Source organism: Burkholderia crassaminum (genome assembly GCF_964265005.1).
Taxonomy (GTDB): Bacteria; Pseudomonadota; Gammaproteobacteria; order Burkholderiales; family Burkholderiaceae; genus Burkholderia.
The window spans coordinates 1,482,066-1,537,262 of sequence record NZ_OZ183800.1 but is presented as its reverse complement, the minus strand read 5'-3'; the positions used below and the strand labels follow the sequence as shown (position 1 = coordinate 1,537,262).

At 67.6% G+C, this 55,197-nt stretch carries 55 protein-coding genes (1 of these 55 cut by a window edge); 14 read left to right on the top strand and 41 right to left on the bottom strand.

Features of this window, described 5'->3' with window-relative positions; all coding sequences use genetic code 11:
- Positions 1 to 420: 420 nt before the first annotated feature.
- From ACPTTF_RS23935 to ACPTTF_RS23840, 20 genes are all read right to left on the bottom strand, one after another.
- Positions 421 to 624 (bottom strand): cold-shock protein, encoded by a 204-nt coding sequence (locus tag ACPTTF_RS23935; protein ID WP_006483056.1) that lies wholly within the window; start codon positions 622 to 624, stop codon positions 421 to 423.
- 281 nt (positions 625 to 905) lie between these two features.
- Positions 906 to 1,985, bottom strand: coding sequence for a Rieske 2Fe-2S domain-containing protein (locus tag ACPTTF_RS23930; protein ID WP_423368484.1), 1,080 nt, complete (start codon positions 1,983 to 1,985; stop codon positions 906 to 908).
- A 68-nt stretch (positions 1,986 to 2,053) separates the two neighbouring features.
- A complete protein-coding gene (locus ACPTTF_RS23925; RefSeq protein WP_423368483.1) occupies positions 2,054 to 4,519 on the bottom strand; it encodes an efflux RND transporter permease subunit in 2,466 nt (821 codons plus the stop codon).
- Between the two features lie 105 nt (positions 4,520 to 4,624).
- A complete protein-coding gene (locus ACPTTF_RS23920) occupies positions 4,625 to 5,584 on the bottom strand; it encodes a WD40/YVTN/BNR-like repeat-containing protein (RefSeq protein WP_423368482.1) in 960 nt (319 codons plus the stop codon).
- A 149-nt stretch (positions 5,585 to 5,733) separates the two neighbouring features.
- Entirely contained in the window at positions 5,734 to 6,939 is a 1,206-nt protein-coding gene (locus ACPTTF_RS23915) for an acetyl-CoA C-acyltransferase (RefSeq protein WP_423368481.1), read from the bottom strand.
- A gap of 23 nt (positions 6,940 to 6,962) precedes the next feature.
- A complete protein-coding gene (locus ACPTTF_RS23910) occupies positions 6,963 to 7,448 on the bottom strand; it encodes a MaoC family dehydratase (protein WP_423369865.1) in 486 nt (161 codons plus the stop codon).
- The gene (locus ACPTTF_RS23905) at positions 7,448 to 8,248 is read right to left on the bottom strand and encodes an SDR family oxidoreductase (RefSeq protein WP_089447760.1); all 801 of its coding nucleotides are present in this window, start codon (positions 8,246 to 8,248) and stop codon (positions 7,448 to 7,450) included. Before ACPTTF_RS23905 ends, ACPTTF_RS23910 begins: the two co-directional genes overlap by 1 nt.
- Positions 8,245 to 9,447: an acyl-CoA dehydrogenase family protein gene (locus ACPTTF_RS23900; protein WP_423368480.1), complete on the bottom strand. Its 1,203-nt coding sequence runs from the start codon at positions 9,445 to 9,447 to the stop codon at positions 8,245 to 8,247. The genes ACPTTF_RS23905 and ACPTTF_RS23900 overlap by 4 nt, the downstream gene beginning before the upstream one ends.
- Positions 9,444 to 10,778, bottom strand: coding sequence for an acyl-CoA dehydrogenase family protein (locus tag ACPTTF_RS23895; RefSeq protein WP_423368479.1), 1,335 nt, complete (start codon positions 10,776 to 10,778; stop codon positions 9,444 to 9,446). Before ACPTTF_RS23895 ends, ACPTTF_RS23900 begins: the two co-directional genes overlap by 4 nt.
- Before the next feature lie 2 nt (positions 10,779 to 10,780).
- Positions 10,781 to 11,659 carry an SDR family oxidoreductase gene (locus ACPTTF_RS23890; protein ID WP_423368478.1) on the bottom strand — a complete coding sequence of 293 codons (879 nt, stop codon included), beginning with the start codon at positions 11,657 to 11,659 and terminating at the stop codon, positions 10,781 to 10,783.
- Positions 11,660 to 11,700: 41 nt separating this feature from the next.
- Positions 11,701 to 12,852, bottom strand: a complete 1,152-nt coding sequence (locus ACPTTF_RS23885) for an acetyl-CoA C-acetyltransferase (RefSeq protein WP_423368477.1) — start codon at positions 12,850 to 12,852, stop codon at positions 11,701 to 11,703.
- A complete protein-coding gene (locus ACPTTF_RS23880; RefSeq protein ID WP_423368476.1) occupies positions 12,849 to 13,919 on the bottom strand; it encodes an acyl-CoA dehydrogenase family protein in 1,071 nt (356 codons plus the stop codon). Before ACPTTF_RS23880 ends, ACPTTF_RS23885 begins: the two co-directional genes overlap by 4 nt.
- Before the next feature lie 35 nt (positions 13,920 to 13,954).
- Entirely contained in the window at positions 13,955 to 15,124 is a 1,170-nt protein-coding gene (locus ACPTTF_RS23875; RefSeq protein ID WP_046547952.1) for an acyl-CoA dehydrogenase family protein, read from the bottom strand.
- Positions 15,121 to 15,936, bottom strand: coding sequence for an enoyl-CoA hydratase family protein (locus tag ACPTTF_RS23870; protein WP_423368475.1), 816 nt, complete (start codon positions 15,934 to 15,936; stop codon positions 15,121 to 15,123). The genes ACPTTF_RS23875 and ACPTTF_RS23870 overlap by 4 nt, the downstream gene beginning before the upstream one ends.
- A gap of 19 nt (positions 15,937 to 15,955) precedes the next feature.
- Positions 15,956 to 17,056 carry an NAD(P)H-dependent flavin oxidoreductase gene (locus ACPTTF_RS23865; protein WP_423368474.1) on the bottom strand — a complete coding sequence of 367 codons (1,101 nt, stop codon included), beginning with the start codon at positions 17,054 to 17,056 and terminating at the stop codon, positions 15,956 to 15,958.
- Entirely contained in the window at positions 17,053 to 17,973 is a 921-nt protein-coding gene (locus ACPTTF_RS23860) for an enoyl-CoA hydratase (protein WP_423368473.1), read from the bottom strand. The genes ACPTTF_RS23865 and ACPTTF_RS23860 overlap by 4 nt, the downstream gene beginning before the upstream one ends.
- An 8-nt stretch (positions 17,974 to 17,981) precedes the next feature.
- The gene (locus ACPTTF_RS23855; protein ID WP_166952176.1) at positions 17,982 to 18,779 is read right to left on the bottom strand and encodes a ketoacid CoA transferase; all 798 of its coding nucleotides are present in this window, start codon (positions 18,777 to 18,779) and stop codon (positions 17,982 to 17,984) included.
- 10 nt (positions 18,780 to 18,789) lie between these two features.
- The gene (locus tag ACPTTF_RS23850) at positions 18,790 to 19,683 is read right to left on the bottom strand and encodes a CoA transferase subunit A (RefSeq protein WP_423368472.1); all 894 of its coding nucleotides are present in this window, start codon (positions 19,681 to 19,683) and stop codon (positions 18,790 to 18,792) included.
- Positions 19,684 to 19,692: 9 nt separating this feature from the next.
- Positions 19,693 to 20,589 carry a VOC family protein gene (locus ACPTTF_RS23845; protein WP_166952170.1) on the bottom strand — a complete coding sequence of 299 codons (897 nt, stop codon included), beginning with the start codon at positions 20,587 to 20,589 and terminating at the stop codon, positions 19,693 to 19,695.
- A 199-nt stretch (positions 20,590 to 20,788) separates the two neighbouring features.
- Positions 20,789 to 21,223 carry a type II toxin-antitoxin system VapC family toxin gene (locus tag ACPTTF_RS23840; RefSeq protein WP_423369864.1) on the bottom strand — a complete coding sequence of 145 codons (435 nt, stop codon included), beginning with the start codon at positions 21,221 to 21,223 and terminating at the stop codon, positions 20,789 to 20,791.
- A gap of 958 nt (positions 21,224 to 22,181) precedes the next feature.
- Between ACPTTF_RS23840 and ACPTTF_RS23835 the strand changes: the two genes are divergently transcribed.
- From ACPTTF_RS23835 to ACPTTF_RS23820, 4 genes are all read left to right on the top strand, one after another.
- Positions 22,182 to 23,441: an IS256 family transposase gene (locus ACPTTF_RS23835; protein ID WP_423368471.1), complete on the top strand. Its 1,260-nt coding sequence runs from the start codon at positions 22,182 to 22,184 to the stop codon at positions 23,439 to 23,441.
- 356 nt (positions 23,442 to 23,797) lie between these two features.
- Positions 23,798 to 24,499, top strand: coding sequence for a hypothetical protein (locus ACPTTF_RS23830; protein WP_423368470.1), 702 nt, complete (start codon positions 23,798 to 23,800; stop codon positions 24,497 to 24,499).
- 776 nt (positions 24,500 to 25,275) lie between these two features.
- Positions 25,276 to 25,539, top strand: a complete 264-nt coding sequence (locus ACPTTF_RS23825) for an excisionase (RefSeq protein WP_423368469.1) — start codon at positions 25,276 to 25,278, stop codon at positions 25,537 to 25,539.
- 76 nt (positions 25,540 to 25,615) lie between these two features.
- Entirely contained in the window at positions 25,616 to 25,960 is a 345-nt protein-coding gene (locus ACPTTF_RS23820; RefSeq protein ID WP_423368468.1) for a hypothetical protein, read from the top strand.
- A gap of 53 nt (positions 25,961 to 26,013) precedes the next feature.
- On the opposite strand, the gene ACPTTF_RS23815 is transcribed toward ACPTTF_RS23820, so the two are convergent.
- The 9 genes from ACPTTF_RS23815 to ACPTTF_RS23775 form a co-directional block, all read right to left on the bottom strand.
- The gene (locus ACPTTF_RS23815) at positions 26,014 to 26,250 is read right to left on the bottom strand and encodes a FitA-like ribbon-helix-helix domain-containing protein (RefSeq protein ID WP_423368467.1); all 237 of its coding nucleotides are present in this window, start codon (positions 26,248 to 26,250) and stop codon (positions 26,014 to 26,016) included.
- Positions 26,251 to 26,598: 348 nt separating this feature from the next.
- Positions 26,599 to 27,276: a hypothetical protein gene (locus tag ACPTTF_RS23810; protein WP_423368466.1), complete on the bottom strand. Its 678-nt coding sequence runs from the start codon at positions 27,274 to 27,276 to the stop codon at positions 26,599 to 26,601.
- A gap of 769 nt (positions 27,277 to 28,045) precedes the next feature.
- Positions 28,046 to 28,819 (bottom strand): SDR family NAD(P)-dependent oxidoreductase, encoded by a 774-nt coding sequence (locus ACPTTF_RS23805; protein ID WP_423368465.1) that lies wholly within the window; start codon positions 28,817 to 28,819, stop codon positions 28,046 to 28,048.
- Between the two features lie 32 nt (positions 28,820 to 28,851).
- Positions 28,852 to 30,438 (bottom strand): FadD3 family acyl-CoA ligase, encoded by a 1,587-nt coding sequence (locus tag ACPTTF_RS23800; protein WP_423368464.1) that lies wholly within the window; start codon positions 30,436 to 30,438, stop codon positions 28,852 to 28,854.
- A gap of 39 nt (positions 30,439 to 30,477) precedes the next feature.
- Positions 30,478 to 31,521 (bottom strand): 2Fe-2S iron-sulfur cluster-binding protein, encoded by a 1,044-nt coding sequence (locus ACPTTF_RS23795; protein ID WP_423368463.1) that lies wholly within the window; start codon positions 31,519 to 31,521, stop codon positions 30,478 to 30,480.
- A 15-nt stretch (positions 31,522 to 31,536) separates the two neighbouring features.
- Complete coding sequence (locus tag ACPTTF_RS23790; RefSeq protein ID WP_166952138.1) at positions 31,537 to 32,055, bottom strand: flavin reductase family protein; 519 nt, start codon at positions 32,053 to 32,055, stop codon at positions 31,537 to 31,539.
- Entirely contained in the window at positions 32,055 to 33,812 is a 1,758-nt protein-coding gene (locus ACPTTF_RS23785; protein WP_423368462.1) for an FAD-dependent oxidoreductase, read from the bottom strand. Before ACPTTF_RS23785 ends, ACPTTF_RS23790 begins: the two co-directional genes overlap by 1 nt.
- Positions 33,813 to 33,822: 10 nt before the next feature.
- Positions 33,823 to 35,016 carry an acyl-CoA dehydrogenase family protein gene (locus ACPTTF_RS23780; protein WP_166952133.1) on the bottom strand — a complete coding sequence of 398 codons (1,194 nt, stop codon included), beginning with the start codon at positions 35,014 to 35,016 and terminating at the stop codon, positions 33,823 to 33,825.
- Between the two features lie 268 nt (positions 35,017 to 35,284).
- Complete coding sequence (locus ACPTTF_RS23775; protein WP_060359283.1) at positions 35,285 to 36,424, bottom strand: LLM class flavin-dependent oxidoreductase; 1,140 nt, start codon at positions 36,422 to 36,424, stop codon at positions 35,285 to 35,287.
- 260 nt (positions 36,425 to 36,684) lie between these two features.
- On the opposite strand from ACPTTF_RS23775, the gene ACPTTF_RS23770 reads away from it, so the two are divergent.
- Entirely contained in the window at positions 36,685 to 37,035 is a 351-nt protein-coding gene (locus ACPTTF_RS23770; RefSeq protein WP_166952130.1) for a VOC family protein, read from the top strand.
- Between the two features lie 87 nt (positions 37,036 to 37,122).
- Here ACPTTF_RS23770 and ACPTTF_RS23765 read toward each other — a convergent pair whose 3' ends face one another.
- Entirely contained in the window at positions 37,123 to 37,983 is an 861-nt protein-coding gene (locus ACPTTF_RS23765) for a LysR family transcriptional regulator (protein ID WP_166952128.1), read from the bottom strand.
- A gap of 150 nt (positions 37,984 to 38,133) precedes the next feature.
- Between ACPTTF_RS23765 and ACPTTF_RS23760 the strand changes: the two genes are divergently transcribed.
- The gene (locus ACPTTF_RS23760) at positions 38,134 to 39,522 is read left to right on the top strand and encodes a DHA2 family efflux MFS transporter permease subunit (RefSeq protein ID WP_423368461.1); all 1,389 of its coding nucleotides are present in this window, start codon (positions 38,134 to 38,136) and stop codon (positions 39,520 to 39,522) included.
- 9 nt (positions 39,523 to 39,531) lie between these two features.
- Here ACPTTF_RS23760 and ACPTTF_RS23755 read toward each other — a convergent pair whose 3' ends face one another.
- Positions 39,532 to 39,912 carry a DUF4377 domain-containing protein gene (locus ACPTTF_RS23755; RefSeq protein ID WP_423368460.1) on the bottom strand — a complete coding sequence of 127 codons (381 nt, stop codon included), beginning with the start codon at positions 39,910 to 39,912 and terminating at the stop codon, positions 39,532 to 39,534.
- 239 nt (positions 39,913 to 40,151) lie between these two features.
- Here ACPTTF_RS23755 and ACPTTF_RS23750 point away from each other — a divergent pair, with 239 nt between their 5' ends.
- The 3 genes from ACPTTF_RS23750 (at position 40,152) to ACPTTF_RS23740 (ending at position 42,895) form a co-directional block, all read left to right on the top strand.
- Entirely contained in the window at positions 40,152 to 41,327 is a 1,176-nt protein-coding gene (locus ACPTTF_RS23750; RefSeq protein WP_423368459.1) for a helix-turn-helix transcriptional regulator, read from the top strand.
- Position 41,328: 1 nt separating this feature from the next.
- Positions 41,329 to 41,607 carry an SDR family oxidoreductase gene (locus tag ACPTTF_RS23745; RefSeq protein WP_423369863.1) on the top strand — a complete coding sequence of 93 codons (279 nt, stop codon included), beginning with the start codon at positions 41,329 to 41,331 and terminating at the stop codon, positions 41,605 to 41,607.
- Positions 41,608 to 41,701: 94 nt separating this feature from the next.
- Positions 41,702 to 42,895, top strand: coding sequence for a tyrosine-type recombinase/integrase (locus ACPTTF_RS23740; protein WP_423368458.1), 1,194 nt, complete (start codon positions 41,702 to 41,704; stop codon positions 42,893 to 42,895).
- 46 nt (positions 42,896 to 42,941) lie between these two features.
- On the opposite strand, the gene ACPTTF_RS23735 is transcribed toward ACPTTF_RS23740, so the two are convergent.
- From ACPTTF_RS23735 to ACPTTF_RS23720, 4 genes are all read right to left on the bottom strand, one after another.
- The gene (locus ACPTTF_RS23735; RefSeq protein WP_423368457.1) at positions 42,942 to 43,340 is read right to left on the bottom strand and encodes a lysozyme inhibitor LprI family protein; all 399 of its coding nucleotides are present in this window, start codon (positions 43,338 to 43,340) and stop codon (positions 42,942 to 42,944) included.
- Positions 43,341 to 43,524: 184 nt separating this feature from the next.
- Complete coding sequence (locus tag ACPTTF_RS23730; protein ID WP_423369862.1) at positions 43,525 to 43,743, bottom strand: hypothetical protein; 219 nt, start codon at positions 43,741 to 43,743, stop codon at positions 43,525 to 43,527.
- A 61-nt stretch (positions 43,744 to 43,804) separates the two neighbouring features.
- Complete coding sequence (locus ACPTTF_RS23725; RefSeq protein ID WP_423368456.1) at positions 43,805 to 44,962, bottom strand: DUF1501 domain-containing protein; 1,158 nt, start codon at positions 44,960 to 44,962, stop codon at positions 43,805 to 43,807.
- 2 nt (positions 44,963 to 44,964) lie between these two features.
- On the bottom strand, positions 44,965 to 46,359 hold the full coding sequence (locus ACPTTF_RS23720) for a DUF1800 domain-containing protein (RefSeq protein WP_423368455.1): 1,395 nt from the start codon (positions 46,357 to 46,359) through the stop codon (positions 44,965 to 44,967).
- Positions 46,360 to 46,802: 443 nt separating this feature from the next.
- Here ACPTTF_RS23720 and ACPTTF_RS23715 point away from each other — a divergent pair, with 443 nt between their 5' ends.
- Both ACPTTF_RS23715 and ACPTTF_RS23710 read left to right on the top strand, forming a co-directional pair.
- A complete protein-coding gene (locus ACPTTF_RS23715) occupies positions 46,803 to 47,168 on the top strand; it encodes a hypothetical protein (RefSeq protein ID WP_423368454.1) in 366 nt (121 codons plus the stop codon).
- A 139-nt stretch (positions 47,169 to 47,307) separates the two neighbouring features.
- Positions 47,308 to 48,165, top strand: coding sequence for an alpha/beta hydrolase (locus ACPTTF_RS23710; RefSeq protein ID WP_423368453.1), 858 nt, complete (start codon positions 47,308 to 47,310; stop codon positions 48,163 to 48,165).
- 144 nt (positions 48,166 to 48,309) lie between these two features.
- On the opposite strand, the gene ACPTTF_RS23705 is transcribed toward ACPTTF_RS23710, so the two are convergent.
- From ACPTTF_RS23705 to ACPTTF_RS23690, 4 genes are all read right to left on the bottom strand, one after another.
- A complete protein-coding gene (locus tag ACPTTF_RS23705) occupies positions 48,310 to 48,813 on the bottom strand; it encodes a periplasmic heavy metal sensor (RefSeq protein ID WP_423368452.1) in 504 nt (167 codons plus the stop codon).
- Positions 48,810 to 49,226, bottom strand: a complete 417-nt coding sequence (locus ACPTTF_RS23700) for a hypothetical protein (RefSeq protein ID WP_011354984.1) — start codon at positions 49,224 to 49,226, stop codon at positions 48,810 to 48,812. The genes ACPTTF_RS23705 and ACPTTF_RS23700 overlap by 4 nt, the downstream gene beginning before the upstream one ends.
- Positions 49,223 to 49,987 (bottom strand): RNA polymerase sigma factor, encoded by a 765-nt coding sequence (locus tag ACPTTF_RS23695; protein WP_423368451.1) that lies wholly within the window; start codon positions 49,985 to 49,987, stop codon positions 49,223 to 49,225. The genes ACPTTF_RS23700 and ACPTTF_RS23695 overlap by 4 nt, the downstream gene beginning before the upstream one ends.
- Before the next feature lie 241 nt (positions 49,988 to 50,228).
- The gene (locus ACPTTF_RS23690; protein ID WP_423368450.1) at positions 50,229 to 50,528 is read right to left on the bottom strand and encodes a YXWGXW repeat-containing protein; all 300 of its coding nucleotides are present in this window, start codon (positions 50,526 to 50,528) and stop codon (positions 50,229 to 50,231) included.
- Between the two features lie 323 nt (positions 50,529 to 50,851).
- Here ACPTTF_RS23690 and ACPTTF_RS23685 point away from each other — a divergent pair, with 323 nt between their 5' ends.
- Entirely contained in the window at positions 50,852 to 52,537 is a 1,686-nt protein-coding gene (locus ACPTTF_RS23685; protein WP_423368449.1) for a purple acid phosphatase family protein, read from the top strand.
- A gap of 66 nt (positions 52,538 to 52,603) precedes the next feature.
- On the opposite strand, the gene ACPTTF_RS23680 is transcribed toward ACPTTF_RS23685, so the two are convergent.
- Entirely contained in the window at positions 52,604 to 53,215 is a 612-nt protein-coding gene (locus ACPTTF_RS23680) for a C39 family peptidase (protein WP_423368448.1), read from the bottom strand.
- A gap of 99 nt (positions 53,216 to 53,314) precedes the next feature.
- On the opposite strand from ACPTTF_RS23680, the gene ACPTTF_RS23675 reads away from it, so the two are divergent.
- Both ACPTTF_RS23675 and yddG read left to right on the top strand, forming a co-directional pair.
- Positions 53,315 to 53,839 carry an aldehyde dehydrogenase family protein gene (locus ACPTTF_RS23675; protein WP_423368447.1) on the top strand — a complete coding sequence of 175 codons (525 nt, stop codon included), beginning with the start codon at positions 53,315 to 53,317 and terminating at the stop codon, positions 53,837 to 53,839.
- A gap of 14 nt (positions 53,840 to 53,853) precedes the next feature.
- Positions 53,854 to 54,798: an aromatic amino acid DMT transporter YddG gene (yddG, locus tag ACPTTF_RS23670; protein WP_423368446.1), complete on the top strand. Its 945-nt coding sequence runs from the start codon at positions 53,854 to 53,856 to the stop codon at positions 54,796 to 54,798.
- A gap of 72 nt (positions 54,799 to 54,870) precedes the next feature.
- Here yddG and ACPTTF_RS23665 read toward each other — a convergent pair whose 3' ends face one another.
- Positions 54,871 to 55,197 carry the 3' portion of a LysE family translocator gene (locus tag ACPTTF_RS23665; protein ID WP_423369861.1) on the bottom strand. Its footprint extends 306 nt past the window's final position, so only the last 327 of its 633 coding nucleotides appear in the window; the start codon falls outside the window, past its right edge; it ends in the stop codon at positions 54,871 to 54,873.

The window sequence follows — 55,197 nt, the reverse complement described above, 5'->3', positions numbered from 1 at the left end:
CCGGGCGCCGTTTCCCACAACGGGACGGCGGCCGGCAGGCTGCCGGGGATCGGTTCGTTCAGACGGGCCTCGGGCCTGTCTTGCGATCGGAGCCCGGCGCGTTGCGGCGTTCGGGCGGTCGGTGGCGGCGGCGCAATGAGCGCCGCGCAAGTCGGGACCGCGCCGGCTACAACATGGCGGCGGCCTGCTCGGGTTGATGCGTTGAAGCGGTGATGCGCTCGCGAAGCGGCGAGCGCCTTACGAGGACGTTACGTCGCACGCCGTTCAGGCATGCGGGAGGGAGGCGTCACGACCGATGCATCGTGAATGTCGCGATGCATCGGTCGTGCGCATCGGAACGCGCTGGCGCCGCCAAAGCGGCGCCTCGCGCGAAACTCCATCCGGCAGCGGCCACCGACTGGCGGCCGATGCCGATGCGGCTTACTGCGGCGTGATGTTCGACGCTTGCAGACCCTTCGGGCCGCGCTTCACTTCGAAGCTGACCTTCTGGCCTTCGGCCAGGGTCTTGAAGCCCGTGCCGCGAATTTCCGAGAAATGGGCGAACAGATCGTCGCCGCCGTTGTCCGGGGAGATGAAACCAAAGCCCTTGGTTTCGTTGAACCACTTGACGGTACCGGTATCCACAAAAACTTCCTTAATACAAATAATTGAACATGCGCCCACGACGGGCACAGAAAGAATCAAAGAGGGAGAGACCAACGACTGCCGCACGGAGTGCGGCCAATGATGAGCAATCGAACTTCTTGAATACTTCGGTCATGGACACTACGCGGGAGCAGCCGTTTCGTCAAGTTATTTTGATGCGACGCACCAGCACGCCCGCCCCGTGCGCCTTATGCAGCGGGTGTTGCCGGCCGATGAGGTGAATTTCGATACGCCCCTTTTTTTGGCCGGCCCACCGGTTTTTACTGCGGCTCGAACACGTGATGCAGCGCCGGCGGCGCGCCGCCTTCGCGAATCCGCATTTCGAATGCCTTACGCGCGACGCTCGTCGGCCGCACGTCGGCCACGTCCAAGTAGAACTGCGAATACCAGTCGCGCATCTGGTACAGCGGCCCGTCGCCTTCGCACAGCAGCGGGTTGTCGATCCGCGTCTTGCTGTGCCAGATGTCGACGTCCTCGTAGAACGCGCGCTGCGCTTCCTTCACGTACGCGTTCGCGATCTCCAGGTTCTGCTCGTCGGACAGCCCGGCCACCTTCTTCACGATCACGCCGTAACGCAGCTCGAAGCTGTTCATGTCGATCGGCACGTGGCAGTTCAGCAGCACCGAGTGGATCGGCTGGCCGCCGCTCTGCCCCGTCATCTGCGTGATGTGCACGGCCGGCCCGAAATACGTCGACAGCGCGGTCAGGGCGTCGCCGCCGAGCTTCTCGCTGCGGCCGACCATCAGCTGCGTCGCCTTGTGGTCCTCGAACAGGTTCGCAAAATAGTCGATCGGCGCGCGGTGCACGGTCGCGAAGTGCGCGACGTCCGAGATGTTGTCGACCAGCTCGCGGCAGTTGGCCTGGATCACCATCTTGTCGACGACCCAGTCCGACCATTCGTCGGAGAAGCACACGTCGAGACGCGGAATCGCGACGTCGGGTGGCGGTGCGTTGCCTTCCGGGTCGTTCCACACGAACAGCAGGTTGTTTTCCTCGCAAGTCGGCCATGCGCCGATGCGTGCCTTCGGCGGAATGCGCTTGCAGTAAGGAATCGATGCGCACTGCCCTTCGCCGCTCCACGCCCAGCCGTGGAACGGGCACACGAGGTTGTCGCCCTGCACCGTGCCGAGGCTCAGGTCGGCGCCCATGTGCGGGCAATACGCGTCGACGACGTTGACCTTGCCGGTCGAATCGGCGAACGCGGCGAGCTTGCGGCCGAAGACGTTCAGCGTGTGCGGCTTGCCGTCCTTGTAGTCGCGGGCGAGCCCGAGGCAGTGCCAGCCGCGCGCATAGCGCTGCGCAAGCGGCTGGGCTTCGATCTTGTAGGGGCGTGCGGACATGTGGGTTGACTCCTCTGGTGGAGAGCGCGCGGCGGCCGGCCGCGCGCGGGGGAAATGGGGCGCGCCGTTCAGCGCATCGGGTTGCCGGGTTCGAGCGCGGGCGACGGCTTCAGCGTTGCCGGGGCCGCCGGCGACGGCTGCGCGTGCGCCTGCTGCACGCGGCGCTCGGCGCGCTCGACGCCGAGCCACGCGGCGAGCGCGGGCAGCAGGAACACCGCGCCGAACAGGTTCACGAGGAACATGAACGCGAGCAGCACGCCCATGTCGACCTGGAACTTCAGCGCGGAGAATGCCCACGTGCCGACGCCGATGAACATCGTGACGGCCGTGAACAGCGCCGCCGTGCCGCGCTGGCGCATCGCGTCAGCGAATGCGTCCGGCAGCGTCGCGCCGTGGCGGATGTCGTGCTGCAGGCGCTCGTACAGGTAGATCCCGTAGTCGACGCCCACGCCCACGCCGAGCGTGATCACCGGCAGCGTCGCGACCTTCAGCCCGATGCCGAGACGCGCCATCACCGCATTGCACAGGATCGACACGAGCGTGAGCGGCACGATGATGCACAGCACCGCGCGCCACGAGCGGAACGTGACCGCGCAGAGCAGCGCGATCGCGCCGAAGATCGACAGCAGCATCGCGATCTCCGCGTCGCCGACGGCCTCGTTGGTCGCCGCCATCACGCCGACGTTGCCGCCCGCGAGGCGGAACGCGACGTTCGGCGTCGGGTTCTCGGCGGCAAAGCGCTTGATCTCGTCGACGATGTGCGCGATGGTCGTGCCTTCGTGGTTCTTCGTGTAGATCAGCACCTGGATCGCCTTGCAGTTCGCGGTGTTCATCCCGTTGTCGGGGTCGAACGCGTTGGACCCTTGCGTGAGCCCGTCGCTGGAGCGCGGCAGCGCCGCCCAGCGCGGATTGCCCTCGTTGAACGCGGCGATGAACACCTTGCCCTGCGACGACACGCTCGTCACCGACTGCACGCCGGCCACGCCACGCATGGCCATCTCGAACTTCTCGATCGCGCTCATCACCGGGTAATGCAGGCACGCGTCGTCGAAGCCGGTCGTCTCGACGATCACCGACAGCACGTCCACGCCGATGTTGTACTGGTGCGTGATCGCCGCGTTGTCGATGTTGTAGCGCGAGTTCGCGCGCAGCTCCGGCGCGCCGGTGCCGATGTCGCCGATTTCCAGCTTGCGCGATTCGAGCGTGCCGTACGCGAGCAGCGCGAGCGCCACCGCGAACACGCCGAGCGCCGGCGCGGGCCGTGCGAACACCGCGAAGCGCGACCACATCCGGCTGCCGCCGGCCGCCGCCGTGCGCTGCGCGCGCGCCAGCGTGCCACGTTCGAGGCGCGTGTACGACAACAGGATCGGCAGGAACACCTTGTTCGTCACGATCATCAGCAGTACGCCGAGGCACGCGGTGATGCCGAGCTCGCGCACGATGTCGATCCTGATCCGCATGATCACCATGAAGCCGAGCGCGTTGGTCAGCAGCGCGACGGTGCCCGGCACGAACAGCTTGCGGAACGCGTCGCGCGCGGCGTCGACCGACGACGCGCCGCGCACCAGCGCCTGCTTCCACGCGTTGGTCATCTGCACTGCGTGCGACACGCCGATCGAGAAAATCAGGAACGGCACGAGGATCGACATCGGGTCGATGCCGAGCCCGAGCAGCGGCAGCGCGCCGAGCAGCCACACGACCGGCAGCAGCGCGACGACGAGCGCGAGCACGGTGGTCTTCAGCGAGCGCGTGTACGCGAACAGCAGCGCGGCCGTCACGAGGAACGCGAGCGCGAAGAACGCCATCACGCCCGAGATGCCGTTCTCGACGTCGCCGACCAGCTTCGCGAAGCCGATGATGTTCACGTCGATGCCCTGCTTCGCGTACTTCGCGCGGATCTCCTCGAGCTGGCGCGCGACCGCGCTGTAGTCGAGCCGCTTGCCGGTGGCCGGGTCGGTCTCGCGCAGTTCCGCGCGGATCAGTGCCGATTTCAGGTCGTTGCCGACGAGGCGGCCAATCTGCCCGGAACGCGCGACGTTGCGGCGCACCTTCGCGAGATCGTCCGGGTTCGCGCTCGAGAACTGGCCGGGCACGACCACGTCGCCGCGGAAGCCGGCCTCGGTCACCTCGGTGTAGTGGACGTTCGGCGTGAACAGCGAGAACACGCGCGAGCGGTTCACGCCGGGGATGAAGAAGACGTCGTCGGTCGCATGGCGCAGCGCGTCCATGAACGTCTGGTTGTAGATGTCGCCGTCGCCCTTCCAGCGCAGGCTCACGAGGATCGTGTTCGCGCCGGGGAACGCGCCCGCGTAGCGCTCGAACACCTGCATGTACGGGTGCTGCATCGGGATCATCTTGTTGAAGCCCGGATCGAGCTTCAGGCGCGTGGCCGACAAGCCGAGCGCGAGCGTCACCGCGACGCACAGCAGCATCAGCAGCTTGCGCTGGCGAATGATCGTGTTGGCGCAGCGCTCGACGAACGCGGCGAGACGCGACGCGGCGGCGGCTTCAGGGGGACGTGACAGGTCGTTCATGGGTTTCTCGTGTCGGTGCTGACGATACGGACGATGCTGACGATGCGGATGGGTGCGGCGTGACGGACGGATGCCGGCGGCTGTGAAAGCCGCCGTGGCCGTGCATCAGGACGGCGACGCGGCGAGCGGCGCGACGCCGGCCTCGCCGCCGAGCAGCAGCGCGCCGTGGCCCATGTCGAGCACGGCAGCGAGGCTCTGCACGCCGCCGAGCTTGCGCACGTCGAAGGTCAGCCCGCCGTCGCGCGACGCGACGATCGCGCCGCCCTGGCCGACCAGCACGAGTTCGCCGTCAGTAAGCTGGGTCGCGCCGAAATACGACACCGGCACGTGGCTGTCGACATGCGTCCAGGTCGCGCCGCGATCGGTGCTGCGCACCACGTTGCCGCGCATCCCGTACGCGACCCAGTCGCCGTTGGCGAGCATCAGCGCGCCGAACAGCGAACCGGCGTACGGCGACGGCAGCTTGTCCCACGTGGCGCCGTTGTCGGTCGAGCGCAGCAGCGTGCCGCTCTCGCCCGCGACCAGCAGGTTGCCGTGGCCGTCGCCGACGATCGCGTTCAGGTGACGGTCGCCGGCCGGCGTCTTCACGGTCTGCCAGTTCAGGCCCGCGTCATCCGAGCGCAGCAACTGGCCGAAGCTGCCGGCCGCGAACAGCGGGCCGTCCGCCGTGCCCCATACGGACAGCAGCGGATCGGAATGTTCATGGTCCATGTGCACTTCACGCCAGTGCATGCCGGCGTCGTCGCTGCGGACGATCCGGCCGTCGTGGCCGACCGCGATCCCGAGCGTCGGCGTGATGAAGCGCACCTGCGTGAGCGTCGATGCCTGGTCGGGTGTGACCGTTGCCGGCCGCCAGTGCGCGCCCGCGTCGTCGCTCAGCAGGATCACGCCGCGTTCGCCGACCGCGACGATGCGCGCGCCGGCCCGGGCGAGCCCGTTGATCTGCAGCCGGTCCGCATGGATCGCGGTGACCGGGAACGCCGGCAGCGGGCGCGGCGAAAACGCGAACAGCGCGGCGCCGAGCACGAGCGCCGACATCGCGAGTCCGGGCAAGGTTCGTTTCATGCTTGTCTCCTGTTTCTGCGTTCGATGGCCGTTTGCGCGTGCGCGCCGACAACCGTCGCCTGCAAGTCTCCGGGCCGCCGGTCATGGCCGCGGCCTCGAATGTTCCTGACTGGATGGCCGCATGTGCGGTGCGGCCTGTCCGCGTACCGCTACGCGCCGACTTCGAACAGCGCGGCGGCACCCATCCCGCCGCCGATGCACATCGTCACGACCGCATGCCGCACGCCGTGCCGCGCGCCTTCGAGCAGCGCGTGCATCGTCATCCGCGTACCCGACATCCCGAACGGATGGCCGAGCGCGATCGCGCCGCCATCGACGTTCAACCGCTCGTCGGGAATGCCGAGCGTGTCGCGGCAATACAGCGCCTGGCACGCGAACGCCTCGTTCAGTTCCCACAGCCCGATGTCGCCGACGGTCATGCCGAAGCGCGCCAGCAGCTTCGGAATCGCGAACACCGGGCCGATGCCCATCTCGTCCGGCTCGCAGCCGGCCACCGCGAGGCCGCGGAACACGCCGAGCGGCGTCAGCCCGCGGCGTACCGCCTCGCTGCGCGACATCACGACCACGGCCGCCGCGCCGTCCGACAGTTGCGACGCATTGCCGGCCGTCACGAACTCGCCCTGCTCGACGACCTTGCCGCCGCTCCACGACGGCTTCAGCCCCGCGAGCCGTTCGGCCGTCGTATCGGCGCGCACGCCTTCGTCACGCGCCGCGTTCACATCCTCGTAACCGGCCGGATTGCCTTCCTTGTCGAACAGCGCGCGCCGCACGTCGAGCGGCGCGATTTCCGCATCGAAGCGGCCGGCCGCCTGCGCGTCTGCGGTGCGCTGGTGGCTCTGCAGCGCGAATTCGTCCTGCGCCGCACGCGAGATCCCGTAGCGGCGCGACACGATCTCGGCCGTTTCCATCATCGCCATGTAGGCGGCCGGCTGGTGGTCGAGCACGGCCTGCGAACGCGCGCGATACGCGTTCTTGTGCTTGTTCTGCGTGAGCGAGATCGACTCGACGCCGCCCGCGACGACGATCCGCGCGTCGCCCGCGCCGATGCTGCGCGCGGCGCTCGCGATCGACATCAGGCCCGACGAGCACATGCGGTCGATCGCCATGCCGGGCACCGATGCCGGCAGCCCGGCCGCCGCGGCCGACAGGCGGCCGATGTTGTAGCCCTGCGTGCCCTGCTGCGCGGCGCAGCCGATCAGCACGTCGTCGACGTCGGCCGGCGCGACGCCCGCGCGTTCGAGCGCGGTGCGCACGACGTGGCCGCCCAGCGCGGGCGCCTCGGTGTCGTTGAACATGCCGCGAAACGCCTTGCCGATCGGCGTGCGTGCGACGGAAACGATGACTGCGTCTTCCATGTGCTGCCTCTCTGAATCTCGAACTAAAAGTAGTAGCGGCTGATCGTGTCGGCCACACAGCCGGGCTTCGCTTCGCCTTCGATCTCGACGGTCACGCGTATCCACGCCTGCACGCCGCCTTCGAGCGGCTCGACGCGCAACAGCTCGCCGACACCGCGCACGCGCGCGCCGACCTTCACCGGCGCGGGGAAGCGGATCTTGTCGCAGCCGTAGTTGACGCCGAGCCGCGCGCCGTCGATGCGCACGATCTGCGGCAGGAAAAAATTGACGAGCGACAGCGTCAGGTAGCCGTGCGCGATGCACGCGCCGAACGGGCCGTCCTTCGCGCGCACGGGGTCGACGTGGACCCACTGGTGGTCGCCCGTCGCGTCGGCGAAACCGTCGATGCGGATCTGGTCGATCGCGAGCCACGCGCTCGCGCCGAGCGTGTCGCCAACGGCCGCCGCGAGTTCGCCGGGATGCGCGAACACGCGGGGCGCCGCGCGCACGGGGTCGAGGGTCGTGCTCATCATGCGTGCTGGCTGCTGACCGACAGCACTTCGCCCGTCATGTACGACGCGTAATCGCTTGCAAGAAACACCATCACGTTCGCGACCTCCCAGACTTCGGCGGCGCGCCCAAAGGCTTCGCGCGACGCCAGTTGATTCAGCAGGTCGGCCGGAGCCGACTTCTTCAGAAAATCGTGCATCGCGATGCTCGGTGCGACCGCGTTGATGCGCACGCCGTACGGCGACGCCTCGAGCGCCGCGCAGCGCGTGAGCGCCATCACGCCCGCTTTCGCCGCCGCGTAGTGCGCCTGTTCCGCCTGCGCGCGCCAGCCGAGCACCGATGCGTTGTTGACGATCGCGCCGCGGCCTCGGGCCTGCATGTGCGGCAGCATCGCGCGCGTCATCCGGAACGTCCCGGTGAGGCTAATGTCGATCACGCGCGACCATTCGGCATCGTCCATATCGACGATGCGGGTCGATCCGCCGAGTCCGGCGTTGTTGATCAGCACGTCGACGCCGTCGAGCTTGTCCTGGGCTTCGGCGACGAGCGCCTGCACGTCAGCCTCGACCGCGACGTTGCACAGGCGGCCGTAGACCTGTTGCAGCCCCGTTTCCGCGCGCAGCGTCTCGACGGCCTGTTCGAGGCGCTTTTCGTGGATGTCGGAGATGAACAGCGCGCGGCAGCCTTCTTCCGCGCAACGTCGCGCGGCCGCGAAGCCGATGCCGGCGCCGGCGGCGGCCGTTATCAGCACCGATTTGCCGGCGAGCAGCTGGTGGCCCGGCACGTACGCCGGCGCTTTCTGGATCTGGGGTTCGGTCATGCTGTGCCTCGTGGTTCTCTGGGCATGCCGAGCCCGCGCTCGGCCATGATGTTGAGCTGGATTTCGTTGGTGCCGGCGTAGATCGTGTCCGCACGGGAGAACAGGAATACGCGCTGCAGATGGGTGAGCTTTTCGTCGGCCGGATCGATCACGTTCGCGCGGGACCCAAGCGCGTCCATCGCGAGCTGACCGAGGTCGCGGTGCCAGTTCGACCAGAAATACTTGTAGATCAGCGCCTCGCGGCGCAGCGGCGCGGTGGCCCCGCCATCGGCGTCGTCCGCGTCGGACAGCATCCGCAGCGCGTTGTAGCGCATCACGCGCAGCCCGGCCCACGCGCGGCCGATCCGCTGGCGCAACACGGGGTCGCGGTCCGCGCCCGATTCGCGCGCAGCGTCGATCACCCATTCGAGTTCGCGGACGAACTGCATCTGCTGGCCGAGCGTCGACATCCCGCGCTCGAAGCCGAGCAGCGTCATCGCGATCCGCCAGCCGTCGCCGGGCGCGCCGACGAGGTCGCGCGCATCGGCACGCGCGCCGTCGAAGAACACTTCGTTGAATTCGGCACCGCCGTTGAGCTGCTTGATCGGACGGATCTCGATGCCAGGCTGGTCGAGCGGCATCAGCAGGAACGACAGCCCCTTGTTGCCCTTCGACGCGGGATCGGTGCGCGCAAGCACGAAGATCCAGTCGGAATCGTGTGCGAGCGACGTCCAGACCTTCTGGCCGTAGACGCGCCACGTGCCGTCCGCGTCCGGTTCGGCACGCGTACGCACGTTGGCCAGGTCGGAACCCGCGCCCGGCTCCGAATAGCCCTGGCACCAGAACTGCGTGCCGGCCAGGATGCCGGGCAGGAAACGCGCGCGCTGGTCGTCGGTGCCGCACGCGACGAGCGTCGGCCCGAGCAGCCCTTCGCCGATGTGGCCCATCCGCCCGGGGCCGCCCGCGCGTGCGTATTCCTCGTGGAAGATCACCTGTTCGGCGACCGAGAAGCCGCGTCCGCCGGCGCTGGTCGGCCAGCCGAGCCCGGTCCAGCCGCCCTTCGCCATTTCCCGTTCCCACGCCTTGCGCAGCTCGGGCCACGCTTCCTCGTCGCCGGGGCCGCCGCGATATTTCAGGCACGCGAAGTCGCCGCTCAGGTGCGAGCGCACCCAGTCGGCCACTTCGTGCCGCAATTGCTGTTCACGCGTTTCGCTGTTCATTGAAGGGCTCCTGCGCGTGCGGCGGATGGGCGCGCTGCCAGAGAAAGCGGCTGCGTCGCGAGCGCTTCGTCGCGCTGCGATGCGCCGCCGTCGATCGCATGGGACGCGATCCATTCGAGCAGTTGCGGCGTGCTGCCGAACTGCGCACCCGATGCCTGTGCGCGCTTGAAGTAGAGATGCGGGTCGTATTCCCACGTAAAGCCGACACCGCCGTGCAACTGGATCGCTTCCTGTGCGCAGAACGCATACGCGTCGTTCGCGGCGGCTTTCGCGGCGGCAATGTCGGCACACAGCGCGGCACCGGGCGTCGCACCGCCCGCTTCCGCATCCCATGCGTGCGCCGCGCCGAGCACAGCCGAGCGCGCCGATTCGATCAGCACCATCATCTGTGCGCAGCGATGCTTGACGGCCTGGAACGACGCGATCGCGCGGCCGAACTGCACGCGCTGCGTCGTGTAGTCGAGCGTCAGGTCGAGACATTGCTGCGCACCGCCGAGCTGTTCGGCGGCCAGCGCGAGCGCGGCGAACCAGCCGGCACGTTCGAGGATCGCCGTGGCGTCGCGGCCCGCGATCAGCGCGTCGCGGCTCACGCGCACGTCGTCGAGCGCAATCCGCGCGAGCGGCCGCGTCGCGTCGAGCGTATCGAGCGGTGTCACCGCCACGCCGGCTGCGCCGGCGGTCATGTCGATCGCGAACAGGCCGACCGACTGCCCTTCGTTTGCGATCCGCGCCGGAACCAGCAGCAGGTCGGCGCGTGCGCCGTCGAGCACTTGTGCGGCGACGCCGGACAACGCGAAGCCGGCCGCGGTTTCTTCCGCGATGAACGGAAGCGCTCGCGCCCCGGCCGGGGCGTCGAACGAGTCGCCGAAAGATGCGCCGAACGCATCGGCGCCCGGCCCGCCATATGGCCGGCCGCCCCGTGTGCCACCCGGCTCGCCGAACGGCCAGTCGAACGGCAGGGCCAGCGTCGCGCTGCACGCGCCTTCGGCGATCTTCGCGAGCCAGCCGGTCGCCGAAGGCGTGTCGCAGCCGGCGAGCGCGGTCGCCGCGAGGCACGCGGTCGAAAAATACGGCACGCACGCAACGCGCCGGCCGAGCTGTTCCATCAAAACCGTCTGTTCGACCGCACCGAGCCCGAGCCCGCCTGCCGATTCCGGCAGCGCGAGCGCGTTCCAGCCGAGCTCGCCCGCGAGCGTGGCCCACAGCGCATCGTCGCGGCCGGCGGACTGCTCGATCGCGCGGCGCACGTCGGCGGACGCGCTGCGTTCGGCGAGCACGTCGGCGGCCGCGTCACGGATCATCGCCTGTTCGTCGGTGAGCGCCAGATCCATGCTCAGCTCCCGTACACGCGCTGCGCGGGCCGCGCATCGGCGAGCAGCTGCGCGACTGCCGCGCCCACCTCGGCCGTCGCCCAGCGCGCGCCGCGATCGACGCTCGGACCCGTACGCCAGCCTTCCGCGACCGCGATCATCCCGCCCGCGACCTCGAACACCTGGCCCGTCACGTCGGCCGACAACGTGCTGCCGAGCCACACGACGAGCGGCGCGACGTTGGCCGGGTCGAAATAATCGAAGCCGCCGTCTTCGGGCTTCTTCATCATGTCGGCGAACACGCCTTCGGTCATCGACGTGCGCGCGGCCGGCGCGAGCGCGTTCACGCGCACGCCGTAGCGCTGCAGCTCGGCCGCCTGCATCAGCGTGAGCGCGGCGATGCCAGCCTTCGCAGCACCGTAGTTCGACTGGCCGATCGAGCCTTGGAGCCCGGCGCCGGAACTCGTGTTGATGATGCGTGCGTCGACCGGGTTACCGGCCTTCGCCGCGTCGCGCCACACGCGCGCCAGCACGCTCGACAGGCAGAAGTGGCCGCGCAGGTGCACGCGCATCACGTCGTCCCAGTCCTGCTCGGTCATGCTCGTGAACATCTTGTCGCGGCAGATGCCCGCGTTGTTGACGAGCACGTGCACGTCACCGAACGCTTCGCGCGCCGCGTCGACGATCCGCTGCGCGGTGTCGGTCTGCGTGATGTCGTCGGAATTCGCGAGCGCGCGGCCACCGCGCCTTGCGATCTCGTCAACGACTGCCTGCGCGGCATCGTGCCGGATGTCGTTGACGACGACCGCCGCGCCCTCGGCCGCGAACGCGAGTGCGTATTCGCGCCCGAGCCCGCCGCCCGCGCCGGTGATGATGACGGTGCGTCCGTTACAGATTCCCATGCTGGTGCCTCTTGGATCGTGAGTTCGTGAAAGTGACGCGCTCACAGGCGCTCGATGATCGTGACGTTCGCGAGGCCACCGCCTTCGCACATCGTCTGCAATCCGTAACGACCGCCCGTGCGCTCCAGCTCATGCAGCAGCGTCGTCATCAGCCGCGCACCGGTCGCGCCGAGCGGATGGCCGAGTGCGATGCCGCCGCCGTTCGGGTTGGTCTTTTCGTGCGGAAACCGCGTGTCCGCCAGCCACGCCTGGGCGACCGACGCGAACGCTTCGTTCATCTCGACGACGTCGATCTGCGACCAGTCGAGCCCGCTCTTCTTCAACGCGGCCTTGGTCGCCGGGATCGGCGCGGTCAGCATCCACAGCGGATCGTCGCCGAGCACGCTCAGGTGGTGAATGCGCGCCCGCGGCGTGAGGCCGTAGCGCTTCAGCGCGTCCTCGGACACGATCAGCAATGCGGCAGCCGCGTCGCAGGTCTGGCTCGCGACGGCGGCCGTCAGCGAGCCGCCCGGCGTGAGCGGCTCGAGCGTCGCCATCTTTTCCAACGACGTGTCGGGGCGCGGCGTCTCGTCGTGCATCACGCCCTCGAACGGCACGATTTCCCGCTTGAAATGGCCGGCCTCGATCGCCGCGACCGCACGGCGGTGGCTTTCGAGCGCATAGCGCTCCATCGCATCGCGCGACAGGTTCCAGTGATCGGCGATCCGCTGCGCGGCGACGAACTGCGACACCGGCGCATCGCCGAAGCGCGCGCGCCAGCCGGTGCTGCCCGAGAACGGATCAGTGAAGCCGAGCGGCGCCGCGCACGTCATCGCGGACGAGATCGGGATCTGCGTCATCGTTTGCACGCCGCCAGCGACGACGACGTCCTGCACGCCGCTCATCACGGCCTGCGCTGCGAAGTGCACGGCCTGCTGCGACGACCCGCACTGGCGGTCGACCGTCACGCCCGGCACCTGCAGCGGCAACCCGGCCGCGAGCCAGCAGGTGCGTGCGATGTTGCCCGCGAGCGGGCCGATCGTGTCGACGCAGCCGAACACCACGTCGTCGTAGTCGTCCGCCGGAATCGCATTGCGTTCGACGAGCGTCTTCAGCACGAAGCCGCCGAGGTCCGCCGCATGCACGTGCGAGAGCCCGCCCTTGCGGCGGCCGGTCGGCGTGCGCAGCGCGTCGACGATATAGGCTTGTTTCATCGGTTGGATTCCTCGAGGTCGAAGGTCTGCGCGGGGCCGATCGGCAATGCGTCGCCGAGGATCGCGTCTGCCACGCGGGCCTTGTGGAACGCGCTGTCGCCCCAGCTGCCGGAAAGCGCCCAGATGCGCTTCATGAAGATCTGCAGGTCGAGCTCCCACGTGTAGCCGATCGCGCCGTGCACCTGCATCGAGTGGCGCGCGGCGAGCTGCGCGGCCGACGTCGCCGCGAGCTTCGCGTGCGATACGAACACTGCACGCTGCGGGTGATCGTCGGCGATCGCCTGCGCGGCACGCGCGACTACCGGCCGCGCGAACTCGTAGCGGATCGCGACATCGGCAAGCAGATGCTTGAGCGCCTGGTACGAACCGATCGCCTTGCCGAACTGCTTGCGCTGCGCGCTGTAGTCGATCGCGACGTCGAGCACGCGCTGCGTCAGGCCGAGCAGCTGTGCGGCGACCGCGAACGCGCCGTGGTCGAGCGCGCGGTTCAGCAGCGGCGCGGCTTCGTCGGCGCTCGCGATGCGGGTGGCCGCCGATGGCTCCCAGTCGAGCGTGAACAGCCGCCGCGACGGGTCGACGCTGTCGACCGCGCGCCACGCACACCGCGCGGGGTCGACGCGATGCAGCTCGCCGCGGTGCTCGCACAGGAGCGTTTGCGCGACGTGCACGTCGGCCGCATACGGGTTCACCGGATGCACGAGCGCGACGCGCGCGCGCCCTTCGGCGATGTCGCGCAGCAGCGCATCGCGCCAGTCGCTCGCCGGCAGCCGCGCGAGCACGCCGGCCGACACGAGCGCCGTGTCGAGCAGCGGTTCGGGGCTGCCGAAGTAACCGTAGGTCTGTGCGAGCAGCGCCCATTCAGCTTCTGTCAGGCCGAGGCCGCCGTGCGCCTCGGGCACCGACACGGCGGTCAGCCCCTGCGACGCGAACAGCGCCCACAGGTCATCCGAGCGCCCGGTCGGCGTCGCCCAGAGCTCGCGGATCAGCTCGGGCGTCATCTCGGTCATCAGCAAGCGCTTCACGCTGTCCGCGAGCGCTTCCTGGTCTTCATCGAATACGAAATCCATACGATGTCCGTTCAGTGAGGGGGGCGCCGGCGCCGTTACGCGCGCGGCATGCCGAGCATCCGTTCGGCGACGATGTTGCGCTGGATCTCGTTGGTGCCCGCGTAGATCGTGCCGGCCTGTGCGAACAGGAAGCCGTCGAGCCAGTGGCCGAGCGTCGCGTGTTGCGCGGCCGTCTGCGGGACGACTTCGCCGTGCGCGCCGAGGATGTCGAGCGCGGTCTGGTGCATGCGCAGGTCGAGTTCCGACCAGAACACCTTGTTGGTGCTCGACTCCGCGCCGATATGGCCGCCCTTCAGCAGCCGGCTCGCGGTCGCGTAGGTCGATAGCGCGTACGCCTGCGCATCCATCCATGCCTGCACCACGCGCTCGCGCAGCGTCGGGTCGCGGTCGGCGCTGTCGCGGTGGGCGAGATACAGGTCGCGCAGCGCCTGCGCGGTGCGCTGGAAGCGCGCGGGCGAACGCAGCATCAGCCCGCGCTCGAACCCGGCCGTCGCCATCGCGACCTGCCAGCCCGCGCCTTCGGCCGCAAGCCGGTTCTCGACCGGCACGCGCACGTCGTCGAAGAAGATTTCCGCGAAACCTGTCTGCCCGTTCAGCTGGCGGATCGGCCGCACCGTGATGCCCGGCGCGGACAGCGGCACCATCAGGAACGTCAGCCCGTGGTGGCGCGACGATTCGGGATCGCTGCGGAAGAGGCCGAACAGCCAGTCGGCCCACACCGCGCGCGTCGACCAGATCTTCTGGCCGTTCAGCACGTATTCGTCGCCGATGCGGGCGGCCGTCGTGCGGATCGCGGCCATGTCGGAACCGGCATTCGGCTCCGACCAGCCCTGCGCCCACACGTGCTCGCCGGCCGCCATCGCGGGCAGGAAACGCGCCTTCTGCTCCGCCGTGCCGAAATCCATCAGCGTCGGGCCGAGCAGGAAGATGCCGTTCTGGTTCACGCGCATCGGCGCGTCGGCGCGCCAGTACTCCTCCTCGAAGATCAGCCACTCGATCAGGTCGCAGCCGCGCCCGCCCAGTTCGCGCGGCCACGTGACCATGCTCCAGCGGCCCGAGTGCAGCGTGCGTTCCCATTCGCGGTGCGCAGCAAAGCCTTCCTCGGTGTCGAAGCTCGGCAGCCGCTCGCGCGGCACGTGCGCGGCGAGCCATGCGCGGATCTCCGCGCGAAACGCCTGTTGCTGCGGCGTATAGGTCAGGTTCATGCGCGTGCCTCCTCGGCGGGTGCCTGCGCATCGAAACGCGCGTCGCGCTTCTCGACGAACGCGGCACGGGCTTCCGACGAATCGTTCGTCATGTACGCCTGCAGCGTGAAACCCTGCTCCCAGCGGTACTTATCCTCGAGATCGCCGTCCTCGACGCCGTTCAGCGCCTCCTTCGCGAGCCGCACCATCGCCGGGCTCTTCTCCGCGATCTTGCGGGCGATCGCGAGCGCCGCGTCGCGCAGCGTGTCGCGCGTCACGACCTGCTCGACCGCGCCGAGCCGGTACGCTTCGGCCGCATCGATCATGTCGCCCGTGAAGTACATCGCGCGCACCTTCTGCACGCCGAACAGACGCTGCAGGTGCGCACCGCCGCCCATCGCGCCGCGGTCGATCTCGGGCACGCCAAAGCGTGCGCAGTCGGCCGCGACGACGATATCCGCCGCACCGCAGATGCCGATCCCGCCGCCGAGCACGAAGCCGTGCACAGCCGCGATCACCGGCTTCGGATTGCGGTGCACGGCGCGGAACGTCTCGTAGTTGCCCGCATTGACCGACACGATCCGCTCCGGATGCGCGGCCAGTTCCTTGATGTCGACGCCCGCGCAGAAGCCGCGGCCTTCGCCGCGCACGACGATCACGCGCACGTCGTCGTCTTCGCCGAGCGCGTCGAGCGCGCGGGAGAGCGCATGCCAGCCCTGCGCGTCGAGCGCGTTCACGGGCGGATGGGCGATCACCAGTTCGGCGATGCCGTCTGCGCGATCGATCCGGAACGGCATCGCGCCGGCCGGTTGATTGGATGCTGTCATCTCCATTGCCTCCCTGTGATGTTGTTCATGCGGCCTGCGCCGCTGCCGCGCCGCGCAACGCGGCCAGTGCGTCGAGCCGCTCGCAGGCTTCCGCGACGATCCGTGCGATCAGCGCGTCGCACGGTTCGATCGCGCCGATCATCGCGGCTGCCTGGCCGCTCGGCAGCACACCTTCATCCGGGCGGCCCTCGACGATCGCGCGCTGGATCAGGAACGGCGCGTTCGCGGCCATCAGCGTCTGGCTCGCGGTGTAGTCGTGCGAGCGCAGCGCCTTGATCGCGAGGCCGAGCATGTCGGTCGTGCGCAGCCCGTTCTGGCGCCGCCACGCTTCGGCCGTCTTCAGCGCAAACAGCGTGCGGCGCAGCGGGCCGAAGCGCTCGAGCTTCAGCAGATACGGGTTGTCGATCATCCGTTGCGGCAGCCCGTCGAGTGCGTCCGATACGCGGATGCGTGCCGGGTCGCCGACCGCGACGTAGCGGTCGAGCGTCTCGCGCGGCACCGGTGATTCGGCGCTCATCAGGAAGCGCGTGCCCATTGCAATGCCGGCCGCGCCATACGCGAGCGCGGCGGCCAGCCCGCGCCCGTCGAAGAACCCGCCGGCCGCGACCACCGGCACGCGCACCGCGTCGAGCACCTTCGGCAGCAGCAGCGTGGTCGGCACCGAGCCCGTGTGGCCGCCGCCTTCCGCGCCCTGCACCGTCACGATGTCCGCGCCGAGTTCGACCGCCTTCGCCGCATGCTTCGGCGCGCCGACCGTCGGCATGCAGACGATGCCGGCGTCCTTGAAACGGCGGATCGTCTTCGCATCGGGCCCACGGCCGTAGCTCACTGCGCGCACCTTGTGCTTGATCGCCAGCTCGACGACCTGCTGCGCGTTCTTCTGGAACATGTGGAAGTTGATGCCGAACGGCTTGTCGGTCAGCGACTTCACCTTCAGGATCTCGGCCTCGACCTGCTCCGGCTCGAGCGTCGCGCCGGCCAGGAAGCCGAAACCGCCTGCGTTCGCGGTCGCCGCGACGAGCCGCGCGTCGGCCACCCAGCCCATCGCGGTCTGCACGATCGGATAGCGGCAACCGAGCAGGTCGCACAGCGGCGTATGCAGCGGGCTTTGCAGCGTCGTGGTCATGCGGCGGCTCCGTTGACGGCGACCGGTACTTGCGCGTCGCTACGATCCGCGCCGTTCGGCTGGCGTTGCGAGCTGGCCATGCTGCGCGCGTCGTAGCCGCCGAGACGATCGCCGCTCACAAGCTCGTTGTGCGCATGCGCGAAGTGATGCCATGCGAACGCCGCATCCATCGCCGCCCGCTTGCCCTGCAGTTCCTCGACGTGGTTCAGCGCCTGCTTGGTCAGCGTGAGCCCGAGGCGCGGCATCGTCGCGATCTTCGCGGCGATCGCGTAGGTCGCGTCGTGCAGCCGTTCGCGCGGCACCACGCGGTTGACCATTCCCATCTGGTACGCGCGTTCGGCCGGCATCCGTTCGCCGAGGAACAGGAATTCCTTCGCGATGCGCGGATTCAGCTCGTACGCATGCGCGAAATACTCGACGCCCGGAATCCCCATCCGCACGACCGGATCGGCGAAGAACGCATCCTCGGACGCGACGATCAGGTCGCACACCCACGCGAGCATCAGCCCGCCGGCGACGCATGCGCCCTGCACCATCGCGATCGTCGGCTTCGGCAGGTCGCGCCAGCGCCGGCACATCCCGAGGTACACCTCCTGCTCGCGTGCATACAGGAATTCGCCGCCTTCCTTGTCGACGTGGTCGTACCACAGCGACGCACGCTCGAACGACTCGTGGATGTCGCGGCCCGGCGTGCCGATATCGTGGCCCGCCGAGAAATGCTTGCCGGCGCCCGCGAGCACGATCGCCTTCACCGCGTCGTCGTGCGCCGCGCGCCGGAACGCCGCGTCGAGCGCATACGTCATCTTCGAGTTCTGCGCGTTGTGATACTCGGGGCGGTTCATCGTGATCGTCGCGATGCCGCCGTCGACCGCGTAATCGACGACACCGTCGCCGAAGGTCATCTGGGTCGCTTCCATGTCGCCCCTCATCCCCGGCGCGGCGCCGGATTGTTGCGCACGATCGTCGCGCGCAGGTTGTGCGGATCGAGCGCGCGCACGATGCGCAGGTCTTCCGCGTTCGGCGCTTCGGTCGTGCCGAGTTCCGGATGTGGAATCAGCGGAAAGCCCGTCGCGTCCTGCACCTCGTCGAAGCTCACGCCCGGGTGCAGCGAACGCACGCGGATCGCATGGTCCGGCCCGCCGAAATCCATCACGCACAGGTCGGTGACAATGCTGCGCAGGTCGACGAAGGTCTTCATCCCGGGCAGCCGGCGCGCCGGGTTGTAGCCGACCGTGCACACCATGTCGACTTCGCCATCGACGAACGTGCGCTTGCCGTGGCCGCTGACGAAGAACGAGTTCGCGTGGTTCGTCGTGTTGCCGGGGAAGCCGCGCGCACCGAGCAGCTGGGTTTTCGGGCGGGCGTAGTCGTCGCCGAGCCACGAGATGTTGGCCTGGCCGAAACGGTCGATCTGCGTCGGCATCACGAGCGCGTGGCGGCGGCCGTGCCACAGACAGTCGAACACGCGTTCGTAGGTCATCCAGCCGCTCGCCTTCACGCGATAGCCGTCGGGGCGCGGGCCGAGCGGCACCGGCTCCTCGACGAGATACGCTTCGCCGTCGGTCAGCATCAGCCCGTTGTTGTACGCGAGCCGCGCGAGGCCGGCCGCGAGCCGCGGGCCCGTGCCGATGCCGGTCGCCAGCACTTCGCCGTCGTCGCGCCAGAGTCGCGCGGACGCGACGATCATCAGTTCCGCGAGGGAATGGTCGAGAGATTCGCTCACAGGCGCTCCTTTACAGAATCGGCAACGGCAGCGTCGTCACATGCGACAGGCCGCCGACGCCTTCGAGGTACTGGCGTTCGTCCTGGCCGACCACGTCGCGCAGGTACGCCGTCGTTTTCGCGTCGTCTTCCGCGCTCGCGCAGTACGCGCGCAGGTGCGGCAGGTCCCAGCCGTAGGCCGGCCCGCACGACGTCGGGTGCGCGCCGCCCGGCGCGTGCACGACGCCCGTGACGAGCGAGCGCTCGAACGGATTGCGTTTCGCGGCGTCGAGGTCTTCCGTCGCGATCGATGCGTCGACTGTCTCCGCCGACACGTAGCAGCGCTGCGCGGCACGTGCCATCCAAGCATCGAAGAACGGATCGGGGCCGTCGATGCGCGTGTTGCCCATCCGGTCGGCCGCGTTCACGTGCAGCAGCGCGACGTCGAGTTCGATCGCCGGCATCGCGAGCAGCGTTTCGCCGTCGTCGTACGGCGATTGCACGGTGCGCAGCGCCGGTGCGTGGTCGAGCAGCGCGGTGCCGAGCCCGGCGCGCGTCGGCAGGAACGGCAGCCGGGCGGCGGCCGCGCGCAGGCCGAGCTGCAGCATCCCTTCGTCGAGTTCGAGCACGTCGATGCGGCCCTGCTCGCGCGCCCGGCGGAAATGCGGTTCGAGCGGGATCACGTCGAGCGACACGAAGCCGAACACCACCTTGCGCACCTTTCCGGCCGCGCAAAGCAGGCCGACATCGGCGCCGCCGTACGCGACGATCGTCAGGTCCTTCAGGTTCGAGCGCGCGATCTCGCGCACCAGCGCCATCGGCTTGCGCCGCGGCCCCCATCCGCCGATGCCGATCGTCATGCCGTCGGCGAGTTGCGCGACCACGTCGCGCGCGGACATCGTCTTGTCGAGAGGTTTCATCGTCATCGTGCTGGCTTACCGGTATCCGATGCTGAAATCGTGGCCCCACTGGCTCACCTTGGTGGCCTCGAACACCGCGTGCTTCGACCAGTCGACCGTGAGGCCGCCGAAGCCGTATTCGAGATCGAAGCCGCCGGGGGTCTTCATGTAGAAAGAAATCATCTGGTCGTTGCAGTGACGGCCGAGCGTCGCGGACATCTTCACGTCGTGCGCCGCAACGCGATCCAGCCCGCGGCCCACTTCGTCCATCGAATCGACTTCGGCCATCACGTGCACGCAGCCCGACGGCACGGCCATCTCGAACAGCGCGAGGCTGTGATGGCGCGCGTTGCGGCAGTGCATGAAATGGATGCGCTTCTCGGGTTCGGCCGGATCGGCCGTGAACTTCACCCGAAAGATGTCGGACAGTTCGAAGCCGAGCACGCCGCGCACGAATGCGTCGGTCGCGTCGAACTGCGGCGCGGGCAGCACCGCGTGGCCGAGCCCCATGTCGCCAGTGACGAAACGTGCGACGCCGAGCGGCGACACGAAGCGGCGGAAGTCGCAGCGCGCGCCCCAGTACAGCTCGTGGCGGTTGCCGGACGGGTCGGTGCACCACGCCATCGCCTGCACGCGGCGCAGCGCGGCTTCGTCGCGGGTCGCGCGCACGGGCTCGACGCCCGCGCGCTGCAGTGCCGCAAGCGCGGCGTCGAACGCGGCGCCGTCGGGCAGTTCCCAGCCCGACGCGAAATAGCGGTCGGTCGAGCCGGGAACGATCACGTAGCGGAAATCGCGCTCGTCCATCTTCAGGTACAGCGCGCCGTCGGGCGCGTCGAGCGCCTGCATGCCCAGCACGTCTTCCGCGTAGCGGCGCCACGCATCGACGCGCGTCGCCTCGACGACGACATAGCCAAGCGCACGGACATCGATCATGTCGGCCTCCTCCTGGTTCAGAATCCGTTGTTCGTGAAAGGATTCTGGCCGGTCGGGGGTGGTGTTACATCGTCTGTTGGGACGAGAGGCGGCGGGGAATTGGAGCGGCGCAGACGCGCGCTAAAGCCCGGCGGAGCGGGCCATACATGCGGAAGGAGACGGAGAGCAGGTGCGGGTTGCCGCGGCGCGGCAACCCGGATCAGTCGAACGGGTTCAGCAACCTGACGCCGGTGCGGGCAAAATCCGCGACGTTGCGCGTGACCACGGTGAGATCGTTGATCAGCGCGGTGGCCGCGATCAGCTTGTCGAGTTCGTGCGTCGGATCGGGCACGCGCAAATGCCCCCACATCTGGCTGATCTCGATGTCGACCGGCAGGATGTTCGGTGCATAGCCGGCCAGGATCGTCGCCACCCATGCCTCGAGCGCCGACGCCTGGGGGTGATCGCCGCGATGACGGATCAGATCGACGCCGCGGCGAAGTTCAGCAACCGTCACGACGGACAGGTAAAGCGGGCTGGCGTCGGCCGCGGCCTGCCTGAAGAACGCCCGCACGCCACGGTTGGTTCGCTTGCCTTTCCTGATTTCGCTGATGACGTTCGTATCAATCAAATAGGCCGGGCGATTCGGCGTCATTTCTTTTGATTTCAATTGGTTAGATGCACATTCCGGCGGGAAAATACCCGCCGGAATGTGCATCCTGACGCCATAAGAATCAAGCACTTACCCATGTGTTCTGAACAGTCTCTTCCGCAAGCCCGCCTCTTCCACGCAAGGCCAAAGAAAGGTAGCCGAATACACGGCAACGGCACATATTTCCCGCTCTATTGCTCAACGATTACCAGCACAAAATCACTCGAGGCCGTCGTGCTAACGACCTTCCAACCAGCGTAAATAACATCAGCCAATGATGGCTGAACGACGCCCGATGGGTTCATCGGCCAGCTTTGAACCTGCCCATCCGCTTGCTTCGCTACAACGTACGCGACTTGTGCCATCGTTTTCTCCCGTCTTAAGAAGTGAAGCTTCGGACCCTCGCCAGGACCATATAACAAAGCGACATTGCTGCCCATACGTCCGATCCCTGCCGCGACGCAAGGCATGCTCGTACCCCACCTTTATTCCACAATGTACATCCCTCATTTTTGCGTAACGAGGTGTGACCTCGCCTCGCCCCTCATCGCACTGGCCAGATAGCCCGCCAGCACCATGCCTTTCCTTGATTTTTAACGTCACTTGCCTACCGCCTACCGGGTTTGAAGGCCGATTCCACTGTATGCAAATTAGGTTGACAGGACATAGACCCGCGGCTGAGTGTGAGTTCTAACGTTCGTCAATGCTGTAGATGCGTATGGTGGCGCACCATGTGAAGGCAGAAAAAACCACACCCATATCGCTCTCGGCGACGTCAATGAATGCAGCATTGAAGATGTCCGACCTGATAACCTGCGAGCCTCGAACCAGTGCCATTTGTTTGGTGCATCGTAAAATTTCCGGGGAAATGCGGGAACGGCCTGTGGCGTTCGCCCCTGATCGGTGAGCCTATCCGAATCTTTGTGTGTGAGGCATAAACTGACGGCCAAGGAGCCACTTTATGCCACGCAAACGCAAGGAAGAAGTGACGATTGAACCGGGCAAGGGCTTGAACCTGGACCCGGAACTGATCAAGCAACTGGTACCCGGAACGCTGGATCGGGCGACGATCAACGAGCAGCTCGCCGCGCTCAAGAAGGCGATCTTCGAGCGCGCGCTGGGCGGCGAACTGACCCACCACCTGGGCTACGAGAAGGGCGAAGCCAAGCCGGTAGACCGCACGAACCATCGCAACGGCACCAGCCGCAAGCGCATCGCGACCGACGATGACCTACTCGACGTCGAGATTCCGCGCGACCGTGAAGGCACCTTTGATCCGGTGCTGATCGCCAAGGGCGAGCGACGCTTCACCGGCTTCGACGGCAAGATCATCGCGATGTACGCACGCGGCATGAGCGTGCGGGAGATTCAGGGTTTCCTGCTGGAGATGTACGGCATCGAGGTGTCGCCGGACTTCATCAGCACGGTGACCGATGCCGTGATCGACGAAGTGCGCGAATGGCAGCAGCGGCCGCTTGAGCCGATGTACCCGGTCGTGTTCTTCGATGCCTTGCGAGTCAAGATCCGCGACGAAGGCGTCGTGCGCAACAAGGCGATCTATCTGGCGCTGGGCGTACGCCGCGATGGCACGCGCGACGTGCTCGGCCTTTGGATCGAGCAGACCGAGGGGGCCAAGTTCTGGTTGCGGGTGGTGAACGACCTGAAGCTGCGCGGCGTGCAGGACATCTTGATCGCCGTGGTCGACGGCTTGAAGGGCTTCCCGGAAGCGATCAACACGGTGTTCCCGGAAACGACGGTCCAGACCTGCATCGTGCATCTGATCCGAAACTCGCTGGACTTCGCCAGCTGGAAAGACAGGAAATCGGTCGCGGCGGCGCTCGAGGAGATCTACCGGGCACCGTCGGCTGAAGCCGCCGCCGTGGCGCTAGAGGCGTTCGATACGAGCCCGTGGGGCACGAAATACCCCCCGATTGCTGCACTCTGGCGCCGGGCCTGGGATCAGTTGATTCCGTTCTATGCCTTCGCGCCTGACATCCGGAAAATTGTATATACGACCAACGCGATCGAGTCGCTGCACATGCAGCTTCGGAAGATCATCAAGGCGCGCGGTCACTTCCCGTCGGACGAGGCCGCGCTGAAGTTGATCTGGCTGGCGCTGCGCAACGTCGTTGCCAAATGGACCGGCTCCCGACACGATTGGAAGAGCGCGATGACGCAGTTTGCACTGCTTTACCCGGAACGATTCAACATTGGAGTCTGAATCTCAACCCGCCTCACACACGAAATTCCGGATACCTTCTGATCGGTCGTTCGACGCCGATGCCAGGCTTGATGACTTGACCAGTGAACCGTGGGATAGCTAACAGCTGCGTTCCGCGCTGGAGGACTGCACTCCGAGCAATCGAACGCCCCTCGGGAAACTCACGGCTAGATGGGCGGCGCACCACCAGTCAGCATTTACGAAACGGGACGGCCGGCCGACTGCGGCCAAGTTGGGTCCCTCTTCGCTATCTCCCAACAACGGCCATTCCATACGCAGACCTCTCTGCGTTACCCTTGCCGGCCGGCATCTCCGCTTAAAGTCATTCACACAATCCGGACGAAACGGTAATAGACATGAACCACAACAGAATCCACAAATGCGTGCTACTTGTACTTGCACTGGCGATCGGGCGCGCGGAGGCAACGCCTGATGCAGAGGCAAGTATCCAAAGCACGCAGATCCACAACCCCTTCCCTGAATCCGCGCCAATCCATGCGAGCTACGCGAAATACATCATGCGGCTGACCTCCGATCCAACCTTTCAGGCATTCGAAGCCCAAACGACGCGTGAGAATGCAATGAGTCGCGGAACCGACTTGTCATCAAATGGCTTGAAGCGGCTCGACGATGTATCGCTCGAGACCAGGATGAGAATCGTGTCCAAGATACTCGACGAGGCGAGCGAAGCCGAGTGCGCGGCGCTCTTGCAGGGACCGTCATCAGTGCCTGGGCCCAGCGCAATGGACAAGGCCCTCGTCAAGCTAAACGAGACTGACGCCGATTTCTGGTTTTCATCGGGGGGCGATGCCGTGCTAGCCGCATTGCGACAGGATCCTGTTCCCTCAATCAAGCAGGAGGATGTCAACGAAGGCGTGTCCAGAATAAAGGCAACGCTACCTCCACAGGAAGTGCAGAAATTCGCTTCGGCGCTGCAAAACCCGCGCAGGGTCTCTCCTTCCGACGCATGCTGGGCGATGAGGATCCTCTATCGGGAAGGGGCAGCGCTAGCCGAGCCTTACCGCGCGGCAATTGCCAGGGCAACCGTCTCGCACTGAACCGCGCCGCGGCGCTCCTGAAAGACAACCCGATGCGGCCGGACTATCGGCTTCCGGCGAACTGCTGACTGGCTCCTCTGCCGGGTTGGAAAGTGGCGGCCGGTCGAACCCGACACATTCCCTCTGGTTGATGGGGCTCCCTCGCGAGTGGGACTCATCGCGCACTCGCGGCCGTCCCACCGGCCGCCCGGATAGTCAAGGCATATGCCAGGACATCGCTCGGTTGCCTGATCGACTGCAACGACTTTGTATATCCGGAAGCTCGCCCCCCCGCCTATCGTCAGCCCGATCGCCACCACTGTGGAACAGTTCATTTTTAAAGTTCGCCACGCCTGCAGTGGGCCTTCGAACACAACTCCGTCGCGCCTCAGTCCGAACGATTGCCACCAATCCTTGATCGCGTTTTCATTGAGGTTATTGAGGCAGACCGTTTGATCCGGTCCACGTTCTTCATAAGCCTCGTCGTCGCCCAAATCTTGATCGCGATAAGGATGCGCTGCATAAATTTGGGGAAGCAGTCGGAGTCCGTTTTTCGTCCGCCCATCTGGTCGCGGCCACCACGAAATATAGGTGCTGCCGACCTCCATCGAGGCGTGCCCCCCACCCTTTGGTGGTGTCGCGATAGTCCCAAACATGCACTTTGACCAAGTGGATCTCCTCGATCTTGCCGCCCTCCGTCGCGCGCGGTTCGCCGTTCGTCTCTTACCGCCGCGTCACACATTTCTTCTGCATCGCACCAGCGCACAGTTTTGAGACTGAGGGATCGTGGCACGTCCATGCGCACGATTTCTCACTCAACATGGAGGGGAAAAATGAAAATCCGATTGAGCGACTGGCTCGCCCGAGTATTCAATCCTGTGCCAGCAATGCGCACTGCGTCACGATGGATCAAGGATGGAAAGATTCACCCACCGCCAACCAGAGTCGGGAACGCTTATTACGTCGAACAAAACGCTGTCTATCAGGACAACGCTCGCACTCGTCCCCGGTCAAGATCGATCGACATGCGCTCGCTGGGAGCGATCATGGGTCAAGCATGATCACGCGCTCGTCAGTAGCCAAAAGACTGGCGTTGTCGTAGAAATCCCAACGTCACTGCGACTCGATGCGATTGGAATGACGCTCGCCGACGTCATTGCGCGATGCAAGAAAAGCGACGCCATCAGCCCGTACCTGATCCACTACACGATCACGAAGAACGGAACCGTGCCTGGCACCCCGGTTGGTCTGGTGATCATCTCGGCAGCGTTCGCGCGAGCGCGCGGGAAGGCAGGCGTCCCGGATGAGAATGCACCGTCGTTCCGCGAGATCCGGAGCCTTTCGAAGCGGCTGCATGACAAGCAAAGGAATGTGGGCATGAAGGCGCTGCTCGGTCACATGTCGATACATCGGCCGAAACCTACGCGGATGCACGAGGAATCGAGCCTATTGGGGTGTAGAAGGGTCCTTAACGAATTATGAACACGTTCTGAACAAGCCCTTATGCGACAAGGGTTTCCGGTCGATCGAACGCGTCAATCAAATACACGCCTGGCCTCGCCGGAATCCTGAACACGTTGATAATCGGCGTCCTCGCCAACATCGGGCATGCTCATCAGCACTTGCGCAAATGTCTTTCGCTTCGGCCGGCCGAGCGCATCGGCCAGAATGGCCCGATGTTCGGCCTCGGCACTCCTGCCATTTGCCGCCGCCTGCTCGCGCAGGCTCTGAACGATACTGTCATCCACGTTACGCACCAGTAGATTTGCCATGGTTCCCTCCATCCAGGTTGATATCAATGATAGCGCCAACAACGGAAGGGGGACGGTGGTTGGCGTCAGCGAGCGGCAACGGGCCGCATGAATCCTTTCGGCATGCGCCGCTCGCCCGACACGTCGAACTGCTGTTTGAAAGGTAAGCCGGATCGGAACGGCGCGAAAGACGGCCGATCGGCCAATCACCGCTGAACGGCGGGCGCCGTTCGACGCGGGACGGCTGCATTCACCGCTTCCGCGCGCGGTGCTCGCGACGGTCGTCAGTCCTCTTCCGAACACCCATTGCCCCACCCGTATCGGCGTGCCAACATTCCCCGGCCGGCACACGCAGCGACAACCCACCACTCAGAACCGATACGAAATCCCGATCTGCAACACCGGGTACCACCGGTAGCGCGACATCACCTGCCGCAGCGAATCCAGTCCGCTCGAGGCCAGGATCTGGCTCTTCGCCGGGCCCGCCGCGGCCGCCAGTTCCGGCGACAGCGTGTACGAGCATTTCGGTATCCCGTACGCAACACCGAGGTCGGCGACGAATCCCAGCCCTTTCGACGCCGGCCGATGCCCGTAGCCGATCCCGAAGTACGGCATCACCGTCGGATAACGCGCTTCCGCCACCGCATACATCCCCGGCATCGCCGGATAACGCTTGCCGCCGAACACATAGGTGCCGTTGGTCGGCACCGACACACCGCGGAGATCGTCGTCGTTGAAGCGCATCCCGAGCGTCGCCCGGAAGCCGCTGCCTCGCCACGGAAAGATGTCCGCGTACAGGCCGCCCTGGCGCAGCTTCAGGTCGTCCTGATAGCGATTGCCGGCCACCGTGAAGTCATGCGAAAGATCGATCGCATTGAAGTCCGCATGCGCCCCCAGCATCGAATTGAAGCTCACGGCCGCGCCGATGCCGACGCCCTGCGTGCCGCCCTGCAGGTAGATCTCCTGCGCGTGCGCACTCGCGGCGCACATCACCGCGGCCGCTGCCCATTGGTTCACCGTCATTTTCACGGGCGCCTCCCCCGACATGTGCCGGGCGCGCCTCGCCAACGCATGCGGCCTGCGTCGCCATGCGTGATGCGAACCCCGGCACGACACCTTGCAAGCACGCTTGCTGTTCGACGGATCGGGAACGCGCTGCCCCGTGCGCATGACCGATACGACATGCGCGGCAGGTACGCCGCGACAGGCGGCGTCCGCGGCCCGATCCGATTCCCCGTTTATTTCGATGTCGTTGCATGCCGCCGAGGCGTTCATCGTTCTTGCCAATTTCGTTTGCACCGGCGGCACCGGGTCAACCGCAAAGCGCGTGCCATGCGGCGCAAATCTAAGCGGGGCAAGCGTTACAGCAAATCACGGGCGCTCACGCGGGTTGTAATCGGAGGAAATGTTTCAGGAACGCATCCTTATTCGGCAGACGATGCCGGGGCACGCGATCCGACGTGTCACGCAGCGACGTCGCAACGCTCGTTGACCAAGGCCGGACGGCCATCAGCGCACACGAGCGCGTCATTGCCGTCAATCGTTTGTGGCGAAATGCATGGAAGAATGCGTTGCAAAGATGTGACCTCGCTCCGGGCGCAAGCGAGGCCGATGCACAATCGTGCGTGACGAGGCAGGGTGAATACCGATGCGTGCGCATGCATCTTGTCCGTGTCAGACACGGGCGCAATACGCGAGCCGGAACGATTGTCGATGGCGTCGTCGATACGCCGAAGAAGGAGGAAAGGTGGGTCATGTCAGCGTCCAGGACAACCGCCATGCGTGCGGTCGCCCGAACGTGCTTTTCTACGCTCCGCTACAACCCGTACCCCCCCGAAACATTCAACTGCTGCCCGGTAATGTAATTGGCCCTATCCGACGCCAGAAACACCGCCGCCCGCCCGACATCATGCGCCTTCCCCCAGCGCTTGAGCGCGAGCATCCTCTGCGTCTCGTCGATCCACGCCTGATCGAACTGCCCCTGTTCGAGCAGCACCGGAAACATCCCGGCCTCGATCACGCCGACCAGGATCGAATTCGCGCGAATATCGTAACGCCCCTCCTCGCGCGCCAGCCCCTTCACCAGCGCCTCGTTCGCCGCCTTCGGCGCGACCGACAGCCCGTCGCGATCGGGCCACCGCAAGTGCCCGGCCGACCCGAGCGTCACGAACGATCCGCCGCCCGACGCACGGAAGTGCGGCAGCGCGGCTTTCGCCCCCACGAAGAAACCGATCGTCTCGACGTCGATCGCGCGACGCCAGTCGTCGTGCGTCATGTCGCCGATATGGCGCTGGTTCACGAACGGCCCGGCCGCCCAGACGACCGTGTGCACGCGGCCATGCGCGCCGATCGCGGCCGCGAGCGCGGCGTCGACCTGCGCGGGATCGGTCACGTCCACGCAGTGCGTGGTGGCCGCGACACCCTCGCCGCGAATGTCGCGCGCAACCCGCTCGGCCACGTCGGCCTTGCTGCGGTAGCCCACCGCGACCGGCACGCCGGCACGCGCAAACTCGAGCGCGACACCCTGCCCGATCCCGCCGCTGCCGCCGAACACCAGCACCGCGCCCTGCGGAAACCCGTTGTCATTCATGCGTTCATCCCGTTCCTGTGTCGCGGCGGCGCTCAGGCCGCCGCCTCGGTCCCCGCCCGCAGGCGGTACTTCAGCACCTTCCCGGCGGCACTCGTCGGCAGTTGCTCGACGAACGTGAAATGCCGCGGCACCTTGTAGTTCGCCATGTTGCGGCGTGCCCAGTCGTTCAGTTCGTCGGCATCCGCGTGCGCACCCGGCCTCAGCACGACGTACGCATGCCCAACCTCACCGAGCCGCGTATCGGGCACACCGACCAGCGCGACCTGCGCGATCGCCGGATGCGCGGCGAGCAGTCGCTCGATCTCCGCCGGATAGCAGTTGAAGCCGCCGACGATGAACATGTCCTTGATGCGATCGGTGATCTTCAGGTTGCCGTTCGCATCGACGCAGCCGAGATCGCCCGTATGCAGCCAGCCATCGGGATCGACGGTCTCGCGCGTCGCGTCCGGCTGGTTGAAGTAGCCGCGCATCACATTGTAGCCGCGCACCCAGATCTCGCCGGTCTCGTCCGGCCCGAGCGGCACGCCGCCCGGCCCCGCGATGCGCAGCTCGACATCGGGCATCGGCCGGCCGGACGTATAGGCAACCGTTTCCGCATCGTCCCCTTGACGGCACAGCGTCGCGAAGCCGCACGATTCGGTCAGCCCGTAGCCGGTCAGCACCGTCTCGAAGCCGAGTTCCGCGCGCATCCGCTCGATCAGGCTTGGCGCGATCGCCGCCGCGCCCGTGACCGCGATCCGCAGCGACGACAGGTCGCGCGTCGCGCGATCGGGCGCGTCGAGCAGCGCGTAATACAGCGTCGGCGGGCCGGGCAGCACCGACACGCGGTCGTCGGCGACGCGCCGCAGCACGTCGGCCGGCTGGAACACGAGATGCGGCAGCACGGTCGCGCCGCTCGACAGCGCAGCGAGCCAGCCCGCCTTGTAGCCGAAGGTGTGGAAGAACGGATTGACGATCAGGTAGCGGTCGTCCGCGCGCACGCCGGCGATCGCCGCCCACGCCTGCGCGGCGCGCAGGTTCTGGCCATGCGCGGTCATCACGCCCTTCGGGCGGCCCGTCGTGCCGGACGTGAACATCAGGTCCATCACGGTGTCCGGCGTCACCTGTGCCTCGCGTTCGCGCACCGCGGCCAGCGGCACCTCGGCGCCGCGCGCGAGGAACGCGTTCCAGGTCTCGTCGCGCGCGCCGGGCGGCGGTTCGCCATCGAACACGACGACACGCTCGAGCGTCGCGGGCCGGTGCAGCGCGAGCATCGCCGGATAGGATTCGCCGAGGAAGGTGCCGCAGCAGAACAGCAGTCGCGCGCCGCCGTCGTGCAGGATGCCGCCCACCTCCATCCCCTTCATCCGCGTGTTGACCGGCACGAGGATCGCACCGACGGTATGGATCGCCAGCGCCGCGACGATCCATTGCGGCAGGTTCGGCGCCCATACCGCGATGCGGTCGCCGGACTCAATGCCGCTCGCGAGCAGCGCGCGGGCCGCGTCGAGACGGGCCGCGTCGAGTTCCGCGTAGGTCAGCCGGCCATGCTCCGACTCGATCGCCGGATGCGCGCCGTGGCGCGCGGCTGCCAGCGCGATCAGCGCGGGCGTGGTCAGGATTTCGTTGTCCATCGTCATAGATCAGGGTGGCCGTGCGCGCCGCCGGCGCGCCGCGGCTCAGTCGGGAAACACCACGCGCAGCGCATCGCTCGCGGGCCGTGCGCAACAGGCCAGCGTCCAGCCGGCCGCGATCTCGTCGTCGTCGAGCACGTGGTTGCTGTCGAGCGCAACCTCGCCGCGCTCGATCCGGCACATGCACGCGCCGCATTGCCCCATCCGGCAGGAATTCGGCGCCGGCACGCCCGCGCGCAGCATCGCGTCGAGCAGCGTTTCGCCGGGCGCGCTGTCGAACGCGAACGCGTCGCCGTCGAGCACCGTCTCGATCGCCGCGCCTTCGCCGGACGCCGCCGTTGCCGCGGCCTGCGCCGCGGAATCGGCCTGCACCGGTGCATCGGGCAACGACGCGAAACGCTCGACATGCACACGCGAGCGCGGCAACCCGAGGCCGAGCATCGCGGCCAGCGCGTTCTCCATGAACAGCGCGGGCCCGCAGATGAACGTCTCCTGCTGGCTGAACGGCCGCGCGAGTTCCTCGAGATGGCGCTGCTGCGGGATGCCCTGCACGCTGTCGAGCCAGTGGATCACGCGCACGCGGCCAGGATGACGCTGCGCGAGCTGCTGAAGTTCGTCGCGGAAAATCACCGAACGTTCGTCGCGGTTCGCATAGATCAGCGTCAGCATCCCGCGCCCGTGCACGAGCGCCGATTTCAGGATCGACAGCACGGGCGTGATGCCGCTGCCGCCCGCGAACAACAGCAGGTCGCCGTCGAGCGTGCGCGGCGTGAACACGCCGGCCGGCGGCAGCACCTCGAGCGTGTCGCCGGCCTGCACGCGGTCGCACAGCCAGTTCGACGCCCGGCCGTCGCGCACGCGCTTGACGGTGATCTTCGGCGCGGTGTCGATGCCCGGCGCGCTCGACAGCGAATAGCAGCGCGCGACGGTCGCGTCCGCGCACGGCACGTTCAGCGTCAGGAACTGCCCGGGCCGGTACGCGAATGCGTCGCGCAACGCGGCCGGCACGTCAAACACGAACGAGCACGCGTCGTCGCTTTCGGCAATCACTTCGGCTACGGTCAGCCGATGGAAGCGCGAATCGCTCATGGCCGGCTCCTCACGTCACGCGGCCGCACGGGCCACCGGCGCGCCGGGCGTCGTGTAGGCACCGTCGAGATAAACGAGCGGATCGACGTCGCCGCTCATCAGCACCTCACGAATGCGCCCGATGAACACCGTATGCGTGCCGTACTCGAAGCGGCCGTCCTGTTCGCACACGAAGCTCGCCTGCGAATCACGCAGATACGGAACCCCGTCCTGAGACGAGTGCCAGTCGCCGGTCGTGAAGCGCGCTTCGCCCTTCAGGCGGCCGCTGCAGTCGATCGCGACGCCTTCGTGGCGCGCGGACAACACGTTCACGCAGAACGACGCGCCCGCATCGAGCGGCGGATACAGCGACGCGGTGCGGTTGATGCAGATCAACAGCGAAGGCGGATCGGTCGACAGCGAATCGACCGCCGTCGCGGACATCGAGTAGCGCCGGCCGTCGTGCGCGCTGCTGATGACCGTGACGGAGCGCGCGAGGCGGCGCATCGCGAGCAGCATGTCGGTGCGCAGCGGATGGTTGGTGAGATCGCTCATCATTGGACTCCGTCAAGTTCAGTCGTGGATGGCCGGGCTGGCCGGCCGCCGGCGTCGGCCGCGTGTGCGGCCAGGTGATCGGCGGCGAGATACCCGAAGGTCATCGCCGGACCGAGCGTCGAGCCCGCGCCGGGGTAGCTCGCGCCCATCATCGATGCGCTGGTGTTGCCGATCGCGTAAAGGCCGTCGATCGGCGTGCCGTCGGCGCGCAGCACACGGGCGTGCACGTCGGTGACGAGCCCGCCCTTCGTGCCGATGTCGCCCGCATCGATTCGCACTGCGTAGAACGGCGCCTGGTCGACCGGCCCGAGGCACGGGTTCGGCTTGTTCTGCGGATCGCCGTAGTACGTGTCGAACGCGTTGTCGCCCTTGCCGAACGCCTCGTCGATGCCGGTCGCTGCATAGCGCGCCATGTCGCGCAGCGTGTCGTGCAGGCCGGCCGCGTCGACGCCGATGCGCGCGGCCAGCGCGTCGATCGTGTCGGCCTTCACGATCACGTCGCGAAACGCGGCCGGAATCCGCGCATCGGGCATCATCGACGCCGGCATGATCGGCCCGCACGGATACTTTCGGCGAAACCGCGCGTCGAACACCATCCAGGCGGGCACGCTCGCGCCGGTGCGCGCATGGTCGCGATACATCGCCGGCACGAACTCGGAATACGGCGCGGCTTCATTGACGAAGCGCTTGCCGAGGCTGTTGACGATCACGCAGCCCGGCAGGTTGCGTTCGACGAACAGCGCGCGCTGTTTCTCCTCGCCGGCGACACCGACCGTCGGCGCGCCCCACACATGCTCCATCAGCGCCAGCGCGCCGCCGAGCCGATGGCCTTCGGCGATCGCGTCGCCGGTGTTGGCCGGCGGCGTCGCGCTCCACTGCGCCTGCGTCGGCTGCGGCAGGTAGCGCTCGCGCATCGGCTGGTTACGCTCGAAACCGCCCGCGCCGAGAATCACGCCGCGTCGCGCGGCGATCGTCACGGGCTGCCCGAAGCGCTGCGCACGCACGCCCGTCACGCGGCCGTCCACATCGAGCAGGTCGCGCATCGGCGTATCGAGCCACACGGGCACGTTGCGCTCGAGCAGCGCGCGGCGCAGCCCGCCGATCAGCGCATTGCCGAGCGTCAGGCGCCGATCGCGCCGCGTGCGGCGGCGCATCCCGATATCGAGCCAGTACCGGCCGAACTGCGCGATCGCGAGCTTCATGAAGCCGGGCCCGCGCGAGAACAGCGTGTGCGCTTCCTTCGATGTGACCGCGACGCGCCCGCCGATCAGCGTGCCGGGTGACGGCGGCCGCAACCGGTCGAACTCGTCGCCGAGCAGCCCGCCGTCGAACGGCAGCGGGTCGAGCGCGCGATAGCCCGGCATCGCGCCCGGCACCTTCTGGAAATAGTCCGCGTACTTCGGCAGCGACTGGTAACGCACCGGCGTCTTCGATTCCAGGTAGCGCAGCATCTCCGGCGCGCGGTCGAGATACGTGTCGAGCTTCTCGGGCGTCGATTCGCCGGCCACACACGCTTCGATGTAGCCGCGCGCGGCCTCGCGCGAATCGGTTGCGCCCAGCTCGGCGATATGGTGGTTGCACGGCACCCAGATGCCGCCGCCCGAGACGGCCGACGTGCCGCCGTACAGCGCCGTCTTCTCGATCACGACGACGGACAGGCCGCGGTCGGCCGCGCGGCACGCGGCGAGCAGCGCGCCCGCGCCCGAACCGACGACCACCACGTCGAACACGTATTGCTGTGCTTGCGGGTCGTTCATCGCGTCTCCGTCAGATGAAGAAGTCGGTGTTCTCGCGGCCGAGCATCACGGCGCCGAGGTTCTGGCCGAAACGGTCCACGTTGTTCGCGTAGTGCGCGCGAGCCGCATGCAGGTCGAGGAAGCGGCGCACCAGCGGATTGCGGTGATAGATGCCGTTGCCGCCCGCGTAACGCAGCAGCGCGTTCGCCGCCTGTGCGCAGCGCTCGGCGACCTGCGCGGACTGGTAGCGGAAATGCACGCGGCGCTCGATCGACACGGCCGGGCCGCCGGTGACCGATGCCATCAGTTCCGCGAAATTGCGCTTGAGCAGCACCTTCATCTCGTCGATCGCGACGGCCGCGTTCGCGCACGCGTTCTGCGCGCCCGGATCGTCGGTCGTCTTCGCGCCGCTGTTGGCCGACACCCGCGTCGCCGCATAACCGGTGAAATCGTCGAGCGCACCCTGCAGCGCGCCGATGCACGACGTGCACACCGCGCGCACGAAGATCTGCGCGAACGGCAGCTTGAACAGCGGCGCATCGTTCACAGCGAGGCCGGGGCTCGTGCCCATCATTCCGTCGATCGCCTTGTGCGTGCGGTACGCGGGCACGAACACGTCGTCGACGACGATGTCGTGGCTGCCCGTCGCGCGCAGGCCGAGCACGTCCCAGTCCTGCTGGATCCGGTAATCGGATTTCGGCAGCAGGAAGGTGCGGTATTCCGGCGGCTGGCCGGCTTCGGCCGGCGGCACCAGCGCGCCGAGGAACACCCATTCGCACAGTTCGCTGCCGCTCGAGAACTTCCAGTGGCCCGACAGGCGGAAGCCGCCGTCGACCGGCGTCACGCGGCCGACCGGCATGTAGGTCGATGCGATCAGCGTCGCCGGGTCGTTGCCCCACACGTCCTGCTGCGCGCGCTCGTCGAACAGCGCGAGCTGCCAGTTGTGCACGCCGACGACGCCGTACACCCACGCGGTCGACATGCAGCCGCGCGCGAGCGCCATCTGGATGTCGAAGAAGGCCTGCGGATCGAGCTCGTAGCCGCCGTAGCGCTTCGGCTGCAGCACCTTGAAGAAGCCGGCGGCCTGCATGTCGGCGATCGTCTCGGCCGGGATGCGGCCCTGCGCTTCCGCCTGCGCGGCGCGGCCGGCCAGCGTCGGCGCCAGCGCCTCGGCCCGGGCGATCAGCGTGGCGGCCAATGCGTTCGAATCGTTGTCGCGATGCACGAATGTCTCCTGTGAAGCGGGTGATGCGCCGCGGCGCCTGCCCCGCTCTCGTTCAAAGTTGTTCGGCGCGGCCTGGCCGCGGGCGATGCTCGCCACCACCGATGGTCGGCTTCGCGCGACCGCGCCGCATCGTCCGACCGGACGGGACGACGGGCGTGGCCCAGGGCCCGTTCCGGCTGATGACGGGCTTGTGCTGGCCCCACGAATGAATTTCTCCAGACAGGGGAACGTGCCTTGCCGGCCATCAGCGTGAACAGGCCCTGATGCATCACGCGCAGGCGCGTTCCTTCTCCTTGTTGAAGAACGGGATCACGTGCTCGCCGATGTTGCGGATCGTCTCCATCTGCGCCTCGTGCGGCACCGTGCCCATCTGGCACAGGAACAGCACTTCGTCGACGCCGGCTTCCTGCAGGCGGCCGACATAGCCGATGCAGTCGTCCACCGTGCCGTACGCGTGGTTCGGGTTCATCATCGCGAGCGCCGGGTCGGCGAAGTTCACGACGACTTCCTCCGACGCGAAGCGCGAGCGGATCACCATCTCGCCGGTGTCGGCCTGCACGAGGTCGTCGCCCCACTTCGCCGGGTCCGGACGCTCGCCGCCCGTGTACCAGTACGCGAGCGATTCCATGAAATAGCGCTGGCCGCGGATGCCGATCTTGCGGGCGGCCTGGCCGTCGGCCATCACGACCGTCGGGCACAGCGCCGCGAGGTGCTGGGTCGGACGGAAGCCGACCTGGTCTTCCGGCTTGCGGTTCGCCCACGCTTCGCGGTACACGACGTTCTTCTTCGCGACTTCGTCGGGGCCGCCGAAGCCGAGCACCAGCGCGCCCATCCCGCGCTGGCCGGCGCGCAGCAGCGCGTCGGTGTTGGTGCACGCGAGGTACATCGGCGGGTGCGGATCCTGGAACGGCTTCGGGTGGATCGGACGCTTCGGAATCTTGATGTACTTGCCGTCGTGCTCGATCTCGTCCTGCACGAACATCTTCGGCACGAGGTACATCGACTCGTCGATCATCGGCTGCAGTTCGTTGAGGTCGTAGCCGAACGCGCCCGCTTCCTGCTGGCTGCCGCCCTTGCCGACGCCGAAGTGCACGCGGCCGCCGGACAGGATGTCGAGCAGCGCCACGCGCTCGGCGACCTTGATCGGGTGGTTCATCGCGGGCGGCAGGCACACGACGCCGTGGCCGAGGCCGATGCGCGTCGTGCGGCCGGCCAGGTACGCAAGGAAGGTTTCCGGCGCGCTCATGTGCGCATAGTTGGTCAGCGACGTGTGCTCCACGCACCAGATCGTGTCGAAGCCGACCTGCTCGGCCAGCAGCGCCTGTTCGACCGTCTCCTTGAATACCCGGTGGTCGCCCTCGCGCGATGCGTCGGTGGTCTGGGCTTCGTAGATGAGGGAAAACTTCATTGCGTGCGTCTCCATGTATGTTGGACGAGTCGGGGTCGCGCAGGCCGCCCGCACGATACGGACGAATAGCGACGGTCCACGAATGGGAGTGTCGGCGCGCCGGCTGGCGCGGACATCATCTGTTCGGAGTAGCTGCACGCCTGCGGGGACAGAGGGGTTTCACGGTCATCCGATCGGACTGCGTGAGCGCGCGAACGGCGCGCTAGCATCGACGGGCGGCGCGTTGCACGCCGCCCACATCAAGACAAGGGAGATCCGGGATGAAGGTATCGATGCTGCTGTATCCGGTCGACGACATCGACACGGCGCTGCCGCTGTTCGTCGACGGGCTGGGCCTGAACGTGAAGTTCCGCGACGGCGACCGCTATTGCGCGCTCGACGGCGGCCCGCTGACGATCGCGCTGGTCGCGGGCGACGAGCAGATCGTCGAGCGCGCGGCGCTCACGCTGCGCGTCGACGAGGACGACGACCTGTATGCGGCGATGGCGCGGGTCGTGAAGGCCGGCGCGTCGGTGCGCGTGCCCGTACAGGCCGGGCCGCACGAATTCCGCGCGGTGCTGGAGGACAAGAACGGCGCGCTGCTCGTGATTTCGCAGAAACGGGCTGCGTGACGGGTTGCGCGACGGGTCGCATGACGGGTCGCATGACATCACGCAGCGCGGGCGCCGGATACGGTCGCCTCGCGTGTGCCGAATCCGTTACGCGTTTGCGCCCGGTGTGCTCAGGTCGCTCGCTTCCAGCAATTCGAGCAACGTGCGCGCCGGCTGGCTGAGCCGCTTCGCGGCCAGTGCGATGAATTCGATCTCGGGCAGCACGGGCAGCGCGCTGCCGTTGACCAGCGGCGCCAGCCCGCCCGTCGACAAATGGTGCGACGTCGCGGTCAAACCGAGCCCCGCGCGCGCGGCCGCGATGCAGCCCGGCTGGCTGCTGCTCGAACACACGACCTCCCAGCCGATCCCCTTCTCGGCGAGCGCGTTCAGGACGATCGCGCGCGTCACGCTCGGCTCGGCGACCAGCACGAGCGGCAGCGGCCGCTCCGGATCGACGACGGTGCCGGGCCGCGCGACCCATTCGAGCCGCGTGCGCAAGAGCGGCGTGCCGCGCCGCTCGCCGAGCCGCCGCTTGCCGATCATCAGGTCGAGTGCACCCGCGTCCAGCCCTTCGTAGAGCCGGCTCGTCATGCCGGTGGTGATCTCCAGTGCGACGTCCGGGTGCGCGGCGCGAAACCCGGCCAGCACGTCCGGCAACGCGACGAGCGCGAGGTCGTCCGGCGCGCCGAGTCGCACCCGGCCCTGCAGCCTCGGCTTGCGGAATTGCGATTCCGCTCGGTTCAGCGCCTGCAGGATCACGTTCGCGTGCACGAGCAGCGCCTCGCCGTCGGCCGTCATCGCGATCGAATGCGTGTCGCGCACGAACAGCCGCCGCCCGACGCTCTCTTCGAGACGACGGATGTGTTCGCTGACGCTCGACTGGTTGAGCCCGAGCTGCCGCCCCGCTTCGGTGAAGCTGCGGCAGTTCGTGACGGTCGCGAACGTCTTGAGCCAGACGGGATTGAGCATCCGGCATTGTCATCGGTATTTCCGATGACAGTCAACGCCTTCAGGCGGCTTCCCGATGACCGTCCGAATCGGTACCATCGTGCGCTTGAAGACCGGCAGGTGCCGCGCCAAGGCACCGCCCGCGCCGGCCTTTGCACCACCGAATTCGCCATGTCCCGGGAACCCACACACTCCGCGCTGCTCTGGATCGTCGCCGCTGCGTTCTTCATGCAGTCGCTCGACACGACGATCGTCAACACCGCCCTGCCTTCGATCGCGCAAAGCCTGCACGCGTCGCCGCTCGCGATGCAGCCCGTCGTGGTTGCCTACACGCTGATGATGGCGATGCTCACACCGGCGTCCGGCTGGCTCGCCGACCGGTTCGGCACGCGCCGCGTGTTCTCGGTCGCCATTCTCGTGTTCATGCTCGCGTCGATCGGCTGCGCGGCGTCGCATACGCTCGGCCAGCTCGTCGCCGCGCGCGCGCTGCAGGGCATCGGCGGCTCGATGCTGCTGCCGATCGGGCGGCTCGCCGTGCTGCGCCGCGTGCCGGGCGAGCAGTACGTCGCGGCGATCGCGTTCGTGTCGATCGCCGGCCAGCTCGGCCCGATCGTCGGGCCGACGCTCGGCGGCTGGCTCACGCAGGCGATTTCGTGGCACTGGGTGTTCATCGTCAACGTGCCGGTCGGCGTGGTCGGCTTCCTCGCCGTGCAGCGCTACCTGCCGCACGACCAGGCGTCGCAACCGCCGCCCTTCGACTTCGTCGGCTGTGCGCTGTTGTCGGTCGCGATGATCGCGCTGTCGCTCGCGATCGACCCGCCGATGCCCGCGCATCGCGCGGCATGGGCGGCCGGGCTCGCCGTGCTCGGGCTGGCAAGCGCGCTCGCATACCTGCCGCACGCGCGGCGGCGCGCGCAGCCGCTGTTCCGGCTCGGGCTGTTCCGCGAGCCGAACTTCGGTTCGGGGCTGCTCGGCAACCTGCTGTGCCGGATCGGCACGAGCTCGGTGCCGTTCATGCTGCCGCTGCTGATGCAGGTGCAGCTCGGCTATACGCCGCTGCAGTCGGGGCTGATGATGCTGCCGGCCGCGATCGCGGGCGTCATCGCGAAACGCTGGATCGCGCCGCTCGTGAAGCGCTTCGGCTACGCAGCGTTCCTGGTCGTGAATACGGGGATCGTCGGTTGCGCGATCGCGGGGTTCGCGCTGGTGTCGGCGCGGCCGGCACCGCTACTGGAAGGGGCACTGCTGATCGTGTTCGGCGCCGCGAACTCGATGCAGTTCGCGGCGATGAACGGCGTGACGCTCAAGGGGCTGTCGCATGCCGACGCCGGCAGCGGCAACAGCCTTTTCACGATGATGCAGATGCTGGCGATGGGGCTCGGCGTGTCGATCGGCGGCGGGCTCGTCAACCTGTTTGCCGCCTATTGGGGCTCGATGGCACACGGGTTCATGCTGTCGTTCGCGTGCATGGGCGTCGTCACGTTGCTGTCGTCTGCCGTGTTCCGGCGGATCGATACGGCCGCGCCGCCGGCCAGTGCAGCAGCACGCCCGTCCGCTTGAGCGCGGCCGTCAGTTCGCCTGCCGCCGCTCGACCACGCGCTTGAGCACCCAGCGAATCGACGAACCGTCGGCCGGCGGCTGCGCGACGTGGTATTCGTCGATTTCAAGCGTGTACAGGTAACCGGGCTGATAAGCGAACCCTTCGATGCCCGCGTACCACAGGCTCCACGGCTCGTTCGGGCTGTTTCGCACCTGCAGGCACTCCATCGGCGCGACGCCCGTGCAGCGCGCGGATTGCGGCGCGACGTAGACAGTCCTGGTCACCGGCTTGGCGTCGGCCGGGCGCACCGCGTTCGGCGCCGTGGCGGCCGCGTCGGTCTGGCATCCGGCGAGGAGCGTGCTGCCGGCAATGACGGCCGCGCCGAGCAGTGTTCTGGATTGGCGAATCATCTGATGTTCCTCAGGAAGCGTTGGAGGGCCGATTAGAGACCCGCACGTCGAGAAAGTTCACAAATACCTTACAGAAATCGATCCACCACCTTCATTCGTGGGATGTCGCGCGCGAACCGATACGTTACCGTGATCCGGTTCAGCCGCGCGCATCGTCGCCGGCGGCTCACACGTGCACGCCGGGCGACGGGGCCAGTTCAGCCCTGCCGACCCGGTGCCCGCAACAGGAGACAACCCGAATGACCACGGCGCCTGCGGCCCTGCCGCCATATCTTGCCCAATCCAAACTGACGCTCGAGCAGTTCGACGCCTTGCTCACGACCATCTACGAAGGCCCGCTCGAAGACGTGCCGTGGGGCGCCGCGCTCGAACAGATCCGCGTGCACCTGCACGCGAACTACGTGACGATGATCCTGCGCTGGCCGGCCAGCGGCCACACGGGGCTGATGATCAACGCGTCCGAGCAGAGTGCGCCGCTGACGGGCGTCGCGTCGTACAACAACTACTACTACGCACTCGACCCGTTCGTGAACCTGCCGAGCGATCGCGTCGTCACCGTCGACGAACTGCTCGGCGTCGGCGTCTGGCGCAGCAGCGCGATGTATCGCGAGTTCCTCGAGCCGTTCGACGTCGGGTACCTGATGGGCGCGGACCTGCGCACGCCCGACGGAATCGAGTGCCGTTTCCGCGTGTGCCGCTCACATCGCGACCGCGCGTTCACGGCGACCGACAAGGCCGCCTGCAACGCGCTGCTGCCGCACCTGAAGCGCGCGGTGCGCCTGCACGCGAAGTTCGGGATGGTCGAATCCGAACGCACGCTGTACGCGAGCACGATCGACCGCATGCTCGTCGCCACCGCGATCCTCGACGAGCGCGGCGCGATCATGAAGACCAATTGCGTCGCGGACGAGATCTTCGCCGAATGCGACGGCCTGCGCGTGCGCGGCGACGCGCTCGAAGCGTCGTATCCGCTGGAGGATCGCAAGCTGCAGAAGCTGATCCGGCAGGTGCTGGCGGAGCGCGCGGGCGGCGCGCCGTCGGTCGCGCAGGCGATCGCCGTGCCGCGCCCGTCCGGCAAGCCGCCGCTCGGCGTGCTGATCCGTGCGGTGCCGCTCAGCGAATGGTCGGAGGACAATCCGCGCCGGCCGGCGTGTGCGATCTTCGTCCGCGATGCCGAGCGCAAGTCGCAGGCGTCGCACGACATCGTGCGCAAGCTGTTCGATCTCACGCCCGCCGAAACCGCGCTGGCGCTCGCGCTCGTCAACGGGCAGACGCTCGAGGAAGCGGCCGACGAGCTCGCGATCAGCAAGAACACCGCGCGCTCGCACCTGCGTGCGATTTTTTCGAAAACGGGTGTCACGCGGCAGGCGACGCTCGTCAGGACGTTGCTGAACAGCGTGCTGTCGCTGGGGTGAACTGCGCGGCGCGAGGGCGACCTGCCGGCATTCGTCATCGAAAGCGCGGAGCCACGGCATCCGCGTGAATGCCGTGTGCGCCGGCGGCATCGCCCGTCAGGCGATCACCGTCCGCCCGGAAAACCGTGGCGACAACGCACGATTGAAGCAGTCCACGCCGATGGCGCAGCTCGGCGCATCGCGCGACGTCGCGGAAGCGATGGCGTGGCTGCGCTCGCCCGCCGCGCGCGTCATGACCGGTCAGGCAATCGCAGTCGACGGCGGATTCACCGTGTGTTGATCGTGTACCATCGGCGCTTCCCGATATGCCTGATCGCGCTGCGTTCGTCCGCCCGGCTCCACGCGTACGATTCGCGCAACGCCCCCCGCTTCGCATGACCTCACCCGTTCCGTCCGACGCCGTGCTGCGCCCGCTGCCGATCGATGCGCTGACCGTGCCGGCCGCGCTCGACGGACGCACGGGCACCAACCGCTCGAACAGCGCGCATCCGCAGATTGCCGCGACCAACGACCTCGACGCGGTGCGCGCCTGGCTCGCGCGCTTCGTCGATACGCCGACCACGTTCCAGAATTACCGCAAGGAAGCCGAACGCCTGCTGCTGTGGGCCGTGATCGCGTGCGGCAAGCCGCTGTCGTCGCTCACGCACGAAGACCTGATCGTCTACCGGCAGTTCCTGCTCGCGCCCGCGCCGGCCGAGCTGTGGTGCGCGAACGGCGGCCGCAAGCATCCGCGCGACGATCCGCGCTGGCGGCCGTTCTACGGGCCGCTGTCGGCGGCCAGCCAGCGGCAGGCGCTGGTGATCCTGAACGTGATGTTCTCGTGGCTCGTGCAGGCCGGCTATCTGGCCGGCAATCCGCTCGCGTTGTCGCGCCAGCGGCAGCGCCGACCCGCGCCGCGCGTCACGCGCCATCTCGGGCAGCCGCTGTGGCAGTCGGTCAAGGAGGCGATCGCCGCGATGCCGCGCGACGACGCGCGGGCGGGCTTCCATGCGGACCGCGCGCGCTGGCTGTTCACACTGCTGTATCTCGGCGGGCTGCGCATCACCGAAGCGGCCGACACGACGATGGGCCAGTTCTTTTGCAGGCGGGATGCGGACGGGCGCGACCGCTGGTGGCTCGACGTGACGGGCAAAGGCGGCCGGCAGCGGCTCGTGCCGGCCACCGACGAAATGATGGTCGAGCTGTCTCGCTACCGGCGCACGCACGGCCTGCCCGCGTTGCCGTCCGACGGCGAGCCCACGCCGCTCGTGCTGCCGGTCGGCCAGGCGCGCAAGCCGCTCACGCGCGCGGCGCTGCACCGGATCGTGAAGCAGGTGTTCCGGCACGCGGCCGACCGGCTGCGCGCGAACGGCGCAGCCGGCGAGCAGCAGGCGCGCGTGCTCGAACAGGCGTCCGCGCACTGGCTGCGCCACAGCGCGGGCTCGCACATGGCCGACGGTCGCGTCGACCTGCGGCTCGTGCGCGACAACCTCGGCCACGCGTCGCTCACGACGACGAGCCAGTACCTGCACGCGGACGACGACTGGCGGCATCGCGAAACGGAAGAGAAACACCGGATCGGGTGGTAGGCGCGCGTCGACCTGACGGATCACGACTCGCGCGACGCGTCCGTGCTCAGTGAGCGAGTTCGAGCCCGCCCAGGCCGCCATTGCTGCGGCATTTCTCGCGCTCGCCTTTCCCCTGCCAGTCGATTTGCCCGCACATCACGTCGATGCGCTTGCGGTAGCTGTCGATCAGGCACTGCGTCGTCGTGCAGCGGTTACGCGCCTTCAGCCACGCCTTCTGGGTCGCCATGAACTGCTCGTACTCGGGCGGATCCTCGACCGGATAGTTGCCGAAGTCGTAGAGCATGTGCTGGTAATCCGCGTTGAGCGCATCGTCGAGGCGCGACAACGTCGGATTGGTGCAGATTTCGCGCTCCACGAACGTGGATGCTTTCGCGCAGTTGAACGACGCGGCGTGCGCACCGGTCATGCCGGCCGCGACGGCCAGCGCAACGAGCCATGCTTTCATGTGGGTGCCGTAACGAAGATAACGGCGGCCGTGGATCGGCTCGCCGTGACGGGCGAACGGGCAAGCCCGTCGCCGGATGCCCGTCGCCGGGATCCGGCAGCTTAGGGCAACGCGCATCGCAGTTCAATACGCCGCGCCACTTGCCCACACCCACGCCGCATGCAGCACGTCACGTCACACCCGATCAGTACACACCCACCCAGTGCCCGGGCACCCATGCCCAGTGATTGCCGGCCCACCGGTAATGCCCCTTCGCCCAGCGATAGCCCGGCGCGGGCATCGGAGGCGGCGTCTCGACGACCGGCGCCGGTTGCGGCGGCCGCACGGGTTCGACTACGCAGGCGGACATCAGCGTCGCAGTGGCCGCTACCAGCACGGTGAGCGAAACGGATCGGATCTTCATCATCTTGCATTCTCCCTTTTGTGTCGTGGACGGATCGGCGCGGAAGCGGCAACGCTGCGCGTCACGCCGTGCCGCGTATCAGCCCGCTCATCGGCCGCGTCGCGCCGCTTTCCGCGAACAGCGCGGACGCGGTGCGCTGCGGATCGAGCCGCAGGCTTTCGGCGGCGGCGCCCGAGATCAGCGCGTCGAGCGACGCGGTCGGCTTCAGGTCGCGCCCTTCGTACAGATCGCCCGGCCGCAAACCCGGCCAGTCGGCGATCACGCGACCGCCCGCGACCGCGCCGCCCGCGAGCATCGCGACCGACGCCTGCCCGTGATCGGTGCCGCCCGTGCCGTTCGCGGCGGCCGTGCGGCCGAACTCGGTCGCCACCAGCACCGTGGTCTGCTGCCATACGGGCCCGAGGCCGTCGCGCAGCGCCGCGAGCATCGTGTCGAGTGCTTTCAGCTGATTCGCGAGCCGTGCGTTCTGCGCACTGTGCGTGTCCCAGCCGCCCGTTTCGATCATCGCGATGCGCGGGCCGTCGTCGCGCGCGAGAAACGTCGCGGCGAGCTTGCCGACGCCCGCCGGATCCTGCCGCGCGTGCGCATCGCCGGCGAGGCCGCGCGCATCCATCGCCGATTGCCATAACGGGCCGAGCTGCGCGTCGGCCTCGTAGAGCGCCGACACGCGCGCGAGCAGGTCGTCCGGCGCGGCCGGCAAACCGGACGCCGCGTACGACGCTGCCTGCACGGTGCCGCGCAGCGCGAGCGGCACGGTCGGCGCGAACGCAATCGCGCTTTCGCGCGTCGCCGGCAGCAGCGCGGCGAGCCGGTTCAGCCACCCGTCCTTCACCTGATACGGCGCGCGGCCGCCCGTCTCGAGCACGTTCTGGCCGTCGAAATGCGAGCGGTCGCGATACGGCGACGCGATCGCATGAACGAACAGCGCCTGCCCGTCGCGGTACAACTGCGCGGTCTGCACGAGCGACGGATGCAGCGCGAACGTGCCGTCGAGCCGCGTCGCGGCCGCCGTGTCGATCGCAAGCGGGCCGCGCAGCGACGCATACGCGGGTTCGGCATACGGCACGAGGGTATTCAGGCCGTCGGCCGCGCCGCGCTGGATCACGAACACGAAGCGTCGATCGGTCTCGACGTTCGCGAACACGAGCCGCGGCGCGACGAGCATCGCGCCTGCGCCGGCGGCAGCCACGCTCAGGAATTGTCGGCGGGACAGTGCCATGGTCATCTCCGTTGGAAATCGGGCGATACGAGCAGCAATGCGAGCGACGTGGTCGCGCTTTCGGCGCGCGACAGCGCGGCCGCCGTCGGCGCGCTCAACGAACCGGCGAGCAGCGTGTTGCCGAGCGTGCGCGGGTCGAGCCGGTCGCCCGTGCGCGCGGCCAGCCGCTGCGCCAGCTCGACGCGCCGCACGAGCGCGTCAGGCGCGGCCCAGCTCGCGGCAACGTCGTCGTAGCCGGCCGGCGAGCCGGGCCGCCACACCGGCTGGCCGAGCTGCGTGAGTAGCGGCGCTGCCTTCAGGTCGCCCGTGTCGTGCCAGCCGAGCCCGCGCAGCGACGACACGGCCCACTCCCACGGCGTCTTGAACTTGCGATTGACCGGTGACCACGCATCGGGCGCATCGACGAGCGCGCGATAGACGGTCGGCAAATCGCCGCCGCTCGCGTCGAACGCGCGGGCCAGCCGGTCGGTCAGCGCGGGCGACGGATTGTCGGCGACGAAATGACGGGCCAGCTGGAACGCGATATGCCGACCGGTCGCCTCCGAATGCGCGAGGTCGTGCAGGATCGCGCGCGCCTGCGATTCGCCGGGCTGGTCGTAGCTGCGCCCCATCACGGTCCGCACGCCGGGCTCGTGCAGGTTCGGGCGAAACACGAACGCGCCGGGCGCCGCATCGCCGGGCTGCGGGCCGCGCCCGCCGGCGATGCTCCAGCCGGTCAGCGCGCGCGCGAATTCCGTGACGTCGGCTTGCGTGTAACCCGTGCGTACGCCGAGCGTGTGCAATTCCATGATTTCGCGCGCGAGATTCTCGTTGAGCCCGCGCCTGCCCGACGGATTGCGCGCTTCGGCACGCAGCGCGGCCGGGCTGTCGGGGCCGACCGAGCGCGCCTGGTCGAGGAAGAGCTGCATCGCGGGATGCTGCTCGACGGCGACCAGCATGTCCTCGAAACGGCCGAGCACGTGCGGGCGGATCGCGTCGCGCTCGAACGCGCCCGCATAGGCCGCCACCGGCCCCTTGTCGACCGATACCGCGAAATGGTTCGCCCAGAAATGCACGAGACGCTCGACGAACGGCGCGGGCGTGTTCAGTGCGCTGTTGAGCCGCGCGACGACGGCGCTGCGATACGTGTCGTTGCCGTCACGCCGGATCGACTGCTCGGTCGCGCGCTTCGTTGCCGGATCGTCGCCGGTCATCGCATTGCGCGCGTTCGCGAAGCGCGTGGCGAGCGCGACCGCGTCGGGTTCACCGGCCCACGCAGGCGGCCGCGGGTCGTAACGGTCGAATTGCGCGACGAGCGCCGCCTTCGGGTCGGCAGGCGGCGCGTCGTCGGCACGCGCGCCGAGACCGAAGCGGTTCAGCGCGACGGCGGCCGGTGTGATGTCGTTCGGGTGGTCCATGACGGGGCTCTCGCGATGCGTACCCGTGTTAAACGTCGGTCGGCGGAAAATCCGTCGCCCGGAAGACGAATATTTCGGGCTTGTCGCGTGGCGTTGAATGCGTGCGTGTTGCCGTTCGAATTTCAGGCACGGATTCGACTGACGATTGCAGCGAACCGACGGATCGCTCAGCCGCCGTATCGCGGCTCCGTGCCCCGCCGAAGCACGGACACATTTCTTGATCCGCCTGAAAGGCTTTCACTCGCCTGACCGGCATGGATCCAGCCGCATGGCGCGTCGGCCGAAACCCTGGATGGGTGAAGTGCCGCGTTGTCGCCCGCACCCGCCCGGCGCTTGCCGTTCCCGGAAAGCCGCCTAGACTCAATGGAACGTATCGCCCCCGCGCCACGAAGGTTTCGTCGTCTCGACCCAGAGCAAGAATTCGGAACAACCGGAGACCCACCGTGACCAAACTGCTCGCCATCCTGCTGCTGACTCCCGTTGTCGCTTTTGCCGATCAGGCGACATTCCCCGACGGTTCCACCGCACCTGCCGCATCGGACATCCAGCAACGCCTCGCGGGCAAGGCGTTCGACATCAAACTGGCGGACGGTACCCAATGGCATGTCCAGTACGGCAGTGGCGGCGACTTCGATTTCAAGTCGAGCCAGGGGTTTGCCGATCACGGCGACTGGAAGGCAGAGGATGGCAAGATCTGCAGCAAGGGCCGCAAGATTCCATATTCGTGTAACGACGTTCGCATGAAAGACGACGCGCTCTACCTCAAGCGCGACAATGGCGAAATCGTTCAGTTCGTCGAATCGCATTGAGCGCCGTGCGTCGGGAAGAACACGACGGTTCGAGTAGCCACGGCCCGGCACACTCGCGTCGACGTGGCGCCACGACATTGACAAGGAGAAGCTGCCGCACTCCGGCCGGCCACGGCGGATTGCGCTGGCCACCGCTACGATGACCCATCTTCCCGTCGGATTGCGTGCGCGGTTTCGTTGCCTCGGTTCGATGCCACCGACCTCACGCTGGACCCGCGCGTGGCTGCTCGCCATTGCGTTGGCGCTGCACGGCTATCCCGCTCACGCGCAGAGTCAGCCGAGGGTCGTCGACGTGCCGACCCGCCCCGGGGTGACTCAACGGTTTCTCTTCATCGCGCCGGACGCGCCGAAGGCCGTGGCCATTCTTTATGCCGGCGGACACGGCGGGCTGCAGCTGGACCCGTCCGGCCGGTTCGGATGGGGCGCAGGCAACTTTCTCGTCCGCACCCGACAGCTGTTCGTGAATGACGGTATCGCTGTCGCGGTCATCGATGCACCGAGCGACCGGCAATCCGCGCCCTACCTCAATGGCTTCCGGCTCTCGAAGGAACATGCCGACGACGCGCGTGCCGTGATCGCGTGGTTGAGGGAGCAACTTCACGTACCGGTCTGGCTGGTCGGGACGAGCCGCGGCACCCAATCCACCGCTGCCATTGCGATTGCGCTGGCCGGCGGCGGCGGGCCCGATGGTATCGTGCTGACGTCCACCATCCTCCGCGAAGATAGAGGCGGTACCGCGGTCACGGACATGAACCTTGCCAGCCTCAGGATTCCGGTGCTCGTCGTCCATCACGAGAAAGACGGCTGCAAGTATTGTCCGGTGTCCGAAACGGATACGCTGATGAAGAAGCTGGATTCGTCGCCGAAAGCCGACCTGATGATCGTGTCGGGCGGCGCGTCACGGGGCGATCCATGCGAAGCGTTCGCCTATCACGGCTTCAACGGCCTGGAGAGCGGCGTGGTCGACGCGATCTCCGCGTGGATGCTGGCACGTTGAGCGTAGCCGCCGTGTAACGTGGTTGCGGTTGCCCTGCTATCCCTCACTGAAGCGTGCCTGAATGCATTACCGATCGGCCTTCCGCGTACACGTTACGCATCGCTGAAAAGGCCCGCCGCCGCACATCGCCCGCGCGGCGTTTCCTTACTGACTCCCCGCCTCGCCCTGCTTCTTCTGCAACTTCGGCGGCAGCCGCCAGTTTCCGCTACGCCGCAACCCGTCGACGAACTTCGCGCGCTCGTCCGGCGTCAGCGTCGCCGCGAAATCGACGACGCTGCGCTCGACCTGCGTACGCACCGCCGTATCGGCCGCGCGCGTGCGGTCGAGCGCCGCGTCGATCGCCGTGCGATCGAGTTGCGGCGCGGCGAGCAGATCCAGCACGGTGATCCGGTCGTCGCGCCCTTCCCGCGCGAAATCGCGACCGTCCTTGCGCGCCGCCTTCAGTGCCGCGGCGAATTCCTGCTGGCGCGTGTCCGGCAATTCGTCCGCGGCGAAACGCAACGCGGTGCGCGACGCAGGTGCGCCCGCGGCCCGCAGGTCGCGATGCGTCGAGAACCACTGATACGCGCCGCCGCCGATCGCGCCGAGCATGAATACGTTCAGCACGACCGAACCGACAAGTACGAATTTCCAGCCACGCTCACTCATTCATCACTCCAGTCCACGCTCGGTCCGCCGAACGTCGTTGTCAGATAGCCCGGCTCGTGCGCAGGCGGCACGCTTCCGAGCATCAGCATCGACACGGCCACCGCGCCCGCGAGCGCGCCGGCCAGGCCCACGCCCGCGAATGCCGCGCCCGACCACCACACGGCGCCCCGCCGCCGCACGCGCCGCGGTGCAGGCGCCGTCGCGACGATACGCTCGACGAGTGCCGGCGCGGGCGGTGCGACCGTATCGTTGGCGAGCCACGCGTCGAGTTCGGCGGCATCGTCCAGCGCCGCCAATGCGTCGCCCGGATGTGCGCGCGCCCATGCCTCGGCGGCCGCGCGCTCGCCGTCCGGCCAGCGCCGCGCATCCGAGCCGTACGCGGCGACGATGGTACGAAATCGTTCGGGTGTCATCGGATGTCCTCGCTAGGTGCGTCGCCGGCCAGTTGCGCGCGCAAGTTTCGCCGCGCGCGAGAGAGCAGGCTTTCCAGCGCGTCGACGGTAATGCCCATCAGGTTGGCCGCCTCCACGTTCGACATTTCCTGATAGTACTGGAGCACGAGCGCTTCGCGCTGCCGCGCCGGCAACCCCGCGAGCGCCTGCCGCACGCGCGCGTCGCGCGAGCGGATCTCCGCGCGGGTGGCCGGCTCCGGTTGCGGATCGGGCACGTCGGGCATCACGTCGACCGGTTCCTCGCGGCGGCCGCGCAAGCGGTCGTAGCACAGATTCAGCACGACGCGATGCAGCCAGGTGTCGAACCGTGCCTCGCCTTCGCGCCAGCCCGGCGCCTGTTTCCAGATCCGCAAGAACGTCTCCTGTGCGACGTCCTCTGCTTCCGTGCGGTCGCCGAGCATGCGCGTCGCGAGCGCGAGCAGCCGCGGCAGCTTGCGCGCGACGAGCACGCGCACGGCCGACGCGTCGCGCGCGCCGACCCGTGCCACCAGTGCCGCGTCCGGATCGCCATCGCTCAACGCGGGGCGCTCCAGCGCATCGCGCGTCTGTGCCGCGGCGCGATCGTGGACGCGCCCGCCGGCAGACTGAAGCTCATCGTCGTGCTCTCCTTGCATGCGCCCAGCCATTACCCGGCCCCGCCACACCGGCGGTTCGGGATCGCCGCACGCATCGCGCACGGCCTCGGCAAGGTCCGTTTCATCGGTATCCGTTTCAGGCCGCATGGCGATCGGGTCGATCGGGTGCCGGCCGCCCGGTCGCGTGAGCGGCGGCCGGCGCGCTCAATATACGACGACCGGCGCGGGCCGGTAATAGGCCGGGCGCGCCGGCACCACGACACAGCCGGTCAGCACGATGGCTGCGGCCGCCAGTATCACCACGGTTCGAAAGGGCATGGCTGCGACTCATGACGTTGCGGGAAGGCGCCGCCGCGTCGGCACCGCGTGCCGTGCGGCGGCATGTGCATCAGGCCCAGTGACCCGGAACCCAGCGCCACGCCGGGCCGCGCGCGGCCCAGTGGCCCGGCACCCAGTGATAACCGACGCGAACCACTTGCCAGTGGCCCGGAATCCAGACATAGCGGCCCTGGCGCCAGTGCCAGTGGCCCTGGTCCCACACGTAGCCCGCGCGCGGCGCCGGCATCACTTCGACGCGAGCCGGCGGCGGCGCGTAAGGCGCGACGATGACGGCCTGCGCGAAGGCGGCGGACGCAGCCAGCGCGGCCACGCATGCCGTGGCAAACCGCAACGGGATGGAAAGCTTCATGAAAGACTCCGACGTAGCAGGTATCGACCGGAAGCGGCCGTTCATGCGTTAAACGGCGCGGGCGAACAGAATCCGTCGCGATGTCGGCAAAAAAATTTCGGCCGAACCGGATTCGCGTCGGCGCGGGCCGGATGCCCCGATCCGCAAGCTCGGGCATGTGCCGACGCGCTCGCGGGGTTGCCGTGCTGTCACAACCCGGCAAAACTGCCCTCCGACAATGTCCGGCACCGGGATCCCGCTCGTTTCCGGCCCACGCCCCGGCCACGCTCACGCACGGCCGGGCGGTTCCGCATCTCGCGTCTCCACCAACGAAAACACCGACCATGTCGAACCAGGACAACTCCCCGATCCAGCCGAACGAGCCGGCCGCGTCCGTCTCGCGCCGCGGCTTCCTGAAACTCGCCGGCGTATCCGGCCTCGCCACCGCCGCCGGTGGCCTCGCGGCAGCCCGGGCCGCCGCGTCGAACCCGGACGGCACACCCGAACAGGTCCACCTGACGTGGGGCAACGACCCGACGTCGGAAGTCGTAATCTCGTGGGCATCGCTCGCGTCGGCCGTCAATCCGCGCGCGCGCATCGTCGCCGACGGCGAGCCGGCGCGCACCGTGCACGGCGTCCAGCGCCTGTACACCGACGGCCTGAACGGCGAGACCGTGTTCGCGTACCACGCGCGCGTGCACGGGCTGAAGCCGAATACGCGTTACCGCTACGAGATCACGGCCGACAACGACAGCAATGCCGCGCAGCCGTTCTCCGCGAATTTCTCGACCGCCCCGCGCGGCCGCGCGCCGTTCCGCTTCACAAGTTACGGCGATCTCGCGACGCCGAACGGCGCCTGGGTGCTGTCGTCGCCGCAGAGCCGCTTCGCGGTGCAGGCCGTCGAGCAGTTCCAGCCGCTGTTCCACCTGCTGAACGGCGACCTCTGCTACGCGAACCTGAACCCCGCGCACCAGCCCGAGGTGTGGCGCGATTTCGGCAACAACAACCAGACGTCGGCCGCCAATCGTCCGTGGATGCCGTGCCCCGGCAATCACGAGATCGAGTTCAACAATGGCCCGCAGGGGCTCGACTCGTATCTCGCGCGCTATACGCTGCCGGAGAACGGCACGCGCTTCCAGGGCCGCTGGTACAGCTTCCGCGTGAGCTCGGTGCTGTTCGTATCGCTCGACGCCGACGACGTGGTGTACCAGGACGCCGCCGCATTCGTCGGCGGCCCCGCGCCGCTCGTGCCGGCCGCGAGCACGGGCCACCCGCCGATCGAGCCCGGCACGTCGTTTTACGTGCGCGGCTACAGCAACGGCGAGCAGACGCGCTGGCTCGAACACACGCTGCGTCATGCCGCGCATGACGACGATATCGACTGGATCATCGTGCAGATGCACCAGGACGCGCTCAGTTCGTCGAAGACGGGCAACGGTTCCGACAAGGGCATCCGCGAGGCGTGGTTGCCGCTGTTCGACCGTTACGGCGTCGATCTCGTGCTGTGCGGCCACGATCACGACTACGAGCGCAGCTACCCGGTGCGCGGCTGCAATCACCGCGCGGGCGTCGATGCGGCGACCGGTGAAGTGGTCGAGACGCTGCAGCCGCGCCCGGTCGGATCGAACGACCCGGACCGCATGAAGTTCGACACGAGCCACGGCACGATCCACCTGATCCTGGGCGGCGGCGGCACCAGCGCGCCGCTCGACGTGTACGGCGAGAACCCGGCGACCGGCTTTGCGCAGGCGAAGGTGTTCACGAAGCCGAACCGGCCGGTGCCGGGCACGGCGCCGAACACGTTCGTGCGCCAGCCGGCCGATGCGCTGGAAGATGCGATCTGGTCCGCGCGCCGCGATACGGGCACCGGCTACGGGATCGCCGTGTTCGACCACGACCCGGGCAAGCCGGGTGGACACACGACAATCACGATGCGCTACTACCACGCGCCGGGCGCCGACCAGCACCCGAGCGCCGACTACGAACTGTTCGAGACGATCGAATTGAGCAAGAAGCGCAACGAACGGTGATCGCTCAGGCGCCCGCTGCGACGGGCGCCTGATGCCGCATTCGCACGACTCGTTGCATGCGCAACGTTATGGGGCAATCAGGATGCCGCGGTTCGCGAAATAGCGGTCGAACGTCGCGCGCGGCATCGTGACGTTTTGCTGCGTGCGCGTGTCGAACCCGGACGGGTTGTGGAACACCCAGTCACCGGTGTCGCGGTTCGCGCCGAACACGAGTACCAGATGCCCGCCGCGCGACGGCGGCTCGAATCCGTCGTGCCGGATGCCGGGATGAACCGACGCCATCAGCATGTGCCCGTCATGCAGCTTCGTGTCGATCGCGGCCGAATCAATCCCTTCCACGACGTCGCCGTCGATCCCGTACCGCTCGCGCACCCAGTGCACGAAAGGCCGGTAATGCAGACGCTTGCCGGTGTCGCCGAGTTCAGGCCGGTAGACGCCGAACCCGACGGCTTCGCGTACCAGGTCGAGCAACGGCACGATCCTGTTCGAGCGGTACGCGAGCAACATCTTCAGGCACGCGATACCGCAGATGTTCGGGCTCCACTGCGCATATTCTTCCGGCGTGCTCGCGCCGGAGCGATGCCACAACGGATCGTCTTCCGAGCGCAGTTCGCGGGACACGAACTGCGGAACCAGATGCGTCGATTCCCATTGCGAGAAATACGGCACTGCTTTCATGCTTCCCTCTCTGAAGGCGCGATACGGGCGGCTGGCTGCAACGAGAACCTGGCCAGTTGCGTGATGCGAATAGGTTGATCGACTTTACCGCGACGGGGCATGGGCGCCTGTTGCGCGCCCATTGCGCCACGATACGCGATAGACTGCGCTCCGCAAACTCGGCCCATCCGCAAGACGTTCGCAACGGTCAATCCGGCCACCGGCGCCGTACTCGCGCATATCGGCGCACGCAATGCGGTCGACATCGCGCTCGCCAACGACTCAGTCTACCGGCTCGCCGCTTCGGTCTACACTGGCGCCCTGAACCGTGCGATCCGACTGTCGCGCGACAGTCGCGCGGGCGTCGTGACCGTCAACGGCTTCGACGAAGGCGACGTGCCGACGCCGTTCGACGGCTACCAGGACTCCGGGTTCGGCGGCCGTGACAAGTCGGTCCGGGCGCGCGACCCGTACCCCGAGATCAAGACCATCCGGATCGACGTACCCATGAACCCCGCGCAAGCGGGCTGCATGGCATTACCGCTTTCCGCCGCCCTGCATGACGGCTGCAACCGGATCATTCCGTTTGCCATCGCGGCGCGTGCAGGCGGAACCGAATCACCCGAAATCGAATTTGAATGTTGAAACAGGCAGGAAGCATGAAGCGCAAGAATAACGCAACGCTCGCCGGGCTCGGCGCGGTGTTGTTGTGGGCCTCCGTGGTCGCCCTCGTTCGTGGAGTCAGCGAAAGCCTCGGCGCGACCGGTGGCGCCGCGATGATCTATACCGTGGCATCCGTGCTTCTGCTGTTTACGATCGGCTTCCCCGATCTCAGCAAATTCCCGAAAAACTATCTGCTCTGGGGCGGGCTGCTGTTCGTCTCGTACGAGCTGTGCATGTCGCTGTCGATCGGCTATGCAAGCAACGGCCAGCAGGCGATCGAAGTCGCGATGGTCAACTATCTGTGGCCGAGCTTCACGCTGGTCGCGGCGATCGTGTTCAACAAGCAGCGCGCCAACCTGCTGGTCGTGCCCGGCGTCCTGCTGTCGATGCTCGGAATCTGCCGGGTGCTCGGCGGCGACCAGGGGCTCGATCCGGCCGGCATGCTGCACAACGTCGCGGACAATCCGCTGAGCTACGGCCTCGCGTTCGTCGGCGCGCTGATCTGGGCCGGCTATTGCACGGTGACGGCGCGCATTGCCGACGGCAAGAACGGCGTCACGCCGTTCTTCATGCTGGTTGCGCTGGCGCTCTGGATCAAGTTCGCGATCGAAGGCGGCGGCGGCATGACGTTCAGCCTGCATGCGGTCATCTACATCGTGCTGGCGGCATCGGCGCTCGGGTTCGGTTATGCGGCCTGGAACACCGGCATCATGCACGGCAACGTGACGGTCATCGTCGGCGCGTCGTACTTCACCCCGGTACTCGCCGCCATGCTCGCCGCGACGCTGCTGCATGCGCCGCTGTCGATCGAATTCTGGCAAGGCGCATCGATGGTATGCGGCGGGTCGATCCTGTGCTGGCTCGCGACGCGCGGCCGGCGCAGCAAAAAAGCCGCACCCGTGCGGGTCGGCAACGAAACGCAGGGCAACTGCCAGGGCTGACGATGCCCGGTGCTTTCGTCACGATGCAGTTCGAAAGCACCCGGTGGCCCTGCAAACCGTCAGCCACTCGCGCTAGCTGCGCGACTCCAGTGCGATACGCACGGCCAGTCCGGCCAGCACCGTGCCCATCAACCAGCGCTGAGCCGACGCCCAGACCGGCCGCCCCGCCAGAAAGCCCGCGATGGCACCGGCCATGCAGGCAATCAGCGCGTTCACGCTAACGCTCACCGCGATCTGCACGCAGCCGAGCGCCAGCGATTGCGCGAGCACGCTGCCGTGCCCCGGCGAAATGAACTGCGGCAGAAGCGACAGATACATCACCGCGATCTTCGGATTCGCGAGGTTCGTGACGAAGCCCATCGTGAAAAGCCTGGCGCGACTGTCGTGCGGCAACTCCCT

Excerpts from the sequence above, each read along its gene's own strand:
- ACPTTF_RS23930 (WP_423368484.1), bottom strand. The coding sequence starts at position 1,985 with ATGTCCGCACGCCCCTACAAGATCGAAGCCCAGCCGCTTGCGCAGCGC.
- ACPTTF_RS23925 (WP_423368483.1), bottom strand. The coding sequence starts at position 4,519 with ATGAACGACCTGTCACGTCCCCCTGAAGCCGCCGCCGCGTCGCGTCTC.
- ACPTTF_RS23920 (WP_423368482.1), bottom strand. The coding sequence starts at position 5,584 with ATGAAACGAACCTTGCCCGGACTCGCGATGTCGGCGCTCGTGCTCGGC.
- ACPTTF_RS23915 (WP_423368481.1), bottom strand. The coding sequence starts at position 6,939 with ATGGAAGACGCAGTCATCGTTTCCGTCGCACGCACGCCGATCGGCAAG.
- ACPTTF_RS23910 (WP_423369865.1), bottom strand. The coding sequence starts at position 7,448 with ATGAGCACGACCCTCGACCCCGTGCGCGCGGCGCCCCGCGTGTTCGCG.
- ACPTTF_RS23905 (WP_089447760.1), bottom strand. The coding sequence starts at position 8,248 with ATGACCGAACCCCAGATCCAGAAAGCGCCGGCGTACGTGCCGGGCCAC.
- ACPTTF_RS23900 (WP_423368480.1), bottom strand. The coding sequence starts at position 9,447 with ATGAACAGCGAAACGCGTGAACAGCAATTGCGGCACGAAGTGGCCGAC.
- ACPTTF_RS23895 (WP_423368479.1), bottom strand. The coding sequence starts at position 10,778 with ATGGATCTGGCGCTCACCGACGAACAGGCGATGATCCGTGACGCGGCC.
- ACPTTF_RS23890 (WP_423368478.1), bottom strand. The coding sequence starts at position 11,659 with ATGGGAATCTGTAACGGACGCACCGTCATCATCACCGGCGCGGGCGGC.
- ACPTTF_RS23885 (WP_423368477.1), bottom strand. The coding sequence starts at position 12,852 with ATGAAACAAGCCTATATCGTCGACGCGCTGCGCACGCCGACCGGCCGC.
- ACPTTF_RS23880 (WP_423368476.1), bottom strand. The coding sequence starts at position 13,919 with ATGGATTTCGTATTCGATGAAGACCAGGAAGCGCTCGCGGACAGCGTG.
- ACPTTF_RS23875 (WP_046547952.1), bottom strand. The coding sequence starts at position 15,124 with ATGAACCTGACCTATACGCCGCAGCAACAGGCGTTTCGCGCGGAGATC.
- ACPTTF_RS23870 (WP_423368475.1), bottom strand. The coding sequence starts at position 15,936 with ATGGAGATGACAGCATCCAATCAACCGGCCGGCGCGATGCCGTTCCGG.
- ACPTTF_RS23865 (WP_423368474.1), bottom strand. The coding sequence starts at position 17,056 with ATGACCACGACGCTGCAAAGCCCGCTGCATACGCCGCTGTGCGACCTG.
- ACPTTF_RS23860 (WP_423368473.1), bottom strand. The coding sequence starts at position 17,973 with ATGGAAGCGACCCAGATGACCTTCGGCGACGGTGTCGTCGATTACGCG.
- ACPTTF_RS23850 (WP_423368472.1), bottom strand. The coding sequence starts at position 19,683 with ATGACGATGAAACCTCTCGACAAGACGATGTCCGCGCGCGACGTGGTC.
- ACPTTF_RS23845 (WP_166952170.1), bottom strand. The coding sequence starts at position 20,589 with ATGATCGATGTCCGTGCGCTTGGCTATGTCGTCGTCGAGGCGACGCGC.
- ACPTTF_RS23840 (WP_423369864.1), bottom strand. The coding sequence starts at position 21,223 with ATGACGCCGAATCGCCCGGCCTATTTGATTGATACGAACGTCATCAGC.
- ACPTTF_RS23835 (WP_423368471.1), top strand. The coding sequence starts at position 22,182 with ATGCCACGCAAACGCAAGGAAGAAGTGACGATTGAACCGGGCAAGGGC.
- ACPTTF_RS23830 (WP_423368470.1), top strand. The coding sequence starts at position 23,798 with ATGAACCACAACAGAATCCACAAATGCGTGCTACTTGTACTTGCACTG.
- ACPTTF_RS23825 (WP_423368469.1), top strand. The coding sequence starts at position 25,276 with ATGCGCACGATTTCTCACTCAACATGGAGGGGAAAAATGAAAATCCGA.
- ACPTTF_RS23820 (WP_423368468.1), top strand. The coding sequence starts at position 25,616 with ATGACGCTCGCCGACGTCATTGCGCGATGCAAGAAAAGCGACGCCATC.
- ACPTTF_RS23815 (WP_423368467.1), bottom strand. The coding sequence starts at position 26,250 with ATGGCAAATCTACTGGTGCGTAACGTGGATGACAGTATCGTTCAGAGC.
- ACPTTF_RS23810 (WP_423368466.1), bottom strand. The coding sequence starts at position 27,276 with ATGTCGGGGGAGGCGCCCGTGAAAATGACGGTGAACCAATGGGCAGCG.
- ACPTTF_RS23805 (WP_423368465.1), bottom strand. The coding sequence starts at position 28,819 with ATGAATGACAACGGGTTTCCGCAGGGCGCGGTGCTGGTGTTCGGCGGC.
- ACPTTF_RS23800 (WP_423368464.1), bottom strand. The coding sequence starts at position 30,438 with ATGACGATGGACAACGAAATCCTGACCACGCCCGCGCTGATCGCGCTG.
- ACPTTF_RS23795 (WP_423368463.1), bottom strand. The coding sequence starts at position 31,521 with ATGAGCGATTCGCGCTTCCATCGGCTGACCGTAGCCGAAGTGATTGCC.
- ACPTTF_RS23790 (WP_166952138.1), bottom strand. The coding sequence starts at position 32,055 with ATGAGCGATCTCACCAACCATCCGCTGCGCACCGACATGCTGCTCGCG.
- ACPTTF_RS23785 (WP_423368462.1), bottom strand. The coding sequence starts at position 33,812 with ATGAACGACCCGCAAGCACAGCAATACGTGTTCGACGTGGTGGTCGTC.
- ACPTTF_RS23775 (WP_060359283.1), bottom strand. The coding sequence starts at position 36,424 with ATGAAGTTTTCCCTCATCTACGAAGCCCAGACCACCGACGCATCGCGC.
- ACPTTF_RS23770 (WP_166952130.1), top strand. The coding sequence starts at position 36,685 with ATGAAGGTATCGATGCTGCTGTATCCGGTCGACGACATCGACACGGCG.
- ACPTTF_RS23765 (WP_166952128.1), bottom strand. The coding sequence starts at position 37,983 with ATGCTCAATCCCGTCTGGCTCAAGACGTTCGCGACCGTCACGAACTGC.
- ACPTTF_RS23760 (WP_423368461.1), top strand. The coding sequence starts at position 38,134 with ATGTCCCGGGAACCCACACACTCCGCGCTGCTCTGGATCGTCGCCGCT.
- ACPTTF_RS23755 (WP_423368460.1), bottom strand. The coding sequence starts at position 39,912 with ATGATTCGCCAATCCAGAACACTGCTCGGCGCGGCCGTCATTGCCGGC.
- ACPTTF_RS23750 (WP_423368459.1), top strand. The coding sequence starts at position 40,152 with ATGACCACGGCGCCTGCGGCCCTGCCGCCATATCTTGCCCAATCCAAA.
- ACPTTF_RS23740 (WP_423368458.1), top strand. The coding sequence starts at position 41,702 with ATGACCTCACCCGTTCCGTCCGACGCCGTGCTGCGCCCGCTGCCGATC.
- ACPTTF_RS23735 (WP_423368457.1), bottom strand. The coding sequence starts at position 43,340 with ATGAAAGCATGGCTCGTTGCGCTGGCCGTCGCGGCCGGCATGACCGGT.
- ACPTTF_RS23730 (WP_423369862.1), bottom strand. The coding sequence starts at position 43,743 with ATGAAGATCCGATCCGTTTCGCTCACCGTGCTGGTAGCGGCCACTGCG.
- ACPTTF_RS23725 (WP_423368456.1), bottom strand. The coding sequence starts at position 44,962 with ATGGCACTGTCCCGCCGACAATTCCTGAGCGTGGCTGCCGCCGGCGCA.
- ACPTTF_RS23720 (WP_423368455.1), bottom strand. The coding sequence starts at position 46,359 with ATGGACCACCCGAACGACATCACACCGGCCGCCGTCGCGCTGAACCGC.
- ACPTTF_RS23710 (WP_423368453.1), top strand. The coding sequence starts at position 47,308 with ATGACCCATCTTCCCGTCGGATTGCGTGCGCGGTTTCGTTGCCTCGGT.
- ACPTTF_RS23705 (WP_423368452.1), bottom strand. The coding sequence starts at position 48,813 with ATGAGTGAGCGTGGCTGGAAATTCGTACTTGTCGGTTCGGTCGTGCTG.
- ACPTTF_RS23700 (WP_011354984.1), bottom strand. The coding sequence starts at position 49,226 with ATGACACCCGAACGATTTCGTACCATCGTCGCCGCGTACGGCTCGGAT.
- ACPTTF_RS23695 (WP_423368451.1), bottom strand. The coding sequence starts at position 49,987 with ATGCGGCCTGAAACGGATACCGATGAAACGGACCTTGCCGAGGCCGTG.
- ACPTTF_RS23690 (WP_423368450.1), bottom strand. The coding sequence starts at position 50,528 with ATGAAGCTTTCCATCCCGTTGCGGTTTGCCACGGCATGCGTGGCCGCG.
- ACPTTF_RS23685 (WP_423368449.1), top strand. The coding sequence starts at position 50,852 with ATGTCGAACCAGGACAACTCCCCGATCCAGCCGAACGAGCCGGCCGCG.
- ACPTTF_RS23680 (WP_423368448.1), bottom strand. The coding sequence starts at position 53,215 with ATGAAAGCAGTGCCGTATTTCTCGCAATGGGAATCGACGCATCTGGTT.
- ACPTTF_RS23675 (WP_423368447.1), top strand. The coding sequence starts at position 53,315 with ATGGGCGCCTGTTGCGCGCCCATTGCGCCACGATACGCGATAGACTGC.
- yddG (WP_423368446.1), top strand. The coding sequence starts at position 53,854 with ATGAAGCGCAAGAATAACGCAACGCTCGCCGGGCTCGGCGCGGTGTTG.